Source organism: Variovorax humicola (assembly GCF_037889915.1).
In the GTDB taxonomy this organism is placed as follows: domain Bacteria; phylum Pseudomonadota; class Gammaproteobacteria; order Burkholderiales; family Burkholderiaceae_C; genus Variovorax; species Variovorax humicola.
Window position 1 is genome coordinate 56853 of the sequence record NZ_JBBKZV010000024.1, and the last position, 50588, is coordinate 107440.

Here is a 50588-nt window from a genome sequence, read left to right on the forward strand (position 1 = left end):
TGACGCCGATCGGTTTCGCAAGATTTTTCATCAGAGATTTAAGTAGAAAACGCCGCAGCGCGTTGGTGAGGGACCGCACATGCCACTGCACCGAAGAAGGTGCGGTGCGATCAGCTGATTGTTTTGTGGCCGCCAGGGGCGCCGAGCTTCAGCAGCATGTCGAAGCGAATTTTATGAAACGAAGCAGAAATCGCTCGTGCGAATAGTCACAGTTCGCCACAGATGAGTGTTAACAACAGTCAATACACTATAGTTAACAACAGTTAACGTTTTTGATGTTGCGATGAAATATGACCTGTGCGCAACTGCTCACACGAACTCGTGACTTGGTGGAGCGCCGATCAGGCCGGATGGTCAGGGCCGCGGTGGCGCGTGCCCACATATAGGCGAGCGTGCGGCGAACGCCGGCGAGTCGCCCTAGATGCTGGCCGCCTATGAGCCGGTGAAGCAGCAGGACAGCGCAGTGGCCACGATGTTTCTCGCAGCCCAGGGCGATAAATGGCTTTCAGCTGGGAAGCTGGTTCGCCGCCCCCCGGGGCAAAGTGAAATTCGGAATGTGATGCGCAGATTCCGTTCGAGAGCATGCTTGCCACGAGAACGACCCCTACCACGCGAAATTCGCTCTCTGGATCTTGTTCTGCGGGGCCGGCGAGAACGCCGGCTACATCGCCGTGGAAGTCGCGCGCCTTTAGCTGGTGCCGTAGTTCATGGAAGCGCTGGCCATCAACCGCAAGATGCACATGGCGCGCTGGAACCCGGCCGGCGCCGATGCGCCGCCACGCGGCACCGCCCCCATCATTGCCGACCCGCGCGCAGCTTCTCGTAGATCGCCTGAATGTGGTTGCGCACGTGGCCTACTCGCCACGTCCGCGAAACGACGCCTGACTAAAGCCCTAAAGCGCCTTGCGCAAATTCGCAGGCGCAATCCGCAGCGCCTCGCGGTACTTGGCCACGGTGCGCCGCGCGCACTCGATACCCTGCTCTTTCAGCATGTCGGAGATCTGGCTGTCCGACAGCGGCTTCTTGATGTTCTCGCTGGACACGAACTGCTTGATCAGCGCCCGCACCGCCGTGCTCGACGCATTGCCGCCGGTCTCCGTGCCCAGAGCCGAGCCGAAGAAGTACTTGAGTTCCACCGTGCCGTAGGGCGTCGCCATGTATTTCGCGGTTGTCACGCGGCTGATGGTCGATTCGTGCAGGCCGAGTTCGTCGGCGATCTCGCGCAGCACCAGCGGGCGCATGGCCAGTTCGCCGTGCACGAAGAAGTTCTTCTGCCGCTCGACGATGGCGTTGCTGACGCGCAGGATGGTGTCGAATCGCTGCTGGATGTTCTTGATGAACCAGCGCGCCTCCTGCAGCCGCTGCGACAGCGCCTGACTGCCCTCGCCCTTGTGCGCCTTCAGCGCGCCGGCGTAGATGTCGTGCACGCGCAGCCGGGGCATCACGTCGGGATTGAGCATGACGCGGAACCTGAGCGTGGCGCCGCGACCGGTGCGGGTGACGATCACGTCGGGCACGACCACATTGCGCTCCACGTCCACGAAACGTCGGCCCGGCTTGGGTTCCAGCCGCGCGATGAGCTGCATCGCGGCGCGCACCAGATCTTCGCTGCTGCGCGTGAGTGCGGCCAGGCGCCTGAAGTCGCGGCGCGCGAGCAGGTCCATCGGCAGCTTGCACATGGCGATGGCGACATTGCGGATTTGTGCCTCGTCTTCGGATTCATCGGCACGGGCCAGCGCGCGCAGCTGGATGGCCAGGCATTCGCCGAGGTCGCGCGCACCCACGCCGACCGGCTCCAGGCTTTGCAGCAGGCCCAGCGCCATCTGGAAACGGTGCACCAGGTCGTCGAACTGGTCGTTGTCGTCGCCGGCCAGGCCCGAGGCCAGCGCGGGAAGCGAGTCCTCGAGGTAGCCGTCGTCGTTGAGCGACTCGATAAGAAAGCTCAGCGCGGCGCGGTCGGTTTCGCCGAGGCGCAGGCTGAGCGCCTGGCGGTGCAGGAAGGTCTGCAGCGACTCCTGGCTGCGCGCCAGTTCGGTGGCGTCGGCGCGTTCGTCGTCGCCGAGGTTGTTGGCGCGCGCGGGCGCGTCGCCACCCCATTCGCTGTCGTCGGGCAGCATGTCGACGGTGCCGTCACCGCCCCAGTCGGGCTCGACATCGGAGAGGCCGTCCGCGGACGTGTCGGCGGCCAAGGTGTCTGCGTCGTTCGAGGCGGAGGCGGCGACCGGGCCGTCGGCGCCATTGGCAGTGGAGGGGGCCGCAAAGTCATCGTCGCGCGGCGATGGCGCGTCGGAGGTTTCGAGCCCGAATTCCTCGCGCACGGCTTCTTCGGCGGTGCGCTCGAGGAACGGGTTGTCGTCGAGCATCTGCTCGACTTCCTGGCTCAGTTCGAGCGTCGACAGTTGAAGCAGCCGGATCGACTGCTGCAATTGGGGCGTCAGCGCCAGGTGCTGCGATACGCGCAGCGAAAGGCCTTGCTTCATGCCCAGGCCCCTACATTCTGAAATGCTCGCCCAGGTACACCCTGCGTACCTCGGCGTTGTCGACGATCTCCGAAGGCGTGCCTTGTGCCAGCACATGCCCGTCGCTGATGATGAAAGCGTGGTCGCAGATGCCCAGCGTCTCACGCACGTTGTGGTCGGTGATAAGCACGCCGATACCGCGGCTCTTCAAAAAACCGATGATTCGCTGGATCTCGATCACGGCAATCGGGTCGATCCCGGCGAAAGGCTCGTCCAGCAGGATGAAGCGCGGCTGCGTGGCCAGTGCGCGCGCGATTTCGACGCGGCGCCGTTCGCCGCCCGACAGCGCCAGCGCCGGGGAATCGCGCAGATGTTCGACGCGCAGGTCGGTCAGCAGTTCGGTCAGGCGCTCGTCGATGCGAGCCTCGCCGAGCGGCACGCGATTGCCCTTGGCATCGGTCTCGAACTGCAACTCGAGCACGGCGCGCACGTTCTGCTCGACCGTGAGCTTGCGAAAGATCGATGCTTCCTGCGGCAGGTACGACAGGCCCATGCGCGCGCGACGGTGGATCGGCATGTGGGCGATCGGCTCGCCGTCGATGGTGATGTCGCCGGCATCGGCGCGCACAAGGCCCACGATCATGTAGAACGACGTGGTCTTGCCGGCGCCGTTGGGGCCGAGCAGGCCGACCACTTCGCCTTTCTGCACGCCGAGGGACACATCCTTGACCACCATGCGGCTGCCGTAGGTTTTTTGCAAGCCGGATGCTTCGAGGCGGCTGCCATTGCCGGCGAGCGCCGTCACCGTGCCACCGCCGGGCCCAGGCGCAGGCTTGCCGGAGGTGTCGATCATGGCGTTGTCGTTGCGCATCACGGGCGCGCTTCCCCACCGAGCGTGGTGCTGGAGCGCAGGCCTGAACCCGGGGCCGGCGCCGGGGGCGTTGGCGCAGCGGCGGCCCTCGGGCTGCCGGGCGCAGCCGAGGCGGGGGGGCGCGGGGTGAGCACGGCTCGCACGCGCGCACCCTTTTGGCCGGAGGCAACGGCCGCATCGGGCGGCACGGTGCCGCCATTGACGGTGAAGGTGTCGTTGCTCTGGTCGTACACGATCAGCGGGCCGCTGCTCTCGTCATTGACCTTGCTGCCGATGAGCCGCCGCATCACGGCATGGCCGACGAACTTGACGTTGTCGGCGCGGCTGTCGTATTCGATGCGGTCGGATTCGCCCTCGATCCACTCGTCGCCGCCCGGGGCATCGCGGCGCTGCTTGAAGTAGGCCAGCTTGCCCGGCGCGGCGGTGACCACACCGTACTGGTAGCCCTCGGGGTCTTGCCGCACGTCGATGCGCGCGCCGCGAATGATGATGGTGCCCTTGGTGACGACCACTGCACCAGTGAAGACGCTGGTCTGCTTGAGGTCGTCGTAGCGCATCGAGTCGGACTCGATGTTCATCGGCTTCGCGCGGTCGGCCTTTTCGGCGTGCGCGAACGGTGCGCCCGCCACGGCCGCCAGGGCGAGCAGACTCAGGGTTGCTTTGCGTACAGATCGAAGGGAGGCGTGGAGGTTGGGGCGCGTATTCATAAAGGCACGAAACTTGCTGCACCCATTGTATGCGGCAGGCTGACGCGGCCTTGACGAAAGGCCCGGTATCGCGGGTCGATATTTACTGCCGGTTGACTTTTTCGGTCAACCCTTGCGCGCTTCGCCGATCAGGTAGTCGGTGATTTGCAGCGCCCGGTCCATGCTGCCGGCCAATTCGCCGTCCACGTACCAGCGGCCCGCCACGCCGAGCGCGGGAACGCCGCCGACCTGGTAGTCGTTTTGCAGTTGGGTGGCGCGCTTGGCCTTGCCGGCGACCGAGAACGACTTGAACGTCTCGGCGAACTTCTTGGCGTCGAGTTCCGGCTGCTTGCCGACCCAGGCCACGATGGCGTCGTCGCCCACGACGGGCTGACGCTGCTTGTGGATGGCGTCGAAGATCTTGATCTGCATCTCGTCGACCTTGCCCATGGCCTCGAGCGCGTAGAACAGGCGCTGCTTGCTCTCGACGTCGTTGCCGACAAAGGCCACCGGCACCCGCCGGAAAGCGACCTGCGGCGGCAGTTTCTTGGCCCAGGCTTCGAGCTGTGGCTCGAACGCGGCGCAATGCGGGCAGTTGTACGAAAAGAACTCGACCACCTCGATCTTGCCGGCCGCCGAATCCACAGGCGCGGGCTTGCCAAGCTTGATGAAGTCCTTGCCGGCCGCGAACAGGGGCGCCTGCGCATGCGAAGGGCTGGCAAGAGGAAGCAGCCCGAGGGAAGTGGCGGCCAGCGAAAATTCACGACGATTCATTGATAAATATCTCCAGTGCGGCTGACAGAGCTTGCGAAGGATCACCAAGTTCCATTGATCCGGCGAAGGATCGACACGAAATGTCGCGGAATCCAGGGAATACGTTATTTCTGCACGCGGACCAGGGCGGTATCCAGACCGCCGCTGTCGAGCCGCTCTTTCAGCCGGTCGGCGTCGTCTTTCTTGCTGTACGGGCCGGCGCGCACGCGGTAGACGGTGCGCCCGGCCTGCTCGCGTTCGGTGACCTTGGTCTCCACGCCCATCAGCGACAGCTTGGCGCGTTGCGCCTCGGCGTCTTCGGTCGTGCGGTAGGCACCGGCCTGCACGAAGTACATGAAGGGGTCTGCACCGGAAGAAGGCGCCGCGGCAGCCACCTGGGCGTTGCCGCCGCCGGTCCGCGAGCGGGCCAGATCGCCGATCGGGTCGCTGGAGGAAGGAAGGGCATTGGCCTCGGCCGGTACTGGCGCCTTGGTAGCGGGCTTGGTGGTTGGCGCGACCACGACCGGCACCGGAGGGCTGCTCGGCGGATTCAGCGGCCCCACCGTGGCGGGCACCGGAACCGTCGCGGGCGCCACGGCGACCGGGCTTGGCGCCGCGGGCGGCTTGGCGCCGGCCTTGCCGGCCAGCGGCGCGTTCGGGTCCCAGTCACGGTTCTTGCGGGCCTCGGCTTCGTCCTGCTCGGCGCCGCCGCGTTGCGTCTTGGTCATGAACGGGATCGGCACCTTGGTCACGTAGACCGCGATGCCCAATGCGACGCCCAGCCCGAGCACGAGGCCGATGATGAGGCCAATGACGATGTTGCCGCTTTGTCGTTTTTTCATGGATGTCACATTCTCTCCGGCGCGCTGACGCCGAGCACCGCCAGCCCATTGTGCAGCACCTGCGCGCATGCGGCGACCAGCGCAAGGCGGGCGTTTTTCAGCGTTTCGTCATCGACAAGCACGCGCTCGGCATCGTAGTAGCTGTGCAGGTTGGCGGCCAGTTCACGGAGGTAAAAAGTGACATCGTGCGGCGCGAAATCGCGGGCCGCGGCGGTCAGCATCTCGGGGTACTTTGCGAGCTGAAGCATCAGCGTCTGCGCCTGCGGCACCTGCAGCGGCGAAAGGTCGACGCCCGCCAGCGTGGCCACGTCGCCGCCCCAGTCGCGCAGCATCTTGCGGATGCGCGCGTGGGCGTACTGCACGTAGTACACCGGGTTGTCGTTGTTCTGTGAAAGCGCCAGGTCGATGTCGAAGGTGTATTCGGTGTCGGGCTTGCGGCTCAGCAGAAAGAAACGCACCGCGTCGGTGCTGGTCCATTCGACCAGGTCGCGCAGCGTGACGTAGCTGCCGGCGCGCTTGCTGATCTTGACCTCCTCGCCGCCGCGCACCACACGCACCATGGTGTGCAGCACGTAGTCGGGGTAGCCCTGCGGAATGCCCTCGCCGGCCGCCTGCAGGCCGGCGCGCACGCGCGCGATGGTGCCGTGGTGGTCGGTGCCCTGGATGTTCACGACCTTGTGGAAGCCGCGCTCCCACTTGTCGATGTGGTAAGCGACGTCGGGCACGAAGTAGGTGTAGGTGCCGTCGCCCTTGCGCATGACGCGGTCCTTGTCGTCGCCGTAGTCGGTCGACTTGAGCCACAGGGCGCCGTCCTGCTCGTAGGTCTTGCCGGCGTCGACGAGTTTCTGCACGGCGGCCGCGACCTTGCCGCTGGTGTAGAGGCTGGACTCCAGGTAGTAATGGTCGAAGTGGACGCGGAAGGCCTTCAGGTCGAGGTCTTGTTCGTGACGAAGGTAGGCCACGGCGAATTCCCGCATGGAGTCGAGGTCGTCGATGTCGCCGCTGGCGGTGTATTCGCGGTCGTCGGACTTGACGGTCTTCTTCGCCTGGAAGTCGGTGGCGATGTCGGCGATGTAGTCGCCGTTGTAGGCCTGCTCGGGCCAGCCCGCGTCGCCGGGCTTGAGGCCTTTGGCCCGCAACTGCGTGCTGTTGGCCAGCGTCTGGATCTGCACGCCGGCGTCGTTGTAGTAGAACTCGCGCCAGACCTTGTCGCCTTGCGTGGCCAGCAGGTTGCAGATGGCGTCGCCAAGCGCGGCCTGTCGGCCGTGGCCGACGTGCAGCGGGCCGGTCGGGTTGGCCGATACGAACTCGACCAGCACGCGCTCGTCGTTGGCGGGCTGCTGGCCGAACGCGGCGCGGGCTTGCAGCACTTCGCGCACGACTTGCTGCTTGGCAGTGGTCTTGAGGCGGATGTTGAGGAAGCCGGGGCCGGCGATTTCGACCGCGTCGACCCATTGCGCGAATGCCGGCGTGGCCAGCAGGGTCGCGCTCAGTCGCTCGGCCAGATCGCGTGGCTTGAGCTTCAGGGGCTTGGCGAGTTGCATCGCCGCGGTGCTGGCGAAATCGCCATGCGCTGCCACCTTGGGTGATTCGAAGGCGGCCTTGGCGCCAGCGCCGGGCAGGAGGGATTCGAGCGTGCTCGCGAGTGCCGCAAGCAGCTCTTCTTTGACCAATAGCATTTCGAAATTTTACCGGGGCGATTTCGGCAGGCGTTCGCGGCGGTCATCCGCTGGGTGTCGTCGCCCGTTAGGATGGTTCGGCCCCAGGGCGGGGCACGTGCCACAACCCAACCTTGCAAGGACATATCCAATCATGAAGAAGTTCCTTTCCCTGGCTGCCACCACGCTCGCCTTGGGCGCTTGCCTCTCTTTCGGTACCGCACAGGCGCAGGACAAGGCCGCCGCGCCTGCCGCCGCGGCCGCTGGCGCAAGCTGCGATATGCAGGCCGCCGACAAGAAGCTCAACGGCGCCGCCAAGAACAGTTTCATCAAGAAGTGCGAGAAGGACAGCAAGGCCGCCGCGGCGCCCACTTGCGCGTCGAAGGCTGTCGACAAGAACGGCAAGGCGCTGGCTGGCGCCGCCAAGAACAGCTTCATGAAGAAGTGCGAAGCGGATGCAGCCAAGGGCTGATGCCGCGCTGCGCTGAAGTTTGAAAGCAAAGGCCCGCCCTGCGGGCCTTTTTCATTTACGCGGCCACCAGGTAGACAACAACAAGAATCAGCGCCAATGCGATTGCCAATCCAAGCCTGGCGCCGAGCGCGTAACCGTTGTAGCAGTGGTCGACCTGGCTTTCCGGCAATGCAACGACCCCTTCGCATTCACCGAGCGGAACGCAAGGCTCATCGACGGACGCTCCGTCGGAGGATCGCGCTTCGTGGCTTGTCATGGCGGATGTCACGGCATCACCCGCTGGCCGTACGAACGAATGCAATCATTTCTGATCTCCTCGAGTGCGTTTCAACTGATGACCCTGCCCGTGGCGGGATCGGTCAACAGCAAGAGCCGCGCCAATCCGCGTTATAGCGCTACTTCAGCACGCCGAACAGGTTGTTGAAGTCGTCGGTCCAGGCCTGCAGGCCCTCGATGGGTGTCACGGGCACGCTGGCACTGCGGATCGACTCGCGAGCGAGGCTGGCGGGGTTGCGCGAGACGAGCACCCAATCGGTGCGGCGCAACGCATCGTTGTGCTCGGCCTCGTCGTGGACCAGCACCGCATGCAGGCCCTGCGCCTTTGCGATCTCCTCGACCACGGGCGCGAGCGCGAGGAAGCGGTTGGTCACGTGAAAGGCGACGACGCCGTCGGGCTGCATGTGGTGCAGGTAGACCTCCATCGCCTCGGCGGTGATCAGGTGGATCGGCACCGAGTCGCCCGAGAAGGCATCGACGGCGAGCACGTCGAAGTGCTGCGGATCTTCGCGCTCCAGCGCCAGGCGTGCGTCGCCGAGCACGCGCTCGATCTTCGCCGGGGTGTCGTTCAGGAAGGTGAACTCGGTGTCGGCCAGTTCGAAGACCTGCGGGTTGATCTCGTAGACGCGGTACACGTCGCCGGTCCGGCCGTAGACCGCGAGCGTGCCGGCGCCGAGACCGATCAGGCCGACGCGGCGCGGGCCCGGCGGTGCCGAGGCAATCGCGAGGCCGACGCCCGAGGTCGCGCCGTAGTAGGTGGTCGGCTCGCGCCGCTTCGCGGGCGCCAGGAATTGCTCGCCATGCTTGACCGAGCCATGGAACATCTTGCGCACGTTGTCGGCGGGGTTGTCGCGGTGCGTGTCGATCGTGATCAGCGAGCCATAGAAGTTGCGCGTCATTTCGCGTGCGCCCGTCGTGTCGCCGTGCACCTGCAGCGCAAGAAACCAGGCGCAGCAAGCGGCCACGGCGACACCGCCGGCCAGCCCGAAACGCCGGCCGCGCAGCACCGCGGCGCCTGCCAGCGCGCTGAGCACCAGGCCGACGCCGAGTTCATAGTAGGCCGGCAGGACATGCGGGGCGATGAGTCCCACCGCGATGCCGCCGATGGCACCGCCGAGCGACAGCATCAGGTAGAAGCGCGTGAGATATGCCGGCGCCGGGCGCATGCGCGCCATCTCGCCATGGAAGAACATGCACAGCACGAACAATCCGGCCACGTAGATCGGCAGCGCGGTCCGCAGGTCGGAGCCCAGGCTGTCCTGCAGCCCGAAGGCGCAGAGCACCAGCATCGCGGCAGTGGCCGGCAGGAAGAAACCGCGGCGGTACCAGCGGTCGCTTTCGAAGCACAGGACGAAAGTCAGCAGGTAGACCGACAGCGGCAACACCCACAGGAACGGAATCGCCGCGACGTTCTGGGTAATGTGGTTGGTCACGGCCAGCAGCAACCAGGAGCCGAGCGCGGGCAGGCCGAGCCAGAGCAGGTAGTCGGCGGGGCGGGGAGGCTTCGCGGGTGCCGGTGAGGCTTGTGTCTCGACGGTTGCCGCCGACGCCGCTCCCTGCCGCGCCGCATACAGCGTGAGGCCGACGCACAACAGCACGAAGGCGCCGTAGGCCCATGACCATCCCTGTGCTTGCCGCAGCAGCGAACTGTGCGGCTCGATCAGCACCGGGTAGCTCAGCAGCGAGGCCAGCGACGCGAGGTTGGAAAGCGAGAAGTAGCGGTACACCTGCGCCCCCCAAGGCGTGCGCGACAGCCACGACTGCACCAGCGGCCCGGTGGTCGAGAGCAGGAAGTACGGCAGACCGATGGTGCCCAGCAGCAGGCCGAGGATCCACAGCGTCGGGTCTTCCGAGCCCGCGGGCTTCCAGCGCGCGCTCGTCACTATCGGCAGGAAGGCCAGGCTCAGCAGCAGCAGCGCCACATGCAGCCGCGCCTGGGCCTTGACGCCGAGCCGCCGCGTGACCGCATCCGAATATGCGTAGCCCGCGAGCAGCACCACCTGGAAGAACACCATGCAGATCGACCACACGGCCGCCGAGCCGCCAAACCACGGCAGGATCTGCTTGGCGATCAGCGGCTGGACCAGGAACAGCAGGAACGCGCTGGTGAAGATCGTGCCGGCGAACAGCAGCTTGACATAGACCGGTTTCATCGGCGCCTACTTGCCGAAGCCGCGCGCAAAGAACACCGCCACCAGCGGAATCAGCGCGATCAGGTGCGCCTGGATCATCACGAGCTTGCGCGTCTTCACGATCTCGGATTCGGAGGGCATTGCGCCGGTGGCGCGCAAGGTCTTGCGCCAGCGCAGATATCGCATCGTCGGAAAGACCGAGACGATGCCGACGATCGCGAACAGCCCGAGCTTCAGATGGAGCAGCGGGTTGGTCCAGTACCAGACCGTGCCCTTGACGCCCCACCATGTGCGCGCAATACCGGAGAGCAACACGGCACCCGCCGCGATGCCGTAGACCATGTCGACGCGCGCAAGCCGCTCGACCACGGCGGCATTGAGCCACTGCACCCGACACAGCGCGGCCTCGCTCGAAATGAACACCACCATCGTCAGGATGGCGAGCAAATGCACGTAGGCGAGGATGGCTTCGAGCGTCATCGCACCATTGTGCGATCCTCGGGGCGAAATGACTACGCCCGTCCGCCCCAGTACTCGGGCATGCCGTACTGTTGCTTGAGGAAATCGAGCCACAGCCGCACGCGCAGCGGCAGATGCTTGCGCTGCGGGAACACTGCGAATACGCCATTTGGCGGGGCCGCGAATTCGTCGAGCAAGGGCACCAGCAGGCCCGCGTCGATCTCGGCCTCGACTTCCCAATTGCTGCGCCACGCGATGCCATGGCCCGCCAGGCACCAGTCGTGCAGCACCTGGCCGTCGGTGCAATCGAGCGGTCCGCTGGGGCGCATGTGTATGACCTCGTCGCCACCTTCCGAGTCCGGCTCGGGCGGCAGGCGGAAGGCCCAGCCGCGGGTTTGCGAGGCATCGCTCGACAAGGTGAGGCAGGCGAAACGCACGAGGTCCGCGGGGTGCCGCGGCGCGCCGTAGCGGCGAACGAACTCCGGCGTGGCAACACAGCGGCGCCGGTTGTCCGCAAGCCGCACGCTGACGAGCGACGAGTCGGGCAAGTCGCCCACGCGCACGGCGCAGTCATAGCCTTCGCCGGCCACGTCGATCACGCGGTCGCTCAGGTTCAGCGAGACGCGCACGTCCGGATGCATCGCATGAAACCGCGGCACCAGCGGCGCGACGTGGCGGCGGCCGAAGCCGGCCGGCGCCGTGATGCGCAAGTGCCCGCTGGCCTTGACGCCGCCGGCGCTCACGCTGGCTTCTGCATTGGCAAATTCGACCAGCAGGCGCTGGCAGTCTTCCAGGAACGCGCTGCCTTCGTGCGTGAGCGTGATGCGGCGCGTCGTGCGCACCAGCAACCGCACGCCGAGGCGCTCCTCCAGTGCGTCGATGCGCCGCCCCATGATCGCCGGCGCCACGTTCTCCGCCTTGGCCGCGGCTGTCAGGCTGCCGCGGGTGGCGACCGAGACGAAGGATTCGAGTTGCTTGAGGCGGTCCATGGCGTCTGAGGGTCGGGTCGTCGGATCGCGTGTGAATCTCGTTCACGGAAACTGTACGACAACCCGATTCAGGTCACTCTCCGGCCGTGATATGCAGCGACTCGAGTGCGGCAATGTCGACGTCGCTATAGCCGATTTCCTTGAGCAACGCGTTCGTGTGCTCGCCGAGCAGCGGTGGCTGCAGGCGGATGCCCGGGCGTTCGCCGCCGATCGTGAACGGCATCAATGGCACCTTGGACATGCTGCCGTCGTTCATGCGGATCGGCGCGAGGCCGCCGGTGGCGTTGAGGTGCGGGTCGTCGAACAGGTCTTGCGGCCTGGTGATCGGCGCGAAGGGCAACTCGTTCTTTTCGAACACCGCGCTGAGTTCGGCGGCGCTGCGGTCGGCCAGGTGCGAGCGCAGGATCGGCATCATCCACTCGCGCGCAACGACGCGGTCGTTGTTGGTCTTCAGGCGCGGATCAGCCAGCATGTCCTCGAGGCCGAAGGCCTTGCAGAAGATGGCCCACTGCTTGTCGCTGACTGCGGCGAGGAAGATCTGTTCGCCATCCTTCACGGTGAAGACGTCGTAGACGGCCCACGCCGAGATTCGGCTGGGCATCGGGTCGGCCGCCTTGCCGGTGGCGGCGAACTGCATCATGTGCTGTGCGACCAGGAAGATGTTGTTCTCGAAGAGTGCGGATTGAACTTCGCAGCCCTCGCCGGTTTGATCGCGCTGGCGCAGTGCGGCCATCGCGCCGATGGCACCGAACATGCCGCCCATGATGTCGTTGACGCTGGTGCCGGCGCGCAGCGGGTCGCCGGCGCGGCCGGTCATGTAGGCAAGGCCGCCCATCATCTGCACCACTTCGTCGAGCGCGGTTCGATGGTCGTACGGGCCGGGCAGGAAGCCCTTGTGGCTCACGTAGATGAGGCGCGGGTTGAGCTTCCTGAGGCTGTCGTAGTCGAGGCCCAGCTTCTTCATCGTGCCGGGCTTGAAGTTCTCGCTGACGATGTCGGCGGTGGCGACAAGGCGCAGGGCGGCCTCGATGCCCTCGGGACGTTTCAGGTCGAGCGCGATGCTCTTCTTGTTGCGGTTGAAGGTCGGGAAGAAGCCGGCCCCGGAGCCGAGCAGGCGGCGCGTGTTGTCGCCTTCCACCGGCTCGACCTTGATGACCTCGGCGCCGAGGTCGGCCAGCAAGACGCCACAGGTCGGTCCCATGACCATGTGGGTGAATTCGATGATGCGGATGCCGGCATAGGGCAATGGCTTTTGCGCTTCAGACATGCATTGCTCCGGGTTGGGCGAAGCCTTTGGGCAGGCCGGCTTCGGGGGTCATTCCGTAGACCGGTTCGCCCGGCAGGCCGGCCATCAGCGGCAGGCGTGCGGCCATGAGTTTTTCGAGGTCGATGCCGGTGCGCACGCCCATGGCTTCGAACATGAAGACGAGGTCTTCGGTGACCACATTGCCAGAGGCGCCCGGCGCATAGGGACAACCGCCGAGGCCGCCGAGCGATGAATCGAACGTGCGCACGCCCTCTTCGTAGGCGGCGAGGCAGTTGGCCAGGCCGAGGCCGCGCGTGTTGTGCATGTGGGCCGCGCCGGCGTGCACGCCGATTTCGGTGCGAAGCCGCTTGAAGAGGCGGCGAACCTGCGCCGGGTTGGCATAGCCGACTGTGTCGGAGAGGCCGGCTTCATCGGCGCCCGCGGCGACACACTGCGCCGCGAGCCGGATGACCTCGTCCTCGGGTACGTCGCCTTGCAGCGTGCAGCCGAACGCGGTGGAGATGCCGGCTTCGAGCTTGACGTGCGGTGCGATGTCGCGGCGCAGGTCTGAGATGGCGCGCACTTCCTCGACCATCTCCTCGCGCGTCTTGCGCACGTTGGCCAGCGAATGCGCGGCACTGGCGGACACCGGCATCGTGAGCTTGTGGACACCGGCGGCGAGCGCGGCCTCGGCGCCGCGCCGGTTCGGGACCAGCGCCATCACGGTGAGGCCGGGCAAGGTGATCGCGTGGCGCACCACGTCGGCCGCATCGGCCATTTGCGGCAGCAGCCTGGCAGGCACGAAGGAGGCAACCTCGATTTCGCGCACGCCGGCTGCATGGAGCGCGTCGATCCAGCGCAGCTTGTCGGCAGTCGCCATCGTGGCCTTGACCGACTGCAGTCCATCGCGCGGACCGACCTCGCTGATCAGCACGTCGGGGGATGTCATGAAAATTGTCTCCATGCTTGATTGTTCTGATAGATAGAACTATATTCCGTCAAACAGAATTAGATTGGCGAATCGCCAATCTGTCAATGAAAAGCCATGCCGCGCAAAGCCCAGACCGAATCCGTATCCGACCTCAATGCCGCGCCAGGCGGCGCGGCCGCGGTCGATCGCGCCTTGAGCCTGCTGGCTGCATTCCAGCCGGGCGATGACGCCCTGTCGCTTGGCGATTTCGCGGCGCGCACGCAGCTTTACAAAAGCACGGTACTGCGACTGCTGGCCTCGCTGGAACATGCCGCGCTGATCCGCCGGGTCGACGACGGCCGTTACGCGCTCGGTGCCGAGATCGCCCGTCTGCATGGCCTGTACGCGGCAGCCTTCTCGCTCGATCAGATCGTGCCGCCCGTGCTGCGCGAGCTTGTCGCGGCCACCGGCGAAAGCGCGGCGTACCACGTCAAGCAAGGCCATGGCGCGGAGGCAGTGCGCGTCTGCCTCTATCGCGTCGATTCGCCCCATCCGATCCGCGACCACATCAAGGCCGGCGACGTGCTGCCGCTGGCACAAGGCACGGGCGGCCGGGTGTTGACCGCCTTCGATCCCGAAGCACCCTCGCCCATCGGCAAGGACAAGGCGCTCTACGCGCAGATCCGCAAGGACGGCTACTACAGCAGCGCAGGCGACCGCCTCGCGGATGTTGCGGGCATCTCCGCGCCGGTGCACGATGCACAGGGCGTGCTGGCTGCGGCCGTCACGCTCACGATGCCTGCGCACCGCTACGACCCGGCCTTCATCGCGCCGGTGCTGGCAGCCGCAAGACAGCTCAATGGCCGCGTGTGACCACCGATTACATGCGTTTAGGTCACGAATAACGGGATTCTTCGGCGATTAATCTTTGCGCCGGTATCCAATACAGTAGCGGGCCAGGCTCCGCGCCCTCCATTTCTTATATCCCCCCGAGGTTTCCGCATATGACCGAACGCACCACCGTCCACGGCCTTCAGGTCGCGACCGAACTCCATCAATTCATCGAACAGAAGGTGCTGCCCGCCACCGGCGTGGACAGCGCGGCCTTCTGGAAGGGTTTCGACGCGATCGTGAGCGACCTGTCGCCGAAGAACATCGCACTGCTGGCCGAACGCGATCGCATTCAGGCCGAGATGGACACATGGCACAAGGCCAACCCGGGCCAGATCAAGGACATGCCGGCGTACCGCGCGTTCCTGGAAAAGATCGGCTACCTGGTGCCGTCGCCGTCGGATGTGAAGACGACGACGTCGAACGTCGACGCCGAACTCGCGCTGCAGGCCGGCCCGCAGTTGGTGGTGCCGATCCTCAACGCGCGTTATGCGCTGAACGCCGCCAACGCGCGCTGGGGCTCGCTCTACGACGCGCTCTACGGCACCGACGCCATTCCCGAGACCGATGGCGCGGACAAGGGCAAGGGCTACAACCCGGTGCGCGGCGCCAAGGTCATCGCGTTCGCCCGTAACGTGCTCGACCAGGCCGCGCCGCTGGCCAACGGCTCGCACAAGGACGCGACCGGCTACAGCGTGAAGGATGGCCAGCTCTACGTCGCGCTTCACAGCAGCGGCACGGCCCTCGCCGATCCGTCGCAGTTCACCGGCTACAAGGGCGAAGCGTCGGCGCCGTCTTCGGTGCTCCTCAAGCACAACGGCATCCACCTCGACATCCAGATCGACCGCGGCACGCCCATCGGCAAGACGGACCCCGCCGGCGTGAGTGACGTGGTCATGGAAGCCGCGCTCTCGACCATCCTCGACCTGGAAGATTCGGTGGCCGTGGTCGACGCGGCCGACAAGGTCGTCGCCTACGGCAACTGGCTCGGCATCCAGCTCGGCACGCTCACTGAAGAAGTGGCCAAGGGCGGCAAGACTTTCACGCGCGGCCTGAACGCCGACCGCGAGTACACCGGCGCCGACGGCAAGCCGCTCAAGCTGCATGGCCGCTCGCTGATGTTCGTTCGCAACGTGGGCCACCTGATGACCAACCCGGCGATCCTGTACGCCGGCGGCAAGGAAATCCCGGAAGGCATCATGGACGCCGTCATCACGACGACCATCGCCACGATCGACCTGAAGCGCAAGGGCAACTCGCGCACCGGCAGCATCTACATCGTCAAGCCGAAGATGCACGGCCCGGCCGAAGTCGCCTTCGCCAACGAACTGTTCGGACGTGTCGAGCAACTGCTCGGCCTGCCCGCCAACACCGTCAAGCTCGGCATCATGGACGAGGAGCGCCGCACCAGCGTCAACCTCAAGGCCTGCATCGCCGCCGCATCGGCGCGCGTCGCCTTCATCAACACCGGCTTCCTCGACCGCACCGGCGACGAGATGCACACCGGCATGTACGCGGGCGCGATGCTGCGCAAGGGCGACATGAAGACCACGCCGTGGATCACGGCCTATGAAAAGAGCAACGTGCTGGTCGGCCTGAGTTGCGGCCTGCGCGGCAAGGCGCAGATCGGCAAGGGCATGTGGGCCATGCCCGACCTGATGGCCGACATGCTCAAGGCCAAGATCGGCCACCCGAAGGCCGGCGCCAACACCGCCTGGGTGCCCTCGCCCACGGCCGCCACGCTGCATGCGCTGCACTACCACCAGGTCAGCGTGGCCGACGTGCAGAAGGAACTGGAAAAGATCGATGCCGACGCCGAGCGCGATGCGATCCTGAACGACTTGCTGCGAGTGCCCGTATCGCCGACCACCAACTGGACCGAGGCCGAGAAGCAACAGGAACTGGACAACAACGTGCAGGGCATCCTCGGCTACGTGGTGCGCTGGATCGACCAGGGCGTGGGCTGCTCCAAGGTGCCGGACATCCACAACGTCGGGTTGATGGAAGACCGCGCCACGCTTCGCATCAGCAGCCAGCACATCGCCAATTGGCTGCTGCACCGCATCGTGACGAAGGAGCAGGTCAATGCGACCTTCGAGCGCATGGCCGCGGTGGTCGACGGGCAGAACGCGGGCGATCCGCTCTACAGGAACATGGCCGGGAACTTCAAGACCTCGGCGGCTTACATGGCCGCACAGGATCTGGTGTTCAAGGGCATCGAGCAGCCGAGCGGCTACACCGAGCCGCTGCTGCATGCGTGGCGGTTGAAGGTGAAGGGCGCGAGTTGAATTGAAAGTTGGTCACCCGAAACCTCAAGGACTTTGCCGGCGTGCGCGGCTTGCGTATCACCAACGGGTGGACGACAACCGATTGATGGGGCCTTGTTGAACGGCCGAACCGCCCATCACGTATCACTCCACTTGCGCAACAGGTTGTGATACGTCCCGGTCAGCGTGCGCCGCGCCGCTTCATCCGCGCCGCTCTGGTTCAGCCGCTGGATTGCGTTGTCCAGGTCGAACAGCAATGCCCGATCCCCCGCATCGCGCACCAGGCTCTGAACCCAGAAGAAGCAGGCGACCCGCACGCCGCGCGTGATCGGCGTCACACGGTGCACGCTGGTGGCCGGGTACAGAACCATGTCCCCGGCAGCCAGCTTCACGGTCTGCATGCCGTGCGTGTCTTCCATCTGCAGTTCGCCACCGTCGTAGCTCCCCGGGTCCGACAAGAACAGCGTGGCCGACAGATCGGTGCGCACCTTGCGCCCGTTGTACGGATGGATGCGTACGCCGCCGTCCACGTGCAGGCCAAAGGTCATGCCCTCGCTGTAGCGGTTGAACATCGGCGGGTAGAGGAAGTTCGGCAGCGCGGCGCTGATGAACGTGGGGTTGCGTTCGAGCGCGGCGGCGATGATCTCCTGGCAGGGTCGCGCCATCTCGGCACGTTCGTCGATCTGCTGGTTGAACTTGACGGGCGCGCCCTGGTGGCCGGCCGTGACGCGGCCATCGACCCAGGCGTCGCCGGCCGCATCGAGCCGGGAGCGGATCTGCGCGACGGCGTCGGCGTCGAGGACTTTCGGGATGCAGACCAGCATGGTGTCAAGGACGACGGCAGCAGCCGTTCACGGATCGGATCAGTAGAAGCGGTAGTTGAGCGACAGCGTAGCGGAGACGCCGGAACCCGGCACCGCACGGCCGCCGTCAGACGGAATCAGCGCGTCGTAATAGTACTTGTTCGTCAGGTTGAAGACGTTCAGGCGCACGTCGTACTTTGGCTGGTGGTACGCCACCATCGCATCGAAGCGCGTGTAACCAGGCACCTGGACCAGGTCGGTGTTGTTGGCGTAGCGCTTGGCGCTGGCGGTCGCACCGGCGCCCACTTCCCATTGCGGCGTGATGGCATAGGTGGCCCACAGACTGGCGGCGTTCTTCGGCGTGTTGGCCGGGGTCTTGCCCTGCGTGCCGGGCGCAATGCCGTCGACGATGGTCCCGTCGAGATACGTGTAGGCGCCGAACACCTGCAACTGGTCGGTGACGCGGCCGACCACGCCGGCACGCGCGCCGTTGACGCGCACGGTGCCGGTGGCGGTGTAGGTGCCGTCGTTGTTCTGCGAGCGCGCGTTGGTCTGCGTGATCTGGAAAGCGGCGGCGCTGAGCGACACGTTGCCGTTGTTCAGGTCCCACTTGCCGCCAAGCTCATACGACTTGTTTTCTTGCGGCGGCAGCGGTTGCGTGCCGCCGGTGGTGGCGACCAGTTGCTCGAGCGACGGATTGAACGAGGTGCTGTACGACACGTAGTACGACTGGGCCGGGGTCGGCTGCCAGAGCGCACCGGCGCGCACGCTGGTGAAGTCCACTGTCTGTTTTTCATAGCCCAGCGTGGTGGCGGAAGTGACCGTGTTCGCGACCTCGGCCTTGAAGTGGTCCTGCCGCACACCGGCGACCAGCTTCCACTGCGGGGTCAGCTCGATCGTGTCGTTGATGTAGGCGGCCACGGTGTCGCCGGTCGCCGTTGCCAGGTTGCCGGGCAGGCTCAAGGCATTGGGAGGGTTGTTGATCTCGATCGGCTCGGCCAGCGGCGTGCAGGACGCATAGCCGCTGGTGCCACCGACCGGATTGAGGGCGAACCTGCCGCAGGTTCCGTTGCGGTAGTAGGCCTGGTTGCGATAGGTGTCGTGGCCCAGCTCGAGGCCGATCAGCAGCGTGTGCTTGATCGAGCCGGTGTCAAACTTGGTGCTGAGTTCGGTCAGGTTGAACAATGACCTGTCGTTGATGATGCGATCGTGGCTTTGCTGGCGCACCCAGAGCTGCTCGATCGGCAGCGTGCTGATCAATGGCAGGGGCACGGCGGTGGTGCCGGTGGTGCCGGCGACGTACGCGCCGTTGACGATCCGGCCGATGTTCTGTGGCGCGGTCTCGCGCGCATCGGTGGTCACGTCGTTGTACTGGGTCTGGTTGCGCAGATGCGTGTCGGCGGTGAACTTGTGATCGATCGTCGCGCCGAGTGCGGTGATGTCCGAGACCGTGCGGTCGTCGCCGAATCCGTAGGCGTTGTTCCGGTCGACCTTGGCCGGCCTGCCATTGAGTGGCGGCACGCCGTAGTCGGCCATGTCGTGGTTGTGCTGCAACAGCGCCGACAGCGTCACTTGCGTGGGCGTGTTGATGCCGAACTTGATGACGGGCGCCATGCCCGCATCCTTCAGTTTGGTCTGGTCACGCGTCGTGGCATCGCCTTCCTGCGCCATCGCAGAGATGCGGAACGCGGAGGTGTCCGACAGCGGCTGGTTCACGTCGACGGTCGAGCGCACCAGGCCGGTGGTGCTGGCGGAGACCGACGCCTCGGCGGCCGCGGTGAGCGATGGCCGCTTGGAGACCTGGTTGATGACGCCGCCGGTGGATCCGCGGCCGAACAGCATCGAAGACGGGCCCATCAGCACTTCGACCGCGTCGAGCGCGAACACGTCGCGGTAGTACTGGGCACGGTCGCGGGCGCCATCGAGGTAGATGTCGGTGCGTGCCGAGAAGCCGTTGAGGTTGATGTTGGTGCCGATCTGGCCGCCTTCAGCGCCGCCGATGGTGAGGCCCGGCACATTGCGAAGCGCGCTCGCCAGCGAGGTGGAGCCCTGCGATTGCATCAGTGCCTGGTTGATCACGGTGATCGATTGGGGAATGTCGTGCGGGTCGCCGCCCGCCCTGCCGACGGAGAGCGTGCCGGGGCTGAAGCTGGTCTTGTCCTCGCTCGTCCTCACCTCGATTTCACGCAGCGTTTGCGGCTGGGTCGTGCCGGGCGCTGCGGCCGCTGGCGTGGCCGGTCCGCTCGGCTGGGCTGCTTGGCCCGGTTGGGCTGCTTGCTGTGCGACCGCGCCGGAACAGGCGAACAGGGCGGCCAGGGCCACGGCGACTGGCGTCATTCCGCCAGTCGGTCGATGGGTGGGGTTCATCTTTGTAATTCCTCGGGAAGCTGAAAGCGAGAGCGGCGCGGCCGCGAGGCGCTGGGGACGCTGCAGAGGCGTCGCTCCGCTCAGGCGCAAATCGTAGCTGCGAATCACTCTTATTTGCATTGTTTTTTAGAGTGTTGCCAACAAGACACATTTCGATGGGGAATTGAAAAGCCCAACGAGTTGCGCCGGACGCGAGCGGCGCAATTCGATGAATCCAATCCGCGCTGCGCCCCGTATTGGAAGCAAGCGCTACGCGCCTCCGAACTGTTGGCGGTTTCCACAGATGCCTGTTCCACCCAACCTTCCAGGAGCTTCCAAATGAAAAAACTCATGATTGCCGTCGGCGTTTCGGTCCTGCTCAGCGCATGCGCTGGCGGCATGGGCAGCGGCAGCAGCGGCATGTCGGGCAGCACCACCATGGCGAATCCGATGGTCGGCGGCGCGGCGATGTACCCGACGAAGGACATCGTCGACAACGCTGTCAACTCGAAGGACCACACCACTCTGGTGGCTGCCGTCAAGGCGGCCGGCCTGGTCGACACGCTCAAGAGTGCCGGTCCGTTCACGGTGTTCGCGCCTACCAACGAGGCCTTTGCGACGTTGCCGCCTGGCACGGTGGACACCCTGCTCAAGCCGGAGAACAAGCCGACACTGACCAAGGTGCTGACCTATCACGTGGTGCCCGGCAGGATGGACGGCCCTGCATTGGTGAGCGCGATCGCCTCGGGCGGCGGCAAGGCCACGCTGAAGACCGCCAGCGGCGGCACGCTGACCGCGACGATGAGCGGCAGCAACGTGATGATGACCGACGCCAAGGGCACCAGCGCGATGGTGACCATTGCCAACGTGTACCAGTCGAACGGTGTGATTCACGTCGTCAACAAGGTGCTGCTGCCGGGCTGATCCAGGCCGACTCGATACCGGGCTCGACGCCGCGCTGCGCGTGGCGTCGGCGCGACGGCCGGAATCAATCGCGTGCCGCACCACGGCTTTGATGCCGATGGTTACGATCGTGCATGTCGGTGCGCGAAAGAACCCCACCCCCGCAAAGCCAACGCCTGCGGCTACTTCTCTCCCTCCAAGGGTCGAGACATAAGACAAATTGACTAGGTCGACAGCAAAAACTGCAATGAGCGATCACAGTTGCTCGAGATCACGCAAGCATGATTGCGCAACGAACGCAGTAACAAAAGGTGGCTTGTCGGCGTCACGTGTGGTCATGGGTGGTTTGATGGTGCGTGTGCACGGGGGCTGGCTATCATCGGTTGCACATGTTCTTTCCCCAATTCGCGTGGCGGCTGCGCATCCTTCATCTGGAGCCGTCGGAGACAGACCATCAGCGCATGTGCGACGTGCTCGGGCTCGATCTTCCGAGCCTTGCCATCGAGCGCATCGACACGCTGGCTCACTTCAGGCAACGCCTGGTCGATGAACCGTGCGACGTGGTCGTGTCCGCCTTTCACTGCAACGGCTTCAACGCGATGGACGCGTGGGAGGTGCTGCTTGGCGCGCCCGGTACGCAGCCTGCGTTCATCGTGCTCTCACGCTCGGCGAGCGAAGCGGAGGCCGTCGACGCGGTGCGGCGCGGCGCGAGCGACTTCGTGCGCAAAAGCGCGCTGCCAGAACTGGCCCGCGTGATCGTGCGCGCGCTGGACGTGAACCGCATCCGCACTGCCAAGGAAGACTCGCAAGCCGAATTGGTTGGTTCCGTGCAGCGCTCGTCGGAACTCAACGAGTACCTCCAGAAATGCATCGAAGCGGAGCGCCAGTCGATTGCGCGCGAGGTGCATGACGACATCGGCGGCTCGCTCGCGGCGCTCAAGTTCGACCTGGCCTGGATCGGCCGGCATGCGACCGAGCCTGGCGTGCTCGACCATGTGAATGCAGCAACCGAGATGCTGAAACATGCCATCGGCGCGAGCCAGCGTATCGTGCAGGACCTGCGCCCGCCTGTTCTCGACCAGGGCATCGTGGCCGCGGTCGACTGGCTGGCGGGTTCGTTCGAACGGCGCACCGGGGTCAAGACGGCCTTTACCACGACGCATGAAGTCATCCACGCGCCCGAGGATGTGCAACTGGTGGCCTACCGCACCGCACAGGAGGCGTTGACCAACATCGCCAAGCATGCGGCGTGCAGCGAGGTGCGCATCGACCTCTCGGACGGCGAGAACGTGCTGACGCTGGAGATCACCGACAACGGCCGTGGCCTGACGCGCGCCGAACTTGAAAAGCCGAAGACCTTCGGCCTCAAGGGCCTGGGAGAACGCGCACGCACCGTCGATGGCTGGCTGGACATCAGCAACGACGGCGGCGTGGGCACTTCGATCATCCTGTCGGTGCCCCTCGCACCCGTGGAGGGCCGGATGAAGACCGAAAGACTCCAGACATGATTCATGTGGTGCTGTGCGACGACCACGCCGTGGTTCGTCGCGGGATTCGCGACACCCTCTCCGAAGCAGTCGATATCAAGGTGACCGGTGAAGCGGGCGGCTACGCCGAGTTGCGCGAGTTGCTGCGCACCACGCCCTGCGATGTGCTGCTGCTCGACCTGAGCATGCCCGGACGCGGTGGCCTCGAGGTGCTGACCGGGCTCACGGAAAGCGACTCCCCGGTGAAGGTGCTGGTGGTGTCGATGTTTCCGGTGGACCAGTACGCGATTCGTTGCCTGCGTGCAGGCGCCAAGGGTTATGTGAGCAAGGCTGGCGACCCGGACGAGCTGATCGCGGCCACTCGGACAGTTGCACAAGGGCGCAAGTACGTGACGGCGGAAGTGGCGCAGATGCTGGCGGACTCTGTGGCGCGTCCCGCGCTGGAAACGCCCCACGCTGCGCTGTCGGAACGCGAGTTGCAGACGCTGATGAAGATTGCCTCCGGGCAGCGGCTGTCGGACATTGCCGAAGAACTCATGCTGAGCCCGAAAACGGTCAGCGTGTACCGCACGCGCGTGATGGAAAAGCTGGGACTGCCGACCAACGCGGCGCTGACGGTCTACGCGATTCGCAACAACCTGATCTAGCGATGCCCTGCCGGGTCACCCACCCATGGCTCGGCTCATCATCTGCTCCATCAACATCACCAGCGGCTGCTCCATCATCGGCAGCGTCAGCGTGATACCCGCCAGCCCCGCGACCAGCGTGACCGGAAAGCCGATCGCATAGATGTTCATCTGCGGCGCAACGCGCGAGATCACGCCGAGCACAAGGTTGGTGAACAGCAGCAGCGCAATCATCGGCAGCGCGATCCACAGTGCGCTGGAAAACAGCGCCGCTCCCAATTCGTGAACGCGCATGCGCACCAGCATCTCCATGATGCTGCCGCCGACGGGGAACGCGTCGAAGCTCTTCATCACCGCCATGACGACCGTCAAATGGCCGTTGATCGCGATGAATAGCAGCATCGCGATGTTGCCGAGAAAGGTCGACACGGCGCTCGTCTGCGCGTTGTTCATCGGGTTGAAGAACGACGCAAAGTTCAGGCCCATCTGCAGCCCGACGAGTTCACCGGCCAGTTCGATGGCGGCGAACACCAGCCGCACCATGAATCCGATGGCCATGCCGATGCCGACTTGCTGCACCAGGGTGCCGGGCATCGCGGGGCTGTCGAGCGGGATCATCGGCTGGTCTTGCAGCGAGGCCTGCGCGCACAGCGCGATGAGGAAGGCCAGGCAGATGCGCGCGCGGACCGGTATGGCGCGGGTCGAGAAAATCGGCGAAGTGGTGAACAGGCCCAGCACGCGCAGGAACGGCCACAGCACCGGCGTGACCCACGCCATCAATTGGGCTTCACTGAAGGTCGGCATGGCCCTTCTTCAGAGCACCATCTGCGGAATCGATTCGATCGTGCGGCGGATGTAGTCGACCAGGGTGTTGAGCATCCAAGGGCCCGCGATGGCAAACACGGCGACCGCCGCGATGAGCTTGGGCACGAAGGCGAGCGTCGCTTCATGAATCTGCGTGATGGCCTGGAAGATGCTCACCAGCAGGCCAACGACGAGCACCGCGAGCAGCACGGGCAGCGATACGGTGAGCAACAGCACCAGCGCTTCCTGGCCGATGGTCAATGCGGTTTGTGCGTTCATGTCGTCTTGCGTTCGAGGCTATTGCACGAAGCTCGCGGCGAGCGAGCCGATCAGCAGGTTCCATCCGTCGGCCAGCACGAACAGCATGAGCTTGAACGGCAGCGCCACCAGCACCGGCGACAGCATCATCATGCCGAGCGACATCAGCACGCTGGACACCACGATGTCGATGACGAGGAACGGAATGAAGATCATGAAGCCGATCTGGAAGGCGGACTTGAGCTCGCTGGTGGCAAACGCGGGGATCAGCACGCGCATCGATGCGGTCTGCGCCGTGGCGTCGGCGGGCAGTCTGGCGAGGCGCGCGAACAAGGCGAAATCGGACTGGCGTGTCTGCTTCAGCATGAACTGGCGCATCGGTGCCTCGGCCTTTGCCAGCGCTTCCTCGAACTTCATCGTGTTGCTGGTGTAAGGCAGGTAAGCCTCGTTGTAGACGCGGTCGATGGTCGGGCCCATCACGAAGAAGGTGAGGAACAGCGACAGGCCGATGACGACCTGGTTCGGCGGCGCGGATTGCGTGCCGAGCGCCTGGCGCAGCAGCGACAGCACGATCACGATGCGCGTGAAGCCGGTCATCATGAGGAGGATCGCCGGCAGGAACGACAACGCCGTGAAGAACAGCAGTGTCTGGACCGGCACCGAGTAGCTGTTGCCGCCGGCGCCCGTGCCGATGACGAGCGGCAACTGCCCGACCGCCGGTTCGGCGGCAGCCAGCGCGGGCACTGCCGCGAGCAACGCGAGGGAGGTTAGCGAGGCAGCGCGGCCTTTATGCATCGACGGTGCCTTCGGTCGTCGCGGGCAGCACATGCAGGCAATTGATCGACTGGCTTGTGACCCCCAGCACGAGCCAGGTGCGCGCGCCCTGCGGGCCCACCTCGACCGTGACCACGCGCTGCTGCGGGCCGACGGCGACGGTCGACAACAACTTCGATGCCTCGATGCCGGCGAGCCCGCCCGCGCCCAGCCTGCGTTGCTGCAGCTTGCGCAGCGCAAAAGGCATGGCGCAAAGCAAGGCCACGAACAGCGAGACGGTGAGAAGGCTCTGCGTCATCACGCCCGATGCACGCGGCGCAAGCGCTCGGAAGGCGTCACCACGTCGGTCAGCCGGATGCCGAACTTGTTGTTGACCACCACCACCTCGCCCTGCGCGACGAGGTAGCCGTTGACCAGCACGTCCATCGGATCGCCTGCCAGCGCATCGAGTTCGACGATGGAGCCTTGCGCGAGCTGCAGCACGTGCTTGATCGGCACCTTCTTGCGGCCCAGTTCCACCGAAAGCTGCACCGGGATGTCGAGCACGCGCTGGATGTCGTTGACCGGCGCCGCGTTGGCCGCGCCGCCGTTGGCACCGTCGGACCGCGTCGATTCGAGCGCTTCGGCCCAGCCGGCACCTGCGGATTGCGTGGGGTTTTCAATGGACATGGGAGCCTCCGATCCAGTGCGTGCTGTCGCTGCGCACGCATTCGTCGATGCGCAGGGCGTAGTGCGAGTTGTGGGTGCCGTAGTGGCAGGCGAAGACAGGCGTGCCGTCGACAGCCGCGACGAGGCGCGATGCGCGGTCCAGCGGAATGAAGTCGCCGGGCTTCATCGCGAGCAACTGGCCCACGGTGAGTTCGGGCCGCGCGAGTTCGGCCGTGAGCGTGACCTCCGCCGACTGGATCTCGCGCGTGAGTTGCGTGACCCATCGGCGGTCTTCGGCAATGGCGTCGGCCTGCTGCGCGCCGTAGAGCACGTCGCGCACGGGGTCGAGCACCGCATACGGCTTGCAGATGCGCACGGCCCCCTGCATGCTGCCGATGACGATCTGCATCGTGGTCACGATCACCAGGTCGGATGGTGCCGCGACATTGACGAAGCGCGGGTGCGTTTCAGAGCGCTGGAACTCGAGTTCGAGCGGATAGATGCCCTTCCACGACCTGGCGTAGTCGGTGCAGACGAGACCGAGCAGGCGCTGGATCACGCGCTGCTCGGCCGGCGAGAAGTCGCGGCCTTCGATGCAAGCCTGCAGCGTGCCCGCACCGCCATAGAGCGCGTCGACCAGAGCGGAGATCAGCGGCGCTTCGCAGACGACGAGGCCGCTGCCACGCAACGGACGCATCGCGACCACGCTGAAATGCACCGGTGCCGGCAACACGGCCAGGAATTCCGAGAAGCGCTGCACCGTGACCGGCCCGATCGCGACCTCGGGGCTGCGCCGCGCGAACTGGAAGATGCTGGTGCGCAAGTGACGCTGCATGCGCTCGTTGACGATGTCGAGCGTCGGCATCGGCCGACGCAGCAAGCGCTCCTGCGCGGCCAGGTCGTACTCGCGCACGACGGCGTCGGCCATGCGCTCGACGACCGCTTCGTCGGCTGGCGATGCGGCAGGTGACGGGTCGACGCTGGTTGGGTCCATGGCAGCAACGCGCGGTGGGTTACTGGACGATGAAGCTCGAGAACAGCACGCCGTTCACCGGGCTCGGCGCGGCCTTGCCCTTCTTGCTCTTGCGCTTGGGTGCGGGCTCTTCGTCGTCATCGGCGGATTCGGCCTTGGCCTTCTTCGCCGATGCCCTGGGCTCGGGCGTGTCGACTTCATAGCCGAGCGCACGCGACACCTCGGCAACGATGTCGGCAGCCAGCTTCTCCTTGCCATCGCGCTTGAGCAGTTCTTCCGACGTGCGCTGCGACACCAGCATCAGCACGTTGCTGCGGATGGCGGGCATGAACGCCTTGATCTGGTCGACGGCTTTCTCGTTCTCGATGTCGAGCGTGACGCCGATCTGCGCAAAGCGCTCGCCACCGGGATCGGCCAGGTTGACGACCATGCTTTCGAGCGGGAGGTAGGTGGGCGCGTGGCGCGCCTGCGGCGCGTGCGCGGCGGGTTCTTCTTCGGCCGATGCGGCGTGGCGCTTGCTCATGTAGAACCATGCGGCGCCAGCGCTGCCGGCCAGCATGACGATGGCCACGACGATGGCAAGCAGCCGCGACCTGCCCTTGGGCGCTGGAGGGACCGGGGCGGCGGCAGCGGCAGCGGCGGCGGTGGCGGCAGGAGCGGGCACGGGCTTCTTTCGGTTCGGCGACGGGATGACGGCCCTCTGCGCCTGCAAAGGGTGTCTGCGTGAATCGATTATTCGATGGGCCGGCCTCGCACCAAGCGCCGATAAACGGGGGGAAAGGGGCGCTTTAGCGGGGCTTGCGCATGCGCCTTTTCCCGGCGCGACAATCGGCTACGGGTCGACACCCTCTTGCGATCGACGCAGCCGCTGGCTACACGTAAAGGTCCAGTGCGCGTTGCACCGCCACGCCCGGTCGCACTGCTGCACGGGTCGCCGCTTCGACAGTCGCTGCGCCGCCGATGCCGGTGGTCGCGTGGGACGTCCGTCTTGCGTCGGGCGCGTTGTCCTGAGGCGCGCCGGCATCCGATCCTCCAACCGACGCGCCCGAGAGCATCAGGCCCTCGTTGCCCAGCATCTGCCTGAGTTGCGGCATCGCGTCGCCGAGCCATTGGCGTGCCGCGGGGTGATCGCTGCGGAAGGCGACTTGCGCCTCGTTGCCTTGGACCTGCACGCTGACCGAGACGGGCGCACCGCCTGGCAATTCGACCTTCAGCTCGGCGCCCTGATGGCCTTGCGCCATCCACCAGCTGACTTGCTCGACCATGCGCTCCATCATGCCGGCGCCTGCGCCATGGGCGGTGGCGCCGGCAGCGTCGGGCGGCGCGACGAGGGGCTGTGTCGCGGTCGTGGCGTCGATGCCGGAGGCTTGGCCGGTGTGCACCGCGGAAGAGTCGTTGGCGCGCTCGATACGGCGCCAGGTTGCAGGGGTTTCGCTCGCGACCTCCGAGACGATCGCGGGCATTGCGGTGGCAGCAGCGCCATCGACAGTGGCTTTCGTTGTCGCGGCCGCCTGTGCAGACGCCTTGGCATCGGCTTGCGCAGCGGCAGTGGCCGCAGTCATGGCGCTGGAAGGCGTTGCGGCCGGGGCGGCGGGCTCGGCCGACAAGGCCGCCGCATCATGCGCCAGCGCAGGCTTTGAAGGGCCGGCCTGGGTCGACGAGCCGACGTTCGCATTGAAGGCCGCGACCAAGCTTGCCGCCGCGGTTTCGCGCGGCGCCGTCCCGACGCCGGCCACTGCCTTCGAACCCGCTGTGGCCTTCACGTTCACGGCGGTCGGTTCGGGCGCGGCAGCAGGCACCGTTGCGGCAGCACCTGCCAGAGCGCCCTGGGCCAGCAGCAACGCCGATGGATCGACAGGCGCAGGAGGTGAGGCCGTGTTCGGGGCTTCCGCGACGGCGGCAGCGTCTGTGTCGCGCAGCGCCTTCTTGCCCGGGGGCCGCGCAGCGCCGTCCGCAGGTGCGGCGGCGCCATCCGCGGCTGCCCGCGCATCGGCCGCAGACGTATCCTCCACCGACGCGAAGACGGCACCGAAACTTCCGGCGGCGTCGGCCGGCGCAGGCTTGCCGCGCGCCAACGTCGCGGATGTGGCCGGGGGCGCCTGCGGCTGCGCGCCGCGTGAAACTTCCATCGCCATCACCCACCTCCCATCAAGCCACCGGCAAGCCGGCGGTATTGCAACGCGGCCCGCTCGTCCGAGGCCTTCTGCTCGCGCCGGTCCAGCGCCCTTCGCTGCTCGCTTTCGCGCGTCGCGTGCAACTGCCTCAGGCTTTCGCGCCGGGTTTCGGCCGCACGCAACCGGTCGGCCATCAGCTTGACCGTTGCGGCCTGCTGAGCAACCACGCCGGATTGCAGTTGCGTGGCATGCGTCAGCCGTTCCATGAACTGGTAGTGGTGCGCCATGATCTCCGGCGAGGTGCGGGTCGATTGCGTGCGCCAGCGCGACTGCGTTTCCTGTGCGTAGCTTTCGAGCTGGTCGAGCTGCACCTGCGCGGCGATCCAGCCTTGCCGCGCGAGCGCGAGTCGTTGGGCTGCGGCGTCGCGGTCGCGCGTGGCGAGTTGCACCGCGGTTTGCAAGGCGCTCGGGTTCGACATGGACGGGTGTTGCCTTTCAGAAGCCGATGGTGTGGGCCATTGCGCCGATGCTCGCGTCGAGTGACGCGGCCTGGTGCATGTCTTGCTGCAGGAAGGCCGTCATCGCGGGCTGCAAGCGGATCGCCTCGTCGAGCACCGGGTCGCTGCCCGGCGCGTAGGCGCCGAGGCGCACCAGGTCGCGGCTCTGGCGATAGCGGGAATAGGTCGCGCGAAAGCGCCGCGCGCATTCGGTGTGCTCGCGCGACACGACGTTGTGCATCACGCGCGAGGCCGATTGCTCGACGTCGATCGCCGGAAAGTGCGCCTCCTCCGCGAGCCCGCGCGACAGCACGATGTGGCCGTCCAGGATCGCGCGGGCAGCGTCGGCAATCGGGTCCTGCTGGTCGTCGCCTTCGGACAGTACGGTGTAGAACGCCGTGATGGAGCCATTGCCGTTGAGCCCGTTTCCGCTGCGCTCGACGAGCTGCGGCAACTTCGCAAAGCACGATGGCGGATAGCCCTTGGTGGCCGGCGGCTCGCCGATCGCGAGTGCGATCTCGCGCTGCGCCATCGCGTAGCGCGTGAGCGAATCCATGAGCAGCAGCACATGCTGTCCGCGGTCCCGGAAGTATTCGGCCACGGCCGTTGCATAGGCTGCGCCCTGCATGCGCAGCAGCGGTGGCGCATCGGCCGGCGCGGCCACGACGACCGAGCGTGCACGGCCTTCGGCGCCGAGGATGTCCTCGACGAATTCCTTGACCTCGCGGCCGCGCTCGCCGATGAGGCCGACCACGATCACGTCGGCCGCGGTGTAGCGCGCCATCATGCCGAGCAGCACGCTCTTGCCGACCCCCGAACCCGCGAAGAGGCCGATACGCTGGCCGCGGCCCACGGTGAGCAGTGCGTTGATGGCACGCACACCGGTGTCGAGCGGTTCGCGCACGGGGGCGCGGTCCATGGCGTTGATGGGTTGCCGGTCGAGCGGTTCGGCCGTCACGTCGGCGAGCGGGCCTTGATGGTCGAGCGGCGCGCCTTGCGGGTCGACCACGCGGCCGAGCAAGCCCGTGCCAAGCGGCAGGCGCAGCACGCCGACGCGCGCCGTCACATTCCGTTCGGGCTCGCCCAGACGCGGCACCGGCACGTAGGGCGGCGCAGGCATGACGCTGGCGCCGCTCGACAGGCCATGCACGTCGCCGGCCGGCATGAGAAACGCGCGCTGGTCCGAGAAGCCGACCACCTCGGCCAGCACCGGCGCCTGCTCGCCCATGCGCACGAGGCACTGCGAGCCGACCGGCACGCGCAGGCCCGCGGCTTCGAGCACCAGCCCGGTCAGGCGCGTCAAGGTACCGCGCAATGCAAGCCCGGGATCGTGGCAGGCGCGCGCATGCGCGTCGTCCATGAAGCGTTGCCAGACCTGTTGTTCAGGCGGCATCTGGACGTTCTTCCCATGGCATCGCGAGGCCGAGGCTGGCCACCGCGCGCGACCAGCGCATGGCGACGCTGCCATCGACCACGGCGCCCGCTGCGTCGACGAAGCAATCGCCTGGCTTGACGGCCGCATCGGGCAGCACGTTCACCGACTGGCCGCCGTACTGGCCGCCGAACTGGCCGCCGAACTGATCGCGCAACGCTTCGCCGAGCACATCGAAGTCGAGGGGCGACAGGCGCACGGTGGCGCTGCGGCCATCGGCGATCAGCAGTGCGACGGCCTCGTGCACCACGGGCTCGAGCGCCCTGGGGTCGGTCGCGAGTTCGTGGCGAATCACCTGGCGTGCGAGCGCGCAGGCAATCTCCAGCGTGCCGCGCGCGATGGATTGCTGCGCGTCGGCCAAGCCGGCTTCGGCCGATTGCAACAGGGCGGCGAGGCGGCGCGCGGCCTCCTGTCCTTCGTTGGCGCGGTACTGCGCAAATTGCGCCTCGGCCTCGGCCAGCGCCTGCGCGCGCCCGGCCGCGAAGCCTTCCCCGTGGCCTTGCGCATGCGCCTCGCGCAATGCCTGCGGGTCGGAGATGCCGCATTCGGGCTCGCCCGTGTCCGGCCCGACGGTTCCGAACTGCCAGCGCGCGACGTGCGCGATGTCTTCGCTCGCGATGATGCGTGTGGTGGGGCGCATCGTTCGTGTCAGACCATGCCGCCGTCGCCGCCACCGCCGAGCATCACCTGGCCTTCGTCCGCGAGGCGCCGCAGCGAACGCAGGATTTCCTTTTGCTGCGCCTCGACTTCCGACAGGCGCATCGGCCCGCGCGCTTCCAGGTCTTCGCGCAGCGCTTCGGCGGCGCGCGACGACATGTTCGACAGGAACTTGTTGCGCAACGGCGGCGCGGCGCCCTTGAGCGCAACGATGAGCGTTTCCGAGGCGACCTCCTTCAGCAGCAACTGGATCGACTTGTCGTCGAGCTTCATCACGTCGTCGAACACGAACATGAGGTCGGCGATCTGCGAGGCCAGGTCGGGGTCGTGGCCGCGGATGGCTTCGATGACCTGCGTGTCGACGCCCGCGCCCAGCAGGTTGATCATTCCGGCCGCCGTGCGCGCACCGCCGAGCGAAGGCTTCCTCACCTTGGCGCCGCCGGCCAGCACGCGGAACATCACTTCGTTGAGGTCTTCGAGCGCCGCTGGCTGGATGCCTTCGAGCGTGGCCACCCGCAGCAGGATTTCGGCGCGCTGTTCCTCGGGCAGCTTCACGAGGATGGCCGAGGCTTGCTCGGGCTCCAGGTGCACGAGGATGGCGGCGACGATCTGCGGATGCTCGACCTTCAACAGCTCGGCCACCGAGGCCGCATCCATCCACTTGAGGTTCTCGATGCCGCTCAGGTCGCCGGTATTCAAGATGCGGTCGATGAGGATCGAGGCTTTTTCTTCGCCGAGCGCGTGCTTCATCACGGCGCGCACGTACTCGCTGGTGTCGGCAGCGAACAGGCTCTGGCCGGCTGTGGCGTCGACGAAACGGTCGGCCACCGCGCCCAGCCGTTCGCGCGACACGGCGCGCGTCTTCGAGATGGTCTCGCCGATCTTCTGCACCTCGCGCGGCGAGAGATGGCGCAGCACCTCGCCGGCCTCCTGCTCGCCGAGCGACATCAGCAGGATGGCTGCGTCGTGGAGGCCTTGCTCGTCCATGGTGCGTTCGGCTTCAGGAGGCCGCGGCCGCGGCGTCGTCGCCGTTGACCCAGGTCTTCACGATGTTGGCGACGGCCACCGGGTTCTGCCGCGCCATCTGCCGCGCGCCTTCGAGTCGCGCCTGTTCGGGCGCCGAGGCCGGGATGGCTTCGGCCACCGGCGACGCAAGCGCCGGGCGTTGCAGCGTTTCGGCGAGCGTGGTGTCGATTTGCGCGCCGGGCAGTTGCAGCGGCGGCTCCACCGTTGCCAGTGTCTTCAGGCCCGGGCGCACCAGGCCGAGCAGCACGATCGCGCCGATCAGCACGAGGCCCACCGGCCATGCCAGGCTGCGCGCCAGGTCGATGGTCTGCGGGCTCTTCCAGATCGGCACCTCCGCCACTTCATCGCGCTCTCTGAGGAACTGCGCGTTCATGAGGTTGACCGAGTCGCCGCGGTCCTTGCTGAAGCCGATCGACTCGCGCACGAGTGCCGTCATCTGCTCGATCTGCTGCGCCGACAGCGGCGCGGCGGGGCCGGCCTTGCCCTGTGCGTCGGCAATGCTCTGGTAGTTGATGACCACGGCCGCGCTCAGGCGCCGGATCTGGCCGGTGGCGCCGCGCACGGTCTTCACGGTCTTGTCGACCTCGTAGTTGATCGTCGATTCGCGCTTGCCGGGCGGGCGCGATGCGGCGCCAGTGTTCGGCGCAGTGGCCGACGGCGAGAGCGGCGCCGCGGCACCGTTGATCGGCGCCGACGACGGGCCGGGCGGCTGGTTCGACGTGGCGCCCGGCACGCCCGATGGTGTCGCTGCCGCGGCGCCGGTGCTTTCAACTGTCTGCTGGCTGCGCACGGCGCTGGCCTCGGGCGCGAGGTTCGGGCGATGTTCTTCCGACGTGGCTTCGGTCTGCGAGAAGTCGACGTCGGCCGTGACTTGCGCCTTGACGTTCTGCCGTCCGACGATCGGCTCCAGCATGTCGAGGATGCGGCGCTGGTATTGCTGTTCGATCTGCTGCACGTACTGCAATTGCTGTGCATCGGCACTGCCGCCGGGCTCGTTGCCGGACGACGAAAGGAGCTTGCCGGTGTCGTCCAGCACGCTCACCGAACCCGGGCTCAGTTCGGGCACGCTGGAGGCCACGAGGTGCACGATGCCGGCGATCTGGTTGCGCTCCAGCACGCGGCCAGGGTGCAGGGTCAACAGCACCGACGCGGTCGGCTTCTGCTGCTCGCGGAAGAACCCGCTCTGGTTGGGCAACGCGAGGTGCACGCGTGCAGCCTGCACCGAGTCGAGGGCCTGGATGGATCGCGTGAGCTCGCCTTCAAGACCGCGCTGGAAGTTGAGCTTCTCCTGGAACTGCGTCATGCCGAAGCGGTTGTTCTCCATCAGCTCGAAGCCGGTCACGGAGCCCTTCGGCAAGCCTTGCGAGGCGAGGCGCAGGCGCAGGTCATGCACGCGGTCGGCGGGCACCATCACGGCGCCGCCACCTTCTGAATACTTGTAGGGCACGTTCATCTGCGCCAACTGCGCGATGACGGCGCCGCCGTCCTTGTCGGCCAGGTTGGCATACAGCACGCGCCAGTCCGGCTGGCGGCCGATGATGATGGCAACGACGGCCAGGGCGATCAGCAGCGCGGCGCCGACACCCAGCCGCAAGCGCTGGCGCGGATCCAGGGCTGCGAGCTTGCGCGACCACTGCGCGGGAGCGGCCTGGGTAGCGGGGATATCGGCGACGGCGGACATGGAGGGTGGGTGGTGCGGCACCGGGCCGGGTATCGGCTCGATGCACGCAACGATTATTCGAGGCGGACAGGGCGCGCATAAGCCGGATAAGGCGCGGCTTTCCCGTGCATTTCCCGCCATGGGCCGGGACGCGCGCACTTAGCATCGACGCCATGGACCTGCGCCTCAACCCCGTCACCGTACCGATCGCATCGCGCCCGGCGACGACACCGGTACGGGCCGGGGCCGCGCAGGAATCGGGTTTTGCCGGCGCCCTGCAAGGCGCGTTGAAGGCCGTGAGCGCGGCGCAAGGCGATGCCACCCAGCTTCAGCGCGAGGTCCAGCTGGAGAACCCGAATGTCAGCCTGGAGCAGACCATGGTCGCGCTGCAGAAGGCGCAGATCGGGTTCCAGGCGACCCTGAACGTGCGCAACCGGATGGTGCAGGCCTACACCGACATCATGAACATGCAGGTGTGAGCGAACTCCCTCCCATCGATGAGGGAGCGCTTGGCGATTTGCATGGCCTCGCACTGCTGCCGCGGATGGACCGCGAGATTGCATTGTTCGAGAATGACCGGGTTCATCACATGGAGTTTCGACAATGATCTTGAGGATTCCGTTTTCCGTGCTGGCCGTAGCGGCCGCCGTTGCCCTGCTGGCCGCAGGTTGCTCTTCCACCTCGAAAACCGGGAATTCAGGCACCGCCTCGCAGGCAGCGTCCGCGGCACCGGCCGCGCCGCCACCCAAGCCCGCCATCGAGGGCATGGGCTATGACGAGCTGAGCGGCATGCTGGGCGACGGCGGCGACAAGAACCTCAAGCAGGATCTGGTCGGCAAGACCGTGACGCTGACCCTTTCGAAGCCAGCCGTGCGCGGCGCGCCGGCCGGCGCCTATGTGGTCAATGACGGCGATGGGACCTTCTTCCGCTGCCGTTCGATGGGCGGCGGCTTCACCGGCGGCGAGGTGGTCACGAAAATCCGGGACTACCGCTATGTCGCCAAACCGGTTCAGCGGATCGTCGATCTCGACCGTTGCGCCGTGGCCGCCTCGGCTGCCGCGACGACCGCGGCCGCAGCATCCGCACCTGCAGCGGCACCAGCGCCCGCACCGTCCAGCGCCGGTGCCGGCACCGTCGGCGCCGGCAAGCCCGGCATGGATGCACGCGGCAATGTCGTCGATTCATCCAAGGTCGAGGCCGGCAGCGGCCGCACCGTGAAGGGCATCAACGACTACGAGGGCGAGATCACGGGCAACCCTGGCGCCGGCAGCAAGTTCACGCGGCTCCAGATCGGCATGCCGACGCGGCAGGTGACCGACCTGATCGGCCCACCCACCGACCAGGGCGCCTACATCACCGGCAAGGCCTGGATCCCGTTCTACTACGGCGGCGACAAGCACCGCTACGAGATGACTTACAAGGGCCAGGGCCGCCTCGTCTTTGCGGGCGGCGGCATGGGTGATTTCTCGAGCGGCTACCTGATCTGGATCATCCACAACCCGAACGAGACCGGGTACCGCTGAGGGCCCCTCAGAACGCGTTCTGGTAGCGCTCGACCTGGCAATCGAAGGAGCCGGGGTTGGTCTGGCAGACCCCGTAGCCTCCCGGCGGGACGGTGCCGCAACCGGCAAGGATGGATAGAAGCATTGCGGTCATCCACTTGGACATTTGGATCCTTCCGCCGATCGGCGCGTTCCAGGGGACAGTGATCGAGTTTGGCACCTTTCGTGTCTGCCGCCTACGGAGTTGGGCGGTTGCACTGGACGCTCAATGAATCAACTGCAGCTTTGCATCGAAGAGCTGCGCAAACCGGCTCATCCAGGGTTCGGCCAGAACGCGGATCTCCGCATCGTTGCGCAGGATGCGCTGCATGATGCGCGCCTTCTCGGCACGGTCTTCGCGCGGCAGTTGCGCGGTGCGGCAGCGAAAGCGCAATTGCTCGATGAGCACGGCGCAGGCGCCTTCGCAGCGGACCACGTCGTCCCAGTCTTCGCGGCGCGCAGCTTCGAGCATTTGCCGGCTCGCGGCTTCGATCGCCTTGTAGTAGTCAAGCAGTCGGTCTTCCATCGATAGCTCCGATGTTGCCTTCAGCCGTGCCGCCGCGGGCCGATGGCCTGCCAGCTTTCGGCCACGGGGGCGATGAGGGCCGCGACCTCGGCGAGCAGGTCGCCGTCATTGCGAACGTTGGCCAGCGTGATCCGTTCGATGCAGTAGTCGTACAGCGCACGCAGCCGCGCAGCCAGCTCGCCGCCTCGCTCGTCGTCGAGCCCGCCCTTCAGCCCCTCTTCGAGGAAGCGCAGCGCGCGCATCACCTGCAAGCCCTTTGCCGCAACGTCGCCGCGCTGCAATGCGCCGCGCGCGGCCTGCAGGGCCTGCTGCAGGCCGTCGAACAGCAGGACGACCAGCTGATGCGGGTCGGCACCGTCGACGCTGGACTGGACGCCGACGGTCCGGTAGGCATTGGCGGCGCGGAGGCTGGGTGGTGTGTACATGGATTTGTTATCGGCATCTGCCGGGAGAACTCAAGCAGGATCCTTGAATTCAGGGAGCGCCGACCCTTCAAGCCTTCGCCTTGTTCCACTGCGCAATCTGCTGCGTGACGTAAGCGTTCAATGCATTGAGCGAACTCATCGTCGTATCGAGCGTCGTGTACTGCTTGCGCATGCGCGCCTCGACCAGCGTGAGGCGGTCGTTGAGATTGTCCTGGTCCTTGCGGTTGGCCGTCTTCTGGCTTTGCAAGGAACCGGTCTTGGTGGCCAGCGTGCCGGTGGCGCCGATAGCGAAACCGATGAAGCCGGCCAGCCGCGTGGCAAAGCCGGTGCTGCCGTTGGCATCGTTCGCGCGCGCGGTGAAGAACTGCGATACCGCTTTCGGGTCCGCGAGCGCCGCTGCAAGCTTGGTGCTGTCGACCGCCAGGTCGCCGGCGCCGTCCTTCGCGATCGACACGCCCAGGTCCGACAGGCGTTGCAAGGTGCCGCCGCCCGACATCGCCCCGATCAGGCTGCGCATCGCCGTCTGCAGGCCGGTGGTGGTGGCGTCGCCCTGCAGCAATGCGCCGGTCTTGGTCGTGGGGTTGTAGGCGGTCGCCTGGTTCAGCATCTCGTTCATGCTGTTGTAGGCCTTGACGAAGGCATTCACCGCGGCGGTCTGCGAGGCGGTGTCGACGCTGGCCGTGATCTCGACCGGCGCGGTGGTCACCTGCGACAGCGTGATCGACAACCCTGGCACCGTATCGGCCAGCTTGTTGCTGCCGGAGGTGATCGGCACGCCGTTGATGGTGGCCTTGGCATTCAGGCCATATTGAATCGTGTTCGCCGCCATGCCCGCGCCAGCGGCCGGGTTGTCGAATGCGAATGCCGACAGGCTTGGCCCCGTGGCTGCGGTGTCGTCGGTGGCCTGCACGCGAAAGCCCGCGGCTTCGCCGGTCGTCGACGAGCGCATCAGCAGCCGCTCGCCCGACAGGTCCTTCATCACGGTGGCCGTGACGCCGGCACCGGCCGCGTTGATCTTGCTCGCGATGGTCGACATGCTGTCGCCCTCCGCCACCGTGACCGATACCGCGGGGGCGGTGCCGGCCGTGAAAGCCGGCGCCGCACCGGACGACCAGTTGCCGAGTTGGATCAACAGGGTGCCCGCGCCGAAACCGCTGCCCGCCAGGACGGTATTCGACGCGACCGACTGCGCACGCGCGAGTTGCGAGACTGCCATGCTGAAAGACGTGGCCGTGGAACTGTCGCCCGAGGTGCTCACCGACACCGCGCTGTTGTTGGACGAACTCACGGTCCTGGCATTCCATGTCGCGGGCAATGCGAGCTTGGCCACCGCATCGTTCAACGTCGACATCTGCGACTTGAGCGTGCCGAAGGCCGAGATCTTGCTGTTCAGCGTGCTGGCCTGCGTCTGCAGCGTGGTGAGCGGCTGTTTCTCGATGTCCATGAGCTTGGTGACGATGCTGTCCACATCGAGACCGCTGCCGATGCCCGCCGATGAAATCGTTGCCATGTCGTCTGCTCCTTCGTCGGCCGAATGGCCAAAAAGCGGCGGACGGGAAATCCGTCAGCCGCCTTGTGCGTGCGGGGCGCCGCCGCCCTCGCACACGGGTGTCGCCGCGCCGCTTACTTCAGCAGGCTCAGCACCGTTTGCGGCAACTGGTTGGCTTGCGCCACCATCGCGGTGCCGGCTTGCTGCAGGATCTGCGCGCGCGAGAGGTTCGCCGTTTCCGTCGCGAAGTCGGCGTCCTGGATGCGCGAGCGCGACGCCGAGGTGTTCTCCGAATTGGTCGTCAGGTTGGTCACCACCGAGCTGAAGCGGTTCTGGATCGCACCCAGGTCGGCACGGCTGCTGTTGACCGTGCTCAGTGCCTTGTCGACCAGCGCCAGCGCTTGCTGCGCGCCCTTGACGGTGGTGATGTCGAGGTCCTTGGCGAATTTGGCGGCGGGCGCGGCGGTCGTCGTGGTCGGCGCGGTCGGGGCCGTGGCGCCGGTCCAGGTGCCGACGGCGACCGCAAAGCCCTTGAACGCGCCCGTCGAGTCCACGCTTTCCTTCACGGAGTCGAGCGTGATCGCACCGGCCGTCGTGCCGACCGTGGCCATGACGCCGGTTTCGCCGAGCTTGTCGTTGATGGCGCTGGCAAGTGCCGCCGTTGCCGCCTTCTGCGTGGTGGCCGCATCGACGCCCGACGCCTTCACGGTGATGTCGTCCAAGGTGACCGTCTTGCCCGCGCTGTCGGTGATGGTGAAACCCGATATCTTGACGTCGGTGTTGCCGTCCGCCGGCGCCGCCACGGTCAGCGAGTTCGAATCGAACACCGCCCCGCCCAGGGCAGCGGCCGTCGTGTTGGCGATCTTGTTGATGCCGATGGTCTGGCCCGCATTGGCGCCCACCTGGAACAGCTGGCTGCTGAACGAACCGTCCAGCAGCTTGGTGCCGTTGAAGTCCGACTGCTTCGACACGCGGTCGATTTCCGACACGAGCTGAGTCACTTCCGAGTTCAGCGCGGTGCGGTCGGTCGACGAGTTGGTGGCGTTGGCCGACTGCACCGCCAGTTCGCGGATGCGCTGCAGGTTGTTGCCGATTTCGCCGAGCGAGCCTTCAGCCGTTTGCGCCAGCGAGATGCCGTCGTTGGCATTGCGCACGGCCTGGTTCATGCCGCGGATCTGCGAGGTCATGCGCTCCGAGATCGCGAGGCCGGCGGCGTCGTCCTTCGCACTGTTGATGCGCAGGCCAGACGACAGGCGCTGCATCGACGTGGCCAATGAATTCTGGCTTTGCGACAGGTTGCGTTGTGCAGTGAGCGAACTGATGTTGGTATTGATGGTCGAGGCCATGAAGAGCTCCTTTGAAGCTGAATAAATCCGGCATTGCTGCCAATGACACGCCAGCAGAGAGACTGGCCACCTGGCGGATCACATTCGAGACCCGTTGGGTTGGTTTTCGGATCGAAACGCATGCAGCTTGAGTCTTTTATTTTTTGCAGCCCACCCTCAAGAAATCCGCTCAGCGGCAGACCAGCAAGTGTTGCAATACCGCACGCCAACAAAGTCACGTATTGGCCAACCGATGTGATGACGTCAAACAACGCCGCCTTGCCGGACCTTTGCGTGATCTGAATACCTTGGTGTTCGGACGCGTTCCTGATCTGTATGCAGGAAGTTTTCACGAACACTTTGGGTGTAGGCAGCAGGACGACAAGAACCGTCCCGAGGGAGACGCCGTTTACAGTTTCTTCCCTATTAAAGTTTGGATGGGGATCGACAGAATCGGTTTCAACGCAACCAGGACCCTCGTCCTTCCGAAAGCCTCCGACATGACCAGCGAGCAGATCCTTGCCGAGATACGCGAAGCCAACCTCACCTACCTGATGCTGGCGCAGAGCCTGATCCGGGCCGACAAGGCGCAGGCATTGTTCCGTCTCGGACTGTCCGAAGAATCGGCCGACCTGATTGACGGACTGTCGCCGGCACAGGTAATGAAGATCGCATCGGGCAGCATGTTGCTGTGCCGCTTCCGCGCCGACGACGACATGGTGTGGAGCCTGCTCACGCAGCACAACGTCAACGGCCGCACCGTGAACGACGCCACCACGCGGTTGCATGCAGGCATCGTGATGGCCGGCCGCTACGCCGACTCGGTCCAACCCTGAGCACGGCGGGCAACGAACATGGCCACTTCCAGAAGCGTTCTCGGCGACTCGCAGCAGATCGGCCGCGCCGTCAGCCTCATCGGCCTGGGCGCGCGCCTGCAGGTGCTCGAAAGCGAAACCGAACTCTCGTACGAGCGGCTGCTGCGGCTCTACAAGGAGGTGGCGGGCAAGTCGCCCTCCAAGGGCCAGCTCCCCTTTTCGACCGACTGGTTCCTGACCTGGCAGCCGAACATCCATGCCTCGCTGTTCCAGAACATCCACACCTATCTTTCGAAGACGAGCGACCTCGAACCGGTCGACGTGCTTATCAAGGCCTATCAGCTCTACACCGAGCAGATCTCGTCGTGCGACATCGAGCCGCAGTTGTCCATCACCCGCGCCTGGCGCCTGGTGCGCTTCATGGAGAACAACATGCTGACGATGACCAGGTGCTCCCGGTGCGGCGGCCACTTCGTCACCGAGCCCTATGAAAACGCGAAGCACTTCATCTGCGGCTTGTGCGTGCCGCCGGCGCGTGCGGGCAAGGGAGCGGCGGCGGGTGGCATTCATCTGCAGTGAATTCTGCGGACGGGCCTGCCGGCCAATGACACGATAAGGGCCCTTGAACGGGCCCTTTTCCTTGGAGCGCCGCGGCGTCGATCAAGGCCCAATCAGGTCACATCCTGAACTGACCACGCTCCATGTTCGTCATCATCGGTTACCTCGTCGCGCTGGGCTGCATCTTCGGCGGCTACATCATTCACGGCGGCAACATCGCGGTGGTGCTGCATGCGCTGCCGATCGAGATGATGGTGATCGGCGGCGGCGCGATCGGCGCCTTCATCGTCAACAACCAGCCCAAGGTGCTGAAGGCCACGATGCGCGCGGTGCCGACGGCCTTCAAGGGCTCGAAGTACACCAAGGCGCGCTACATGGAACTGATGGCGCTGCTCTACGACATCCTGCAGAAGGCGCGCAAGGACGGGCTGATGTCGATCGAGAAAGACGTCGAAGGCCCGCACGACTCGCCCATCTTCCAGAAGTACACGACGGTCGGCAAGGACCACCACGTCGTCGAGTTCACCACCGACTACCTGCGCATGATGGTGTCGGGCAACCTGAACGCACACGAGATCGAAGCGCTGATGGACAGCGAGATCGAGACGCATCACCAGGAGGAGCACGCGCCGGTGGCAGCCATTGCGCGGTTGGCCGGCGGCTTGCCGGCCTTCGGCATCGTGGCCGCCGTGCTCGGCGTGGTGAACACGATGGGTTCCGTGGGCCAGCCGCCCGCGGTGCTGGGCGCGATGATCGGCTCGGCGCTGGTCGGCACCTTCCTCGGCATCCTGATGGCGTACTGCATCGTCGAGCCCTTCGGTGGACTGCTGGAACAGAAGGCCGAGGACGGCTCCAAGGAGCTGCAGTGCATCAAGACGACGCTGCTCGCGAGCATGCAGGGCTACAACCCGACGACTGCCATCGAGTTCGGTCGCAAGGTGCTGTTCTCGAGCGACCGCCCGAGCTTCAGCGAGCTTGAATCGCACGTGAAGAAGAAGTAAGCCATGGCCACCAAGAAGCTGCAGCCGATCATCATCAAGCGGGTGAAGAAGACGGCGCATGCCCACCACGGCGGCGCCTGGAAGATCGCCTATGCCGATTTCGTGACCGCGATGATGGCGTTCTTCCTGCTGATGTGGCTGCTGGGTTCCACGGCCAAGGGCGACCTGCAGGGCATTGCCTCCTACTTCAACTCGCCGCTGCAGGTGGCGATGCCGGGCGGCTCGGGCGCGGGCAACAGTTCCAGCATCATTCCCGGCGGCGGCACCGACCTCACGCGCACCAACGGCCAGGTGCGCCGTTCCGAGGGCCAGAACAACGACCGCGCACGCATGAACGACGACGACCGCAAGGCGCAGATGGCGAAGCAGGACGCGCGCCGCATCGCCGCCCTGCGCGAGAAGATCGACGGGCTGCTGAGCGAGAACGCGATCCTCAGGGAGTTCCGCTCGCAGATCCGCATGGAGGTGACGCCCGATGGCCTGGAGATCCAGATCGTCGACGCGCAGAACCGGCCGATGTTCGACACCGGCGCCGCACTCGTGAAGCCCTATATGCGCGACATCCTGCGCGCCATCGGCACCTCGCTCAACAACGTCGAGAATCGCGTGAGCCTGGCCGGCCACACCGATGGCGCACCGTATGGCAACGGCGACCGCGGCTATGGCAACTGGGAGTTGTCGGCCGACCGCGCGAATGCCTCGCGCCGCGAACTCGTGGCCTCGGGCATGCCCGACGACAAGCTGGTGCGCGTGGTGGGCCTCGCGGCGAGCGACCTGCTCGACAAGAACAACGCGCTGTCGCCGGTGAACCGCCGCATCAGCATCACGGTGCTGACGCACGAGGCCGAGGCGCGGCTGCTTGGAACCAGGCGCATGGATGCGCCCGATGCCGTGAAGGCCATTGCCGAACAGGTCGCCGCGCGAGACCACGACAAGGCCGTCGCATCGACGCAGGCCGCCCTCGCCGCGGCGAATTGACGGGCACTGCAGCCTCTAATCGGCCCATCGCGCGGGCCGCTGATTCGCACAATGGAGGGCACTCGTAACCCACCATGGAATCCAGCAGCCAGGACCGTCAACTCCCCGCCACGCAGCGCAAGCTCGACCAGGCGCGGCGGGACGGGCAAGCGGCGCGGTCCAAGGACTTGCCGCATCTGGCGGTGCTCGGCACGGGCGGCGTTGCATTGCTGCTGCTCGCGCCGGCGGGGTTCGAACGCATGCGCGCCGCGCTGGCGCAAGCCTTTCACTTCAACGCGAACAGCATCGCGCAGCCGGGCGACATGCTGGCGCGGCTCTCGGCCTACGCGCAACTGGGTCTGATCGGTTGCGCGATCTTCTCGGCCATCGTGCTTTTCGCGGCCATCGGAACCACGGTGGCGACGGGCGGCTGGGTCGCGAGCCTGAAGTCGATCACGCCGGACCTCGGCCGGTTGAATCCGCTGTCGGGCATCGGCAACCTCGTGTCCAGGCAGCAGCTCGTCAACGTCGCGAAGCTGGTGCTGATGTCGGCGCTGCTCGGTACGGTCGGGTACATGTTCGCAGCCGGCTCGCTGCGGACCATTGCGCAACTGGCGATGCAGCAGTCGCCGGCCGGCCTTGCGGCAATGGGCGATTGGCTGGTCACCGGCCTGAGCCTGGTGATGCTCGTGGTGCTGGCGGCTGCCCTCGTCGACGTGCCGCTGCAAACTTATTTCCACCGCGCCAAGCTGCGCATGTCGCACCAGGAAATCAAGCAGGAGCACAAGGAAGCCGACGGCGACCCGCACACCAAGGGCCGGCAGCGCAAGACCGCACGCGAGATCGCGCAGCGCAGCAGCATCACCGCCGTGCCGCGCGCCGACTTCATCCTGATGAACCCGACCCACTTCGCGGTCGCGATGCGCTATGACGAGAAGGAAATGAGCGCACCGCAAGTCATCTCGAAGGGCGCCGACCTGCTCGCGATGAAGATCCGCGAGATCGCGAACCAGCATTCGATCCCGGTCGTGCAGTCGCCGATGCTGGCGCGCGCCCTGTACGCGCATGCCGAGCTGGACCAGCCGATTCCCGCCAGCCTCTATACCGCGGTGGCGCAAGTGCTGGCCTACGTCTATCGCTTCGAGGCTGCGCTGCGCGGCGAGGCGCCGATGCCGCTGGTCGTGCCGGAGCCCTTCGTGCCGCCGGAGCTCGATCCGCTCAACAAGATGAAGCCCGCATGAACCCGCAATTGCCTCGACAACTCCGCCAGTGGTTCGGCGCACAGGGCGCGATGTTCCAGCGCGCCGCTGCGCCGCTGCTCGTCGTCGCGATCCTCGCGCTGATGGTGCTGCCGATCCCGGCGTGGCTGCTCGACACCTTCTTCACCATCAACATCGCGGTGGCGTTGATGGTGATGATGGTCGCGGCGTACATGGTGCGGCCGCTGGACTTCGCGGCGTTTCCTTCCGTGCTGCTGCTGACCACGCTGATGCGCCTGTCGCTCAACGTCGCCTCCACGCGCGTCGTGCTGCTGCAAGGCCACACCGGGCCGGGCGCGGCGGGCGCGGTGATCGAATCGTTCGGCCACTTCCTCATCGGCGGCAACTTCGCGGTCGGCCTGATCGTGTTCGCGATCCTCGTGGTCATCAACTTCGTCGTGGTCACCAAGGGCGCCGAGCGCATTGCCGAGGTGTCGGCGCGCTTCACGCTCGATGCGATGCCGGGCAAGCAGATGGCGGTGGATGCCGACCTCAGCGCCGGCGTGATCGACGAGAAGGAAGCACGCCGTCGCCGAGGCGAAGTCGCCGAAGAAGCCAACTTCTTCGGCGCCATGGACGGTGCCTCGAAGTTCGTGCGCGGCGACGCGATTGCGGGCATCCTGATCCTCGTCATCAGCGTGATCGGCGGCTTCACCATCGGCGTGCTGCAGCATGGCTTGCCGGTCGGCAAGGCGGCCGACACCTACGTGCTGCTGGCAGTCGGCGATGCGCTGGTAGCGCAGATTCCGGGGCTGCTGATTTCGGTTGCGGCGGCCATGGTGATTTCCCGCGTCGGCAAGGAAAAGGACGTCGGCCACCAGATCGTGCAGCAGCTTTTCACCTCGCCGCGCGTGCTGGGCCTGACGGCTGGCGTGCTGGGTTTGCTGGGCGTGATTCCCGGCATGCCGAACCTCGTGTTCCTTGCCATGGCAAGCGTGCTCGGCTATGCCGCATGGACCATCTCGCGGCGGCCGCCACCGGCAGAGGCCGCGCCGCCCCCGCCGCCCTCGGCCGATGCCGAAGCCACCTGGGACGACCTGCAACCTGTCGACCTGCTCGGCCTCGAACTCGGCTACCGCCTCATCGCTCTCGTCGACAAGAACCGCACCGGCGATCTGCTCACCCGCATCAAGGGCGTGCGCCGCAAGTTCGCGCAGGAGGTCGGCTTCCTGCCCCCGGCCGTGCACGTGCGCGACAACCTGGAGCTCAAGCCGAGCGGCTACCGCGTCACCCTGCGCGGTGTGATCGTGGCCGAGGGCGAGGCGTTCCCGGGCATGTACCTGGCAATCAACCCTGGCGGCATCACCACGCCGCTGATCGGCACGCCGACCACCGACCCCGCCTTCGGCCTGCCCGCGCACTGGATCGAGGAGCGGCAGAAGGAAGCCGCGCAAATGGCCGGTTTTACCGTCGTTGATTCGCCCACCGTGATGGCGACCCATCTCTCACACTTGATGCAGGTTCAGGCAGCGCGCCTGCTGAGCCGCACCGAGACCCAACAACTGGTTGAACACGTGAGCAAGCTGGCCCCCAAACTGATCGAGGAAGTCGTACCCAAGCTGGTACCGATCTCCACCTTCCAGAAGGTGCTTCAACTGCTGCTGGAAGAGTCGGTCCATATCCGCGACATCCGCACCATCATCGAGACGCTGGCCGAGCAGGCCGGCCAGACCACCGACGCCAACGACCTCGCGCGCCGCGTGCGCATTGCACTCGCGCCGGCCATCGTGCAACAGATCTATGGGGCCGTGAAGGAACTCGACGTGATCGCCATCGAGCCTGGCTTCGAGCGCCTGCTCGTCCAGGCGCTGGCCAACGCGCAAGCCCCGGCGCTCGATCCCGGCGTGGCCGAGCTCTTCACGCGCACCGCCGCTGAAGTCGCGAACAAGCAGGAAGAGCTGGGCGTGCCCGCCTGCCTGCTGGTGCCCGATGCGATCCGGGGAGCGATCTCACGCCTGGTTCGCCGCGTGGCGCCCCGCCTGCAAGTGCTGGCGCACAGCGAGATTCCCGAGACCCACACCATTCGCATTGGCCCGATTCTTCGAGGTGCTTCCGCATGAACATCCAACGCTTTATCGCACCGACCGCCCGCGAGGCACTGGCCAAGGCACGCGCGGCCTTTGGTGACGACACGCTGATCCTGTCGAACCGGCAATTGGCCGAGGGCGTCGAGGTGATGGCTGCGACGGAAGCCGCGCTGGCGTTGATCGATGCGGCGCCGCAGGCTGCTGTTTCGAAGGGGCCCGCGCCCGTGCCGGCCGCCGCCCCCGCCCCGCAGGTGCAAGCCGTTGCGGCGCCCGCGCTGGACACGGCCGTGGAAGCCGACACCGAGCAGTTGGCGATGAGCACGCTGTCGTTCCAGGACTATGTGCGCGAGCGCATGCTGCGTCGCCAGCATGAGGCGCTTGCGCGGCAAGCGGCCGGAGCGGCGGAGCCGCTGTCTACGACCGCACCCGTGTTCGTGCGCGCAGCGGTCGAACCTGTGCCGGCGCCGCAGCGCACAACGGTCGATCCTGTGCCGGCGCCGCAGCGCGCAACGGCCGAGCCTGCGCCAGTGTCTGCGCCAGTGTCTGCGCCGCGGCCCGTACCGGCGGAGCCATCGACGCCGGTCGCTGTCGATTTGCGCGAAGTCGCGCCCGTGCCTGCACCCGCTCCCGCACAACCAAGGCAGCAACCCGGTACACCCGACATCGAGCCCGCGCCGGCACACTCGGAAGCCGCTCCCGCAACGGCCCACGTGCTGGCCGAACTGCAAGCGATGAAGGCGCTGATGGACGAGCGCTTCACCACGCTCGCCTGGCTCGGCCGTGCGCAGCAAGACCCGATCCAGCAGAACCTGATGCTGAAACTGGTGCGCGCGGGCTACTCGCCGAGCCTGGCACGCACGGTGCTCGAAGGCATGCCGGGCGAACTGGAACCCGCGAACGCCGTACGCTGGCTGCTCGGCACGCTCGAATACCGCCTCGGCGGCATGCCTGCGCTACCGACCATTCCGGAAGAAGGCGGCGTGTTCGCGCTCGTCGGCGCGACGGGCGTCGGCAAGACCACGAGTGCCGCCAAGCTCGCCACCTTCGGCGCGCAATTGCATGGCGCTGCAAGCGTCGGTCTCATCACGCTCGACACGCAGCGCGCCGGCGCGCACGAACAACTGCGCGCCTACGGCCGCAACCTCGGCGTGGTCGCGCATGCGGCGCACGACCGTGCCGCGCTGCTTGACCTGCTCGGCCTGTTGGCAAGCAAGAAGATTGTCATCATCGACACCGCCGGCGTCGCGCCGCACGACCCACGCCGCCGCGAGATGCTCGAGCTGCTCGACATACCGAGCATCAAGCGCGTGCTGGTGCTCAATGCCGGCGCGCACGGCGACACGCTGGAAGACATGGCCATCGCCTTCAAGCTCGGCGGCACGCGCCAGGCCATCGTGTCGAAGATCGACGAGGCGGCCAAGCTCGGCCCGGTGATCGACGTGCTGATTCGCCACGAGTTCGTCGTGCGCGGCATCAGCAACGGCCAGCGCGTGCCCGAGGACTGGCAGGCCGGCAATGCGCGCGGCTTGGTGCGCGCGTCGATGCAGGCCGCGCAACGCTCGGCCTTCGACCCCAGGACGGCCGACCTGCCCTGCTACTTCTCGCCCGTCGGCGAAGCGGCCTGAGCGGACGCCCAGCGCATGCTTGCTGCTCCTCCATCCGCCACGGCCGCCGCACAGATGTACAACCCGCAGGGCCGGCTCGACCGCGACGGCCTGATCCGCCAATACGTGCCGCTGGTCCAGCGACTGGCGCACCACATGATCGCCAAGCTGCCGGCGAACGTCGAACTCGACGACCTCATCCAGGCCGGCATGATCGGGCTGGCCGACGCGCTCTCGCGCTATGAGGCGAGCCAGGGCGTGCAGTTCGAGACCTTCGCGACGCAACGGATCCGCGGCGCCATGCTCGACGAACTGCGCGACGGCGACTGGCTGTCGCGTGGCTCGCGCAAGAGCCAGAAGGAGATCGAGAAGGCGCTGCACAAGCTGGAGCACCAGCTCGGCCGCTCGCCGGCCGAATCGGAGATCGCCAGCGAACTCAACATGCCGCTGGCCGAATACCAGTCGCTGTTGAGCCGCGTGCGCGGGACGCAGCTTGTGTACCTGGAAGACATCGGCGCCGGCCACGGCGAAGACGACGACGGCTTCCTCGATCGCCACGTCGCCGACACCGAAGCCGACCCGCTCAGCGTGCTCAAGGACCAGCGCCTGCGCCAGGCACTTGTCGCCGCCATCGAAGGCCTGCCCGAACGCGAGCGCTACATCATGGGCATGTACTACGAGCAGGATATGAACCTGAAGGAGATCGCGGCTGTGCTGGGTATCACGGAATCGCGGGTGTGCCAGTTGCACAGCCAGTCGATTGCGCGGTTGCGGGCGAAGATGCGTAGTCACTGAGCTGCGCCTGCGGTCAGCGCTCGGTGCCGTGCGGTTCGGCCTGCTTGCAGCGGGAACGGTAGTTATGCGTGGACGGTGATTCGCTTGAGGGCTTGAGGGCTTGAGGGCTTGAGGGCTTGAGGGCTTGAGGGCTTGAGGGCCTGAGGGCTTGAGGGCTTGAGGGGCCATGGCGGTCGGTGAACGTGCTGTCGCCAAGGGCAGCAGCGCAGCGGAAACGCCACTTCGCGGCGAAGGCCCGAATACGCGTTCATGGCCCGACTGCCGCTTTTGCATGTAGCTGTTCTGCTCCGGCGCGGATCGCGCTCACGTTGCATCGAATCCACGCCGCAATTCCGGTCGTGGCACTACGTCACGGAACTGCCGCTCCTGCATTCTGATTTGACTATTGTTATTAATTGACCGACGCGGTCTCGCGATGATTCTTGGTTCTTCAGGGATCAAGAAAATCATGAATTCGCATTGCCATCGCGTCATCTTCAACGCAGCGCGTGGCCTGCGCATGGCGGTGCAAGAAACCGCGAAGAGCGATGGCAAGGCGCCGGGCGCCACATCAGGCACTGCATCAGGCACAAGCGCATCGAGTGCGTTCAGCGCGGCATTGGCGGCTGCGCTCTTCATGTCGCCCGCGCTGGCCCAGGTGGTGGCGAACCCGACGTCGCCCGGCACCCTGCGCCCCATCGTGCTGGTCGCGCCGAACGGCGTGCCGACCGTAAACATCACCCCGCCTTCGGCGGCCGGTGTCTCGCGCAACCAGTACGCCGACTTCAACGTTGCGGCCTCCGGCCTGATCCTGAACAACAGCCGCGTTTCCGTGCAAAGCCAGATCGGCGGCTGGATTGCCGGCAACCAGAACCTGGCCACCGGCTCGGCGCGCATCATCCTCAATGAAGTCATCGGCGGGAGCGCGAGCCGGATCCGGGGCGCGCTGGAAGTGGCCGGCCCGCGCACGGAGGTGATCGTCGCGAACCCCAGCGGCATTGCCGTGAGTGGCGGCAGCTTCATCAACATCTCCAACCTCACGCTGACCACCGGCCTGCCGCAAGTCAACGCCTTCGGTGGACTGGACAGCTATGTCGTTCGTGGCGGCTCGGTCACCGTCGACGGCGCGGGCCTGGATGCGAGCCGCACCGACTCGGCCGCGATCCTGGCGCGCGCGGTCAACATCGGCGGTGGCATCTGGGCGCCGGACCTGAAGGTGGTCTCCGGCGCCAACCAGATCTCGGCCGACCACAGCCAGGTCACGCCGGTGGCCGGGGCCGGCTCCACGCCCACCTATGCGGTGGACGTCTCGCAACTCGGCGGGATGTACTCGAACCACATCTGGCTGGTCGGGACCGAACATGGGCTGGGGGTGCGCAACGCGGGAGCGATTCAGGCGCATGGCAGCAACGCCCCGGTGGGCCTGGCCGGCATCGGCCAGTTCGTCATCACCGCGGCGGGCCGGCTGGAGAACACCGGGACGATCCAGTCCACGGCAGACACCAGCATCACGGCCGCAAGCCTTGCCAACGCGGGCAATATCACCAGCGCCACCAGCCTGAAGGTCGCCACCGCGGGCGACCTCGCCAACAACCTCAACGGTGTCGGCGGCACGCTCGAAGGCCCGCGTGTCGAACTCTCCAGCAGCGCGGGCAACGTGGACAACCGCAATGGCGGCGCGATCCGCCAGACCAGTACCGCGGCCTTGAGCCTGAGTGCGCCCACGCTCAGCAATACGGCGGGTGGATGGATTGGAGCGGAACCGGTACCCGTGGCAACGACCAGCACCGGCACCAGCACCGGCACCGGAACCAGCACCACTGCCGCAACAGGAACCGGCAGCACGTCCACGGGTGCTGGCACGACAACGAGTGGCACCACTTCCACGGCAAGCACGTCGACCACGACTGCTGCTGCTGCCGTTCCCGTCGCACCGGGCTCGATCACGGCGTCCGGCGCGATATGGAACGACAACGGCGGCAAAGTCTACGCAGGCGGCCCCGTCACGCTGCAGACCGCGAACCTCGCCAACAACGGCGGAACACTGAGCGTGGCGAGCATGACGCTCAGCCAGCCGGGCTTCCAGAACGCAGGCGGCACTCTCAACGTCAGCGGCGCCTTCAACGCAACCCTCGGTACCTTCGACAACTCGGGCGGCAGCCTGCATGCAGGCAGCCTGAACATCGCGAGCACGGGCGACTTCAACAACCAGGACGGCGAGCTGACCAGCGATGCCGACGCCAACCTCACGGTGGACGGCTCGGCCAGCAACAAGCGAGGGACCATCTCCGCAGCGGGCGCCTTGACGCTCGACGTGGCAGGCGCGATATCCAACGTCGGCGCGACGCTGCTGGCCAACCAGGCCGT

The 50588-nt window shown here is 66.3% G+C and carries 49 protein-coding genes (1 of these 49 only partly in view); 17 read left to right on the forward strand and 32 right to left on the reverse strand.

What is annotated here, in order from left to right; all coding sequences use genetic code 11:
- The 7 genes from WKW80_RS27090 to argS all read right to left on the reverse strand — a co-directional run.
- Window positions 1–79 carry the start of a hypothetical protein gene (locus WKW80_RS27090; RefSeq protein WP_340366676.1) on the reverse strand. The gene continues 746 nt to the left of window position 1, outside the view, so only the first 79 of its 825 coding nucleotides appear in the window; the start codon lies at window positions 77–79; the stop codon falls past the left edge of the window.
- 814 nt (window positions 80–893) lie between these two features.
- The gene (gene rpoN, locus WKW80_RS27095; RefSeq protein WP_340366677.1) at window positions 894–2480 is read right to left on the reverse strand and encodes an RNA polymerase factor sigma-54; all 1587 of its coding nucleotides are present in this window, start codon (window positions 2478–2480) and stop codon (window positions 894–896) included.
- 10 nt (window positions 2481–2490) lie between these two features.
- Window positions 2491–3330, reverse strand: a complete 840-nt coding sequence (lptB, locus tag WKW80_RS27100) for an LPS export ABC transporter ATP-binding protein (protein ID WP_422822972.1) — start codon at window positions 3328–3330, stop codon at window positions 2491–2493.
- Complete coding sequence (gene lptA, locus WKW80_RS27105) at window positions 3330–4037, reverse strand: lipopolysaccharide transport periplasmic protein LptA (protein ID WP_340366678.1); 708 nt, start codon at window positions 4035–4037, stop codon at window positions 3330–3332. Before lptA ends, lptB begins: the two co-directional genes overlap by 1 nt.
- 105 nt (window positions 4038–4142) lie before the next feature.
- Window positions 4143–4790 (reverse strand): thiol:disulfide interchange protein DsbA/DsbL, encoded by a 648-nt coding sequence (locus WKW80_RS27110; RefSeq protein ID WP_340366679.1) that lies wholly within the window; start codon window positions 4788–4790, stop codon window positions 4143–4145.
- 104 nt (window positions 4791–4894) lie between these two features.
- Entirely contained in the window at window positions 4895–5611 is a 717-nt protein-coding gene (locus WKW80_RS27115; protein WP_340366680.1) for an SPOR domain-containing protein, read from the reverse strand.
- A 5-nt stretch (window positions 5612–5616) separates the two neighbouring features.
- Window positions 5617–7290: an arginine--tRNA ligase gene (argS, locus tag WKW80_RS27120; RefSeq protein ID WP_340366681.1), complete on the reverse strand. Its 1674-nt coding sequence runs from the start codon at window positions 7288–7290 to the stop codon at window positions 5617–5619.
- Between the two features lie 133 nt (window positions 7291–7423).
- Here argS and WKW80_RS27125 point away from each other — a divergent pair, with 133 nt between their 5' ends.
- Window positions 7424–7741 carry a hypothetical protein gene (locus WKW80_RS27125; protein WP_340366682.1) on the forward strand — a complete coding sequence of 106 codons (318 nt, stop codon included), beginning with the start codon at window positions 7424–7426 and terminating at the stop codon, window positions 7739–7741.
- A 55-nt stretch (window positions 7742–7796) separates the two neighbouring features.
- Here WKW80_RS27125 and WKW80_RS27130 read toward each other — a convergent pair whose 3' ends face one another.
- From WKW80_RS27130 to WKW80_RS27155, 6 genes are all read right to left on the reverse strand, one after another.
- The gene (locus tag WKW80_RS27130) at window positions 7797–7997 is read right to left on the reverse strand and encodes a hypothetical protein (protein WP_340366683.1); all 201 of its coding nucleotides are present in this window, start codon (window positions 7995–7997) and stop codon (window positions 7797–7799) included.
- 139 nt (window positions 7998–8136) lie between these two features.
- Complete coding sequence (locus WKW80_RS27135) at window positions 8137–10170, reverse strand: spermidine synthase (RefSeq protein ID WP_340366684.1); 2034 nt, start codon at window positions 10168–10170, stop codon at window positions 8137–8139.
- A gap of 6 nt (window positions 10171–10176) precedes the next feature.
- Entirely contained in the window at window positions 10177–10629 is a 453-nt protein-coding gene (locus WKW80_RS27140; protein WP_340366685.1) for a DUF2214 family protein, read from the reverse strand.
- A 32-nt stretch (window positions 10630–10661) separates the two neighbouring features.
- On the reverse strand, window positions 10662–11597 hold the full coding sequence (locus WKW80_RS27145) for a LysR family transcriptional regulator (protein ID WP_340366686.1): 936 nt from the start codon (window positions 11595–11597) through the stop codon (window positions 10662–10664).
- A gap of 73 nt (window positions 11598–11670) precedes the next feature.
- Entirely contained in the window at window positions 11671–12864 is a 1194-nt protein-coding gene (locus tag WKW80_RS27150; protein ID WP_340366687.1) for a CaiB/BaiF CoA transferase family protein, read from the reverse strand.
- Window positions 12857–13792, reverse strand: coding sequence for a hydroxymethylglutaryl-CoA lyase (locus WKW80_RS27155; protein ID WP_340366688.1), 936 nt, complete (start codon window positions 13790–13792; stop codon window positions 12857–12859). Before WKW80_RS27155 ends, WKW80_RS27150 begins: the two co-directional genes overlap by 8 nt.
- Before the next feature lie 96 nt (window positions 13793–13888).
- Between WKW80_RS27155 and WKW80_RS27160 the strand changes: the two genes are divergently transcribed.
- Both WKW80_RS27160 and WKW80_RS27165 read left to right on the forward strand, forming a co-directional pair.
- Window positions 13889–14626 (forward strand): IclR family transcriptional regulator, encoded by a 738-nt coding sequence (locus WKW80_RS27160; protein ID WP_340366690.1) that lies wholly within the window; start codon window positions 13889–13891, stop codon window positions 14624–14626.
- 131 nt (window positions 14627–14757) lie between these two features.
- Entirely contained in the window at window positions 14758–16932 is a 2175-nt protein-coding gene (locus WKW80_RS27165) for a malate synthase G (protein WP_340366691.1), read from the forward strand.
- A gap of 116 nt (window positions 16933–17048) precedes the next feature.
- Here WKW80_RS27165 and WKW80_RS27170 read toward each other — a convergent pair whose 3' ends face one another.
- Together WKW80_RS27170 and WKW80_RS27175 are read right to left on the reverse strand one after the other, a co-directional pair.
- The gene (locus WKW80_RS27170; RefSeq protein ID WP_340366693.1) at window positions 17049–17735 is read right to left on the reverse strand and encodes a Fe2+-dependent dioxygenase; all 687 of its coding nucleotides are present in this window, start codon (window positions 17733–17735) and stop codon (window positions 17049–17051) included.
- A 39-nt stretch (window positions 17736–17774) separates the two neighbouring features.
- On the reverse strand, window positions 17775–20081 hold the full coding sequence (locus WKW80_RS27175) for a TonB-dependent receptor (protein ID WP_340366694.1): 2307 nt from the start codon (window positions 20079–20081) through the stop codon (window positions 17775–17777).
- Between the two features lie 318 nt (window positions 20082–20399).
- On the opposite strand from WKW80_RS27175, the gene WKW80_RS27180 reads away from it, so the two are divergent.
- The 3 genes from WKW80_RS27180 to WKW80_RS27190 all read left to right on the forward strand — a co-directional run bounded on the left by WKW80_RS27180 (window position 20400) and on the right by WKW80_RS27190 (window position 23097).
- Entirely contained in the window at window positions 20400–20984 is a 585-nt protein-coding gene (locus tag WKW80_RS27180) for a fasciclin domain-containing protein (RefSeq protein ID WP_422822973.1), read from the forward strand.
- A 368-nt stretch (window positions 20985–21352) separates the two neighbouring features.
- A complete protein-coding gene (locus WKW80_RS27185) occupies window positions 21353–22471 on the forward strand; it encodes a hybrid sensor histidine kinase/response regulator (RefSeq protein WP_340366695.1) in 1119 nt (372 codons plus the stop codon).
- Window positions 22468–23097 carry a response regulator gene (locus tag WKW80_RS27190; RefSeq protein WP_340366696.1) on the forward strand — a complete coding sequence of 210 codons (630 nt, stop codon included), beginning with the start codon at window positions 22468–22470 and terminating at the stop codon, window positions 23095–23097. The genes WKW80_RS27185 and WKW80_RS27190 overlap by 4 nt, the downstream gene beginning before the upstream one ends.
- Before the next feature lie 15 nt (window positions 23098–23112).
- Here the strand turns inward: WKW80_RS27190 and fliR are convergent, their stop codons facing one another.
- From fliR to fliF, 13 genes are all read right to left on the reverse strand, one after another.
- Window positions 23113–23880: a flagellar biosynthetic protein FliR gene (gene fliR / locus WKW80_RS27195; RefSeq protein WP_340366697.1), complete on the reverse strand. Its 768-nt coding sequence runs from the start codon at window positions 23878–23880 to the stop codon at window positions 23113–23115.
- Between the two features lie 9 nt (window positions 23881–23889).
- The gene (fliQ, locus tag WKW80_RS27200) at window positions 23890–24159 is read right to left on the reverse strand and encodes a flagellar biosynthesis protein FliQ (protein WP_340366698.1); all 270 of its coding nucleotides are present in this window, start codon (window positions 24157–24159) and stop codon (window positions 23890–23892) included.
- Window positions 24160–24177: 18 nt separating this feature from the next.
- On the reverse strand, window positions 24178–24933 hold the full coding sequence (gene fliP, locus WKW80_RS27205) for a flagellar type III secretion system pore protein FliP (RefSeq protein WP_340366699.1): 756 nt from the start codon (window positions 24931–24933) through the stop codon (window positions 24178–24180).
- Window positions 24926–25210, reverse strand: a complete 285-nt coding sequence (locus WKW80_RS27210; RefSeq protein WP_340366700.1) for a FliO/MopB family protein — start codon at window positions 25208–25210, stop codon at window positions 24926–24928. The genes fliP and WKW80_RS27210 overlap by 8 nt, the downstream gene beginning before the upstream one ends.
- On the reverse strand, window positions 25210–25581 hold the full coding sequence (fliN, locus tag WKW80_RS27215) for a flagellar motor switch protein FliN (protein ID WP_340366701.1): 372 nt from the start codon (window positions 25579–25581) through the stop codon (window positions 25210–25212). The genes WKW80_RS27210 and fliN overlap by 1 nt, the downstream gene beginning before the upstream one ends.
- Window positions 25571–26554, reverse strand: a complete 984-nt coding sequence (gene fliM, locus WKW80_RS27220; protein WP_340366702.1) for a flagellar motor switch protein FliM — start codon at window positions 26552–26554, stop codon at window positions 25571–25573. The genes fliN and fliM overlap by 11 nt, the downstream gene beginning before the upstream one ends.
- 19 nt (window positions 26555–26573) lie before the next feature.
- Window positions 26574–27197 (reverse strand): flagellar basal body-associated FliL family protein, encoded by a 624-nt coding sequence (locus WKW80_RS27225; protein WP_340366703.1) that lies wholly within the window; start codon window positions 27195–27197, stop codon window positions 26574–26576.
- Between the two features lie 208 nt (window positions 27198–27405).
- A complete protein-coding gene (locus tag WKW80_RS27230) occupies window positions 27406–28662 on the reverse strand; it encodes a flagellar hook-length control protein FliK (protein WP_340366704.1) in 1257 nt (418 codons plus the stop codon).
- Between the two features lie 5 nt (window positions 28663–28667).
- Window positions 28668–29126, reverse strand: a complete 459-nt coding sequence (locus WKW80_RS27235; RefSeq protein ID WP_340366705.1) for a flagellar export protein FliJ — start codon at window positions 29124–29126, stop codon at window positions 28668–28670.
- Between the two features lie 16 nt (window positions 29127–29142).
- Window positions 29143–30504 carry a flagellar protein export ATPase FliI gene (fliI, locus tag WKW80_RS27240; protein WP_340366730.1) on the reverse strand — a complete coding sequence of 454 codons (1362 nt, stop codon included), beginning with the start codon at window positions 30502–30504 and terminating at the stop codon, window positions 29143–29145.
- Window positions 30505–30526: 22 nt separating this feature from the next.
- Window positions 30527–31216 (reverse strand): FliH/SctL family protein, encoded by a 690-nt coding sequence (locus WKW80_RS27245; protein ID WP_340366706.1) that lies wholly within the window; start codon window positions 31214–31216, stop codon window positions 30527–30529.
- 8 nt (window positions 31217–31224) lie between these two features.
- Window positions 31225–32220: a flagellar motor switch protein FliG gene (gene fliG, locus WKW80_RS27250; RefSeq protein WP_340366707.1), complete on the reverse strand. Its 996-nt coding sequence runs from the start codon at window positions 32218–32220 to the stop codon at window positions 31225–31227.
- Window positions 32221–32233: 13 nt separating this feature from the next.
- The gene (fliF, locus tag WKW80_RS27255) at window positions 32234–33940 is read right to left on the reverse strand and encodes a flagellar basal-body MS-ring/collar protein FliF (RefSeq protein ID WP_340366708.1); all 1707 of its coding nucleotides are present in this window, start codon (window positions 33938–33940) and stop codon (window positions 32234–32236) included.
- A gap of 152 nt (window positions 33941–34092) precedes the next feature.
- Between fliF and fliE the strand changes: the two genes are divergently transcribed.
- Together fliE and WKW80_RS27265 are read left to right on the forward strand one after the other, a co-directional pair.
- Window positions 34093–34398, forward strand: a complete 306-nt coding sequence (gene fliE, locus WKW80_RS27260; protein WP_340366709.1) for a flagellar hook-basal body complex protein FliE — start codon at window positions 34093–34095, stop codon at window positions 34396–34398.
- Window positions 34399–34522: 124 nt separating this feature from the next.
- Window positions 34523–35443, forward strand: a complete 921-nt coding sequence (locus WKW80_RS27265; protein WP_340366710.1) for a hypothetical protein — start codon at window positions 34523–34525, stop codon at window positions 35441–35443.
- Window positions 35444–35687: 244 nt separating this feature from the next.
- Here WKW80_RS27265 and WKW80_RS27270 read toward each other — a convergent pair whose 3' ends face one another.
- The 4 genes from WKW80_RS27270 to WKW80_RS27285 all read right to left on the reverse strand — a co-directional run bounded on the left by WKW80_RS27270 (window position 35688) and on the right by WKW80_RS27285 (window position 39247).
- A complete protein-coding gene (locus WKW80_RS27270) occupies window positions 35688–35987 on the reverse strand; it encodes a flagellar protein FliT (RefSeq protein ID WP_340366711.1) in 300 nt (99 codons plus the stop codon).
- Between the two features lie 20 nt (window positions 35988–36007).
- Window positions 36008–36412 (reverse strand): flagellar export chaperone FliS, encoded by a 405-nt coding sequence (gene fliS, locus WKW80_RS27275; protein ID WP_340366712.1) that lies wholly within the window; start codon window positions 36410–36412, stop codon window positions 36008–36010.
- A gap of 67 nt (window positions 36413–36479) precedes the next feature.
- Complete coding sequence (gene fliD, locus WKW80_RS27280) at window positions 36480–37922, reverse strand: flagellar filament capping protein FliD (protein ID WP_340366713.1); 1443 nt, start codon at window positions 37920–37922, stop codon at window positions 36480–36482.
- 113 nt (window positions 37923–38035) lie between these two features.
- Window positions 38036–39247, reverse strand: a complete 1212-nt coding sequence (locus WKW80_RS27285) for a flagellin (protein ID WP_340366714.1) — start codon at window positions 39245–39247, stop codon at window positions 38036–38038.
- Between the two features lie 479 nt (window positions 39248–39726).
- On the opposite strand from WKW80_RS27285, the gene flhD reads away from it, so the two are divergent.
- The 9 genes from flhD to WKW80_RS27330 all read left to right on the forward strand — a co-directional run.
- Window positions 39727–40062, forward strand: a complete 336-nt coding sequence (gene flhD, locus WKW80_RS27290; protein ID WP_340366715.1) for a flagellar transcriptional regulator FlhD — start codon at window positions 39727–39729, stop codon at window positions 40060–40062.
- An 18-nt stretch (window positions 40063–40080) separates the two neighbouring features.
- On the forward strand, window positions 40081–40620 hold the full coding sequence (flhC, locus tag WKW80_RS27295) for a flagellar transcriptional regulator FlhC (protein WP_340366716.1): 540 nt from the start codon (window positions 40081–40083) through the stop codon (window positions 40618–40620).
- Window positions 40621–40742: 122 nt separating this feature from the next.
- Window positions 40743–41600, forward strand: coding sequence for a flagellar motor stator protein MotA (gene motA, locus WKW80_RS27300; protein WP_340366717.1), 858 nt, complete (start codon window positions 40743–40745; stop codon window positions 41598–41600).
- A 3-nt stretch (window positions 41601–41603) separates the two neighbouring features.
- Window positions 41604–42578 carry a flagellar motor protein MotB gene (gene motB, locus WKW80_RS27305; protein ID WP_340366718.1) on the forward strand — a complete coding sequence of 325 codons (975 nt, stop codon included), beginning with the start codon at window positions 41604–41606 and terminating at the stop codon, window positions 42576–42578.
- Between the two features lie 74 nt (window positions 42579–42652).
- Complete coding sequence (locus tag WKW80_RS27310) at window positions 42653–43798, forward strand: EscU/YscU/HrcU family type III secretion system export apparatus switch protein (protein WP_340366719.1); 1146 nt, start codon at window positions 42653–42655, stop codon at window positions 43796–43798.
- Complete coding sequence (flhA, locus tag WKW80_RS27315) at window positions 43795–45876, forward strand: flagellar biosynthesis protein FlhA (RefSeq protein WP_422822974.1); 2082 nt, start codon at window positions 43795–43797, stop codon at window positions 45874–45876. Before WKW80_RS27310 ends, flhA begins: the two co-directional genes overlap by 4 nt.
- The gene (flhF, locus tag WKW80_RS27320; RefSeq protein ID WP_340366720.1) at window positions 45873–47468 is read left to right on the forward strand and encodes a flagellar biosynthesis GTPase FlhF; all 1596 of its coding nucleotides are present in this window, start codon (window positions 45873–45875) and stop codon (window positions 47466–47468) included. The genes flhA and flhF overlap by 4 nt, the downstream gene beginning before the upstream one ends.
- 54 nt (window positions 47469–47522) lie before the next feature.
- Window positions 47523–48242: an RNA polymerase sigma factor FliA gene (locus tag WKW80_RS27325; protein WP_340366732.1), complete on the forward strand. Its 720-nt coding sequence runs from the start codon at window positions 47523–47525 to the stop codon at window positions 48240–48242.
- 448 nt (window positions 48243–48690) lie between these two features.
- Window positions 48691–50588, forward strand: a 1898-nt coding sequence (locus WKW80_RS27330) for a two-partner secretion domain-containing protein (RefSeq protein WP_340366721.1), incomplete at its 3' end; no start/stop codon positions are given.

Excerpts from the sequence above, each read along its gene's own strand:
- rpoN (WP_340366677.1), bottom strand. The coding sequence starts at position 2,480 with ATGAAGCAAGGCCTTTCGCTGCGCGTATCGCAGCACCTGGCGCTGACG.
- lptB (WP_422822972.1), bottom strand. The coding sequence starts at position 3,330 with ATGCGCAACGACAACGCCATGATCGACACCTCCGGCAAGCCTGCGCCT.
- lptA (WP_340366678.1), bottom strand. The coding sequence starts at position 4,037 with ATGAATACGCGCCCCAACCTCCACGCCTCCCTTCGATCTGTACGCAAA.
- WKW80_RS27110 (WP_340366679.1), bottom strand. The coding sequence starts at position 4,790 with ATGAATCGTCGTGAATTTTCGCTGGCCGCCACTTCCCTCGGGCTGCTT.
- WKW80_RS27115 (WP_340366680.1), bottom strand. The coding sequence starts at position 5,611 with ATGAAAAAACGACAAAGCGGCAACATCGTCATTGGCCTCATCATCGGC.
- argS (WP_340366681.1), bottom strand. The coding sequence starts at position 7,290 with ATGCTATTGGTCAAAGAAGAGCTGCTTGCGGCACTCGCGAGCACGCTC.
- WKW80_RS27125 (WP_340366682.1), top strand. The coding sequence starts at position 7,424 with ATGAAGAAGTTCCTTTCCCTGGCTGCCACCACGCTCGCCTTGGGCGCT.
- WKW80_RS27130 (WP_340366683.1), bottom strand. The coding sequence starts at position 7,997 with ATGACAAGCCACGAAGCGCGATCCTCCGACGGAGCGTCCGTCGATGAG.
- WKW80_RS27135 (WP_340366684.1), bottom strand. The coding sequence starts at position 10,170 with ATGAAACCGGTCTATGTCAAGCTGCTGTTCGCCGGCACGATCTTCACC.
- WKW80_RS27140 (WP_340366685.1), bottom strand. The coding sequence starts at position 10,629 with ATGACGCTCGAAGCCATCCTCGCCTACGTGCATTTGCTCGCCATCCTG.
- WKW80_RS27145 (WP_340366686.1), bottom strand. The coding sequence starts at position 11,597 with ATGGACCGCCTCAAGCAACTCGAATCCTTCGTCTCGGTCGCCACCCGC.
- WKW80_RS27150 (WP_340366687.1), bottom strand. The coding sequence starts at position 12,864 with ATGTCTGAAGCGCAAAAGCCATTGCCCTATGCCGGCATCCGCATCATC.
- WKW80_RS27155 (WP_340366688.1), bottom strand. The coding sequence starts at position 13,792 with ATGACATCCCCCGACGTGCTGATCAGCGAGGTCGGTCCGCGCGATGGA.
- WKW80_RS27160 (WP_340366690.1), top strand. The coding sequence starts at position 13,889 with ATGCCGCGCAAAGCCCAGACCGAATCCGTATCCGACCTCAATGCCGCG.
- WKW80_RS27165 (WP_340366691.1), top strand. The coding sequence starts at position 14,758 with ATGACCGAACGCACCACCGTCCACGGCCTTCAGGTCGCGACCGAACTC.
- WKW80_RS27170 (WP_340366693.1), bottom strand. The coding sequence starts at position 17,735 with ATGCTGGTCTGCATCCCGAAAGTCCTCGACGCCGACGCCGTCGCGCAG.
- WKW80_RS27175 (WP_340366694.1), bottom strand. The coding sequence starts at position 20,081 with ATGAACCCCACCCATCGACCGACTGGCGGAATGACGCCAGTCGCCGTG.
- WKW80_RS27180 (WP_422822973.1), top strand. The coding sequence starts at position 20,400 with ATGAAAAAACTCATGATTGCCGTCGGCGTTTCGGTCCTGCTCAGCGCA.
- WKW80_RS27185 (WP_340366695.1), top strand. The coding sequence starts at position 21,353 with ATGTTCTTTCCCCAATTCGCGTGGCGGCTGCGCATCCTTCATCTGGAG.
- WKW80_RS27190 (WP_340366696.1), top strand. The coding sequence starts at position 22,468 with ATGATTCATGTGGTGCTGTGCGACGACCACGCCGTGGTTCGTCGCGGG.
- fliR (WP_340366697.1), bottom strand. The coding sequence starts at position 23,880 with ATGCCGACCTTCAGTGAAGCCCAATTGATGGCGTGGGTCACGCCGGTG.
- fliQ (WP_340366698.1), bottom strand. The coding sequence starts at position 24,159 with ATGAACGCACAAACCGCATTGACCATCGGCCAGGAAGCGCTGGTGCTG.
- fliP (WP_340366699.1), bottom strand. The coding sequence starts at position 24,933 with ATGCATAAAGGCCGCGCTGCCTCGCTAACCTCCCTCGCGTTGCTCGCG.
- WKW80_RS27210 (WP_340366700.1), bottom strand. The coding sequence starts at position 25,210 with ATGACGCAGAGCCTTCTCACCGTCTCGCTGTTCGTGGCCTTGCTTTGC.
- fliN (WP_340366701.1), bottom strand. The coding sequence starts at position 25,581 with ATGTCCATTGAAAACCCCACGCAATCCGCAGGTGCCGGCTGGGCCGAA.
- fliM (WP_340366702.1), bottom strand. The coding sequence starts at position 26,554 with ATGGACCCAACCAGCGTCGACCCGTCACCTGCCGCATCGCCAGCCGAC.
- WKW80_RS27230 (WP_340366704.1), bottom strand. The coding sequence starts at position 28,662 with ATGGAAGTTTCACGCGGCGCGCAGCCGCAGGCGCCCCCGGCCACATCC.
- WKW80_RS27235 (WP_340366705.1), bottom strand. The coding sequence starts at position 29,126 with ATGTCGAACCCGAGCGCCTTGCAAACCGCGGTGCAACTCGCCACGCGC.
- fliI (WP_340366730.1), bottom strand. The coding sequence starts at position 30,504 with ATGGACGACGCGCATGCGCGCGCCTGCCACGATCCCGGGCTTGCATTG.
- WKW80_RS27245 (WP_340366706.1), bottom strand. The coding sequence starts at position 31,216 with ATGCGCCCCACCACACGCATCATCGCGAGCGAAGACATCGCGCACGTC.
- fliG (WP_340366707.1), bottom strand. The coding sequence starts at position 32,220 with ATGGACGAGCAAGGCCTCCACGACGCAGCCATCCTGCTGATGTCGCTC.
- fliF (WP_340366708.1), bottom strand. The coding sequence starts at position 33,940 with ATGTCCGCCGTCGCCGATATCCCCGCTACCCAGGCCGCTCCCGCGCAG.
- fliE (WP_340366709.1), top strand. The coding sequence starts at position 34,093 with ATGGACCTGCGCCTCAACCCCGTCACCGTACCGATCGCATCGCGCCCG.
- WKW80_RS27265 (WP_340366710.1), top strand. The coding sequence starts at position 34,523 with ATGATCTTGAGGATTCCGTTTTCCGTGCTGGCCGTAGCGGCCGCCGTT.
- WKW80_RS27270 (WP_340366711.1), bottom strand. The coding sequence starts at position 35,987 with ATGGAAGACCGACTGCTTGACTACTACAAGGCGATCGAAGCCGCGAGC.
- fliS (WP_340366712.1), bottom strand. The coding sequence starts at position 36,412 with ATGTACACACCACCCAGCCTCCGCGCCGCCAATGCCTACCGGACCGTC.
- fliD (WP_340366713.1), bottom strand. The coding sequence starts at position 37,922 with ATGGCAACGATTTCATCGGCGGGCATCGGCAGCGGTCTCGATGTGGAC.
- WKW80_RS27285 (WP_340366714.1), bottom strand. The coding sequence starts at position 39,247 with ATGGCCTCGACCATCAATACCAACATCAGTTCGCTCACTGCACAACGC.
- flhD (WP_340366715.1), top strand. The coding sequence starts at position 39,727 with ATGACCAGCGAGCAGATCCTTGCCGAGATACGCGAAGCCAACCTCACC.
- flhC (WP_340366716.1), top strand. The coding sequence starts at position 40,081 with ATGGCCACTTCCAGAAGCGTTCTCGGCGACTCGCAGCAGATCGGCCGC.
- motA (WP_340366717.1), top strand. The coding sequence starts at position 40,743 with ATGTTCGTCATCATCGGTTACCTCGTCGCGCTGGGCTGCATCTTCGGC.
- motB (WP_340366718.1), top strand. The coding sequence starts at position 41,604 with ATGGCCACCAAGAAGCTGCAGCCGATCATCATCAAGCGGGTGAAGAAG.
- WKW80_RS27310 (WP_340366719.1), top strand. The coding sequence starts at position 42,653 with ATGGAATCCAGCAGCCAGGACCGTCAACTCCCCGCCACGCAGCGCAAG.
- flhA (WP_422822974.1), top strand. The coding sequence starts at position 43,795 with ATGAACCCGCAATTGCCTCGACAACTCCGCCAGTGGTTCGGCGCACAG.
- flhF (WP_340366720.1), top strand. The coding sequence starts at position 45,873 with ATGAACATCCAACGCTTTATCGCACCGACCGCCCGCGAGGCACTGGCC.
- WKW80_RS27325 (WP_340366732.1), top strand. The coding sequence starts at position 47,523 with ATGTACAACCCGCAGGGCCGGCTCGACCGCGACGGCCTGATCCGCCAA.